Source organism: Marisediminitalea oceani (genome assembly GCF_003731635.1).
Taxonomy (GTDB): domain Bacteria; phylum Pseudomonadota; class Gammaproteobacteria; order Enterobacterales; family Alteromonadaceae; genus Alteromonas; species Alteromonas oceani.
Map to the genome: position 1 here is coordinate 1 of NZ_RCUA01000021.1, position 57,671 is coordinate 57,671.

The 57,671-nt window shown below is 48.3% G+C and carries 59 protein-coding genes and 2 pseudogenes (1 of these 61 running past the window's edge); 42 read left to right on the forward strand and 19 right to left on the reverse strand.

Translation table 11 applies throughout. The features are described from left to right. Positions 1-251: pseudogene (locus D9T21_RS07770) on the reverse strand (hypothetical protein); the annotation flags it as partial. A gap of 289 nt (positions 252-540) precedes the next feature. On the opposite strand from D9T21_RS07770, the gene D9T21_RS07775 reads away from it, so the two are divergent. Then, positions 541-738 carry a hypothetical protein gene (locus D9T21_RS07775; protein ID WP_123324464.1) on the forward strand — a complete coding sequence of 66 codons (198 nt, stop codon included), beginning with the start codon at positions 541-543 and terminating at the stop codon, positions 736-738. A gap of 69 nt (positions 739-807) precedes the next feature. Here the strand turns inward: D9T21_RS07775 and D9T21_RS07780 are convergent, their stop codons facing one another. The 5 genes from D9T21_RS07780 to D9T21_RS07800 are packed head-to-tail and all read right to left on the reverse strand — an operon-like array spanning position 808 to position 4,623. Next, positions 808-3,063, reverse strand: coding sequence for an AAA family ATPase (locus D9T21_RS07780; RefSeq protein WP_123324465.1), 2,256 nt, complete (start codon positions 3,061-3,063; stop codon positions 808-810). Continuing rightward, positions 3,060-3,509, reverse strand: coding sequence for a hypothetical protein (locus D9T21_RS07785; protein WP_123324466.1), 450 nt, complete (start codon positions 3,507-3,509; stop codon positions 3,060-3,062). Before D9T21_RS07785 ends, D9T21_RS07780 begins: the two co-directional genes overlap by 4 nt. Further along, positions 3,502-4,068, reverse strand: a complete 567-nt coding sequence (locus D9T21_RS07790) for a recombinase family protein (RefSeq protein ID WP_123324467.1) — start codon at positions 4,066-4,068, stop codon at positions 3,502-3,504. Before D9T21_RS07790 ends, D9T21_RS07785 begins: the two co-directional genes overlap by 8 nt. A gap of 2 nt (positions 4,069-4,070) precedes the next feature. Then, a complete protein-coding gene (locus D9T21_RS07795; RefSeq protein WP_123324468.1) occupies positions 4,071-4,355 on the reverse strand; it encodes a hypothetical protein in 285 nt (94 codons plus the stop codon). A gap of 28 nt (positions 4,356-4,383) precedes the next feature. Then, positions 4,384-4,623, reverse strand: a complete 240-nt coding sequence (locus D9T21_RS07800; protein WP_164464611.1) for a hypothetical protein — start codon at positions 4,621-4,623, stop codon at positions 4,384-4,386. A gap of 535 nt (positions 4,624-5,158) precedes the next feature. On the opposite strand from D9T21_RS07800, the gene D9T21_RS07805 reads away from it, so the two are divergent. The 4 genes and pseudogenes from D9T21_RS07805 (at position 5,159) to D9T21_RS23110 (ending at position 8,003) form a co-directional block, all read left to right on the forward strand. After that, complete coding sequence (locus D9T21_RS07805) at positions 5,159-5,764, forward strand: HAD-IB family hydrolase (protein ID WP_123324470.1); 606 nt, start codon at positions 5,159-5,161, stop codon at positions 5,762-5,764. Positions 5,765-5,890: 126 nt separating this feature from the next. After that, a complete protein-coding gene (locus D9T21_RS07810; RefSeq protein ID WP_164464612.1) occupies positions 5,891-6,553 on the forward strand; it encodes an HAD-IB family phosphatase in 663 nt (220 codons plus the stop codon). Between the two features lie 293 nt (positions 6,554-6,846). Next, positions 6,847-7,308, forward strand: a pseudogene (locus D9T21_RS07815) (recombinase RecA family protein); the annotation flags it as partial. A 176-nt stretch (positions 7,309-7,484) separates the two neighbouring features. Next, complete coding sequence (locus D9T21_RS23110; protein ID WP_123324472.1) at positions 7,485-8,003, forward strand: type II secretion system protein; 519 nt, start codon at positions 7,485-7,487, stop codon at positions 8,001-8,003. On the opposite strand, the gene D9T21_RS07825 is transcribed toward D9T21_RS23110, so the two are convergent. Further along, positions 8,000-8,311, reverse strand: a complete 312-nt coding sequence (locus tag D9T21_RS07825) for an EscU/YscU/HrcU family type III secretion system export apparatus switch protein (RefSeq protein WP_123324473.1) — start codon at positions 8,309-8,311, stop codon at positions 8,000-8,002. The genes D9T21_RS23110 and D9T21_RS07825 overlap by 4 nt on opposite strands. Beyond that, positions 8,308-10,599 carry a hypothetical protein gene (locus D9T21_RS07830; RefSeq protein WP_164464613.1) on the reverse strand — a complete coding sequence of 764 codons (2,292 nt, stop codon included), beginning with the start codon at positions 10,597-10,599 and terminating at the stop codon, positions 8,308-8,310. The genes D9T21_RS07825 and D9T21_RS07830 overlap by 4 nt, the downstream gene beginning before the upstream one ends. 235 nt (positions 10,600-10,834) lie before the next feature. On the opposite strand from D9T21_RS07830, the gene ccmA reads away from it, so the two are divergent. Genes ccmA through D9T21_RS07880 form a run of 10 tightly spaced genes read left to right on the forward strand, consistent with a single transcriptional unit; the run spans position 10,835 to position 18,693 of the window. Further along, positions 10,835-11,464, forward strand: a complete 630-nt coding sequence (gene ccmA / locus D9T21_RS07835) for a cytochrome c biogenesis heme-transporting ATPase CcmA (RefSeq protein WP_123324475.1) — start codon at positions 10,835-10,837, stop codon at positions 11,462-11,464. Continuing rightward, on the forward strand, positions 11,461-12,129 hold the full coding sequence (gene ccmB, locus D9T21_RS07840; RefSeq protein ID WP_123324476.1) for a heme exporter protein CcmB: 669 nt from the start codon (positions 11,461-11,463) through the stop codon (positions 12,127-12,129). The genes ccmA and ccmB overlap by 4 nt, the downstream gene beginning before the upstream one ends. Next, positions 12,129-12,887, forward strand: coding sequence for a heme ABC transporter permease (locus D9T21_RS07845; RefSeq protein ID WP_123324477.1), 759 nt, complete (start codon positions 12,129-12,131; stop codon positions 12,885-12,887). The genes ccmB and D9T21_RS07845 overlap by 1 nt, the downstream gene beginning before the upstream one ends. Beyond that, positions 12,877-13,107, forward strand: coding sequence for a heme exporter protein CcmD (gene ccmD / locus D9T21_RS07850; protein WP_123324478.1), 231 nt, complete (start codon positions 12,877-12,879; stop codon positions 13,105-13,107). The genes D9T21_RS07845 and ccmD overlap by 11 nt, the downstream gene beginning before the upstream one ends. A gap of 5 nt (positions 13,108-13,112) precedes the next feature. Continuing rightward, positions 13,113-13,583 carry a cytochrome c maturation protein CcmE gene (gene ccmE / locus D9T21_RS07855; protein WP_123324479.1) on the forward strand — a complete coding sequence of 157 codons (471 nt, stop codon included), beginning with the start codon at positions 13,113-13,115 and terminating at the stop codon, positions 13,581-13,583. Next, on the forward strand, positions 13,580-15,577 hold the full coding sequence (locus D9T21_RS07860) for a heme lyase CcmF/NrfE family subunit (RefSeq protein ID WP_123324480.1): 1,998 nt from the start codon (positions 13,580-13,582) through the stop codon (positions 15,575-15,577). The genes ccmE and D9T21_RS07860 overlap by 4 nt, the downstream gene beginning before the upstream one ends. Next, positions 15,574-16,173 (forward strand): redoxin family protein, encoded by a 600-nt coding sequence (locus tag D9T21_RS07865; RefSeq protein WP_123324481.1) that lies wholly within the window; start codon positions 15,574-15,576, stop codon positions 16,171-16,173. Before D9T21_RS07860 ends, D9T21_RS07865 begins: the two co-directional genes overlap by 4 nt. Further along, on the forward strand, positions 16,170-16,613 hold the full coding sequence (locus tag D9T21_RS07870) for a cytochrome c-type biogenesis protein (RefSeq protein WP_123324482.1): 444 nt from the start codon (positions 16,170-16,172) through the stop codon (positions 16,611-16,613). Before D9T21_RS07865 ends, D9T21_RS07870 begins: the two co-directional genes overlap by 4 nt. Continuing rightward, positions 16,613-17,839, forward strand: coding sequence for a c-type cytochrome biogenesis protein CcmI (gene ccmI / locus D9T21_RS07875; protein WP_123324483.1), 1,227 nt, complete (start codon positions 16,613-16,615; stop codon positions 17,837-17,839). Before D9T21_RS07870 ends, ccmI begins: the two co-directional genes overlap by 1 nt. After that, positions 17,836-18,693 (forward strand): MlaA family lipoprotein, encoded by an 858-nt coding sequence (locus D9T21_RS07880; RefSeq protein ID WP_241155662.1) that lies wholly within the window; start codon positions 17,836-17,838, stop codon positions 18,691-18,693. The genes ccmI and D9T21_RS07880 overlap by 4 nt, the downstream gene beginning before the upstream one ends. Before the next feature lie 47 nt (positions 18,694-18,740). Here D9T21_RS07880 and galE read toward each other — a convergent pair whose 3' ends face one another. The 8 genes from galE to D9T21_RS07920 all read right to left on the reverse strand — a co-directional run bounded on the left by galE (position 18,741) and on the right by D9T21_RS07920 (position 26,620). Then, positions 18,741-19,754: a UDP-glucose 4-epimerase GalE gene (gene galE, locus D9T21_RS07885; protein ID WP_123324484.1), complete on the reverse strand. Its 1,014-nt coding sequence runs from the start codon at positions 19,752-19,754 to the stop codon at positions 18,741-18,743. Further along, positions 19,751-20,053: a DUF6170 family protein gene (locus D9T21_RS07890; RefSeq protein ID WP_105934369.1), complete on the reverse strand. Its 303-nt coding sequence runs from the start codon at positions 20,051-20,053 to the stop codon at positions 19,751-19,753. Before D9T21_RS07890 ends, galE begins: the two co-directional genes overlap by 4 nt. A gap of 87 nt (positions 20,054-20,140) precedes the next feature. Continuing rightward, positions 20,141-21,670, reverse strand: coding sequence for a peptide MFS transporter (locus D9T21_RS07895; protein ID WP_123324485.1), 1,530 nt, complete (start codon positions 21,668-21,670; stop codon positions 20,141-20,143). A gap of 182 nt (positions 21,671-21,852) precedes the next feature. Continuing rightward, a complete protein-coding gene (locus tag D9T21_RS07900; RefSeq protein ID WP_123324589.1) occupies positions 21,853-22,968 on the reverse strand; it encodes a KpsE/RkpR family capsule polysaccharide export protein in 1,116 nt (371 codons plus the stop codon). Positions 22,969-22,980: 12 nt separating this feature from the next. After that, positions 22,981-23,631, reverse strand: a complete 651-nt coding sequence (locus D9T21_RS07905; RefSeq protein ID WP_123324486.1) for an ABC transporter ATP-binding protein — start codon at positions 23,629-23,631, stop codon at positions 22,981-22,983. After that, entirely contained in the window at positions 23,628-24,422 is a 795-nt protein-coding gene (locus D9T21_RS07910; protein ID WP_123324487.1) for an ABC transporter permease, read from the reverse strand. The genes D9T21_RS07905 and D9T21_RS07910 overlap by 4 nt, the downstream gene beginning before the upstream one ends. After that, positions 24,422-26,227: a polysaccharide biosynthesis/export family protein gene (locus tag D9T21_RS07915; RefSeq protein WP_123324488.1), complete on the reverse strand. Its 1,806-nt coding sequence runs from the start codon at positions 26,225-26,227 to the stop codon at positions 24,422-24,424. Before D9T21_RS07915 ends, D9T21_RS07910 begins: the two co-directional genes overlap by 1 nt. A 15-nt stretch (positions 26,228-26,242) precedes the next feature. Then, a complete protein-coding gene (locus D9T21_RS07920) occupies positions 26,243-26,620 on the reverse strand; it encodes a hypothetical protein (protein WP_206427246.1) in 378 nt (125 codons plus the stop codon). Between the two features lie 349 nt (positions 26,621-26,969). On the opposite strand from D9T21_RS07920, the gene wecA reads away from it, so the two are divergent. The 5 genes from wecA to galU all read left to right on the forward strand — a co-directional run bounded on the left by wecA (position 26,970) and on the right by galU (position 32,214). Next, on the forward strand, positions 26,970-28,046 hold the full coding sequence (gene wecA / locus D9T21_RS07925) for a UDP-N-acetylglucosamine--undecaprenyl-phosphate N-acetylglucosaminephosphotransferase (protein WP_123324490.1): 1,077 nt from the start codon (positions 26,970-26,972) through the stop codon (positions 28,044-28,046). A 74-nt stretch (positions 28,047-28,120) separates the two neighbouring features. Next, entirely contained in the window at positions 28,121-29,008 is an 888-nt protein-coding gene (locus D9T21_RS07930) for a glycosyltransferase (RefSeq protein ID WP_123324491.1), read from the forward strand. After that, positions 29,005-29,871: a glycosyltransferase family 2 protein gene (locus D9T21_RS07935; RefSeq protein ID WP_123324492.1), complete on the forward strand. Its 867-nt coding sequence runs from the start codon at positions 29,005-29,007 to the stop codon at positions 29,869-29,871. The genes D9T21_RS07930 and D9T21_RS07935 overlap by 4 nt, the downstream gene beginning before the upstream one ends. A gap of 106 nt (positions 29,872-29,977) precedes the next feature. Then, positions 29,978-31,324: a UDP-glucose dehydrogenase family protein gene (locus D9T21_RS07940; protein WP_123324493.1), complete on the forward strand. Its 1,347-nt coding sequence runs from the start codon at positions 29,978-29,980 to the stop codon at positions 31,322-31,324. Next, complete coding sequence (gene galU, locus D9T21_RS07945) at positions 31,321-32,214, forward strand: UTP--glucose-1-phosphate uridylyltransferase GalU (RefSeq protein ID WP_123324494.1); 894 nt, start codon at positions 31,321-31,323, stop codon at positions 32,212-32,214. Before D9T21_RS07940 ends, galU begins: the two co-directional genes overlap by 4 nt. A gap of 73 nt (positions 32,215-32,287) precedes the next feature. On the opposite strand, the gene suhB is transcribed toward galU, so the two are convergent. After that, entirely contained in the window at positions 32,288-33,064 is a 777-nt protein-coding gene (gene suhB / locus D9T21_RS07950; protein WP_123324495.1) for an inositol-1-monophosphatase, read from the reverse strand. A 163-nt stretch (positions 33,065-33,227) separates the two neighbouring features. On the opposite strand from suhB, the gene trmJ reads away from it, so the two are divergent. The 20 genes from trmJ (at position 33,228) to der (ending at position 52,900) form a co-directional block, all read left to right on the forward strand. Beyond that, complete coding sequence (gene trmJ, locus D9T21_RS07955) at positions 33,228-33,944, forward strand: tRNA (cytosine(32)/uridine(32)-2'-O)-methyltransferase TrmJ (protein ID WP_123324590.1); 717 nt, start codon at positions 33,228-33,230, stop codon at positions 33,942-33,944. Positions 33,945-33,946: 2 nt separating this feature from the next. Then, a complete protein-coding gene (cysE, locus tag D9T21_RS07960; protein ID WP_123324496.1) occupies positions 33,947-34,765 on the forward strand; it encodes a serine O-acetyltransferase in 819 nt (272 codons plus the stop codon). A 132-nt stretch (positions 34,766-34,897) separates the two neighbouring features. Continuing rightward, complete coding sequence (gene iscR, locus D9T21_RS07965) at positions 34,898-35,377, forward strand: Fe-S cluster assembly transcriptional regulator IscR (RefSeq protein WP_123324497.1); 480 nt, start codon at positions 34,898-34,900, stop codon at positions 35,375-35,377. 9 nt (positions 35,378-35,386) lie between these two features. After that, on the forward strand, positions 35,387-36,553 hold the full coding sequence (locus D9T21_RS07970) for an IscS subfamily cysteine desulfurase (RefSeq protein WP_123324498.1): 1,167 nt from the start codon (positions 35,387-35,389) through the stop codon (positions 36,551-36,553). Between the two features lie 325 nt (positions 36,554-36,878). Then, complete coding sequence (gene sufB, locus D9T21_RS07975; protein WP_105934385.1) at positions 36,879-38,315, forward strand: Fe-S cluster assembly protein SufB; 1,437 nt, start codon at positions 36,879-36,881, stop codon at positions 38,313-38,315. 8 nt (positions 38,316-38,323) lie between these two features. Continuing rightward, positions 38,324-39,085: a Fe-S cluster assembly ATPase SufC gene (gene sufC / locus D9T21_RS07980; RefSeq protein ID WP_123324499.1), complete on the forward strand. Its 762-nt coding sequence runs from the start codon at positions 38,324-38,326 to the stop codon at positions 39,083-39,085. Beyond that, complete coding sequence (gene sufD, locus D9T21_RS07985; protein ID WP_123324500.1) at positions 39,082-40,344, forward strand: Fe-S cluster assembly protein SufD; 1,263 nt, start codon at positions 39,082-39,084, stop codon at positions 40,342-40,344. Before sufC ends, sufD begins: the two co-directional genes overlap by 4 nt. Next, complete coding sequence (locus D9T21_RS07990) at positions 40,341-41,558, forward strand: aminotransferase class V-fold PLP-dependent enzyme (protein ID WP_123324501.1); 1,218 nt, start codon at positions 40,341-40,343, stop codon at positions 41,556-41,558. The genes sufD and D9T21_RS07990 overlap by 4 nt, the downstream gene beginning before the upstream one ends. Positions 41,559-41,569: 11 nt before the next feature. After that, complete coding sequence (locus D9T21_RS07995; RefSeq protein WP_123324502.1) at positions 41,570-41,926, forward strand: HesB/IscA family protein; 357 nt, start codon at positions 41,570-41,572, stop codon at positions 41,924-41,926. An 8-nt stretch (positions 41,927-41,934) separates the two neighbouring features. Then, on the forward strand, positions 41,935-42,468 hold the full coding sequence (gene sufT, locus D9T21_RS08000; protein ID WP_123324503.1) for a putative Fe-S cluster assembly protein SufT: 534 nt from the start codon (positions 41,935-41,937) through the stop codon (positions 42,466-42,468). 14 nt (positions 42,469-42,482) lie between these two features. Further along, a complete protein-coding gene (locus D9T21_RS08005) occupies positions 42,483-42,896 on the forward strand; it encodes a SufE family protein (RefSeq protein ID WP_123324504.1) in 414 nt (137 codons plus the stop codon). Positions 42,897-43,019: 123 nt separating this feature from the next. Next, positions 43,020-43,451, forward strand: coding sequence for a nucleoside-diphosphate kinase (gene ndk / locus D9T21_RS08010; protein ID WP_073323091.1), 432 nt, complete (start codon positions 43,020-43,022; stop codon positions 43,449-43,451). A gap of 121 nt (positions 43,452-43,572) precedes the next feature. Beyond that, positions 43,573-44,691 carry a dual-specificity RNA methyltransferase RlmN gene (gene rlmN, locus D9T21_RS08015; protein ID WP_105935567.1) on the forward strand — a complete coding sequence of 373 codons (1,119 nt, stop codon included), beginning with the start codon at positions 43,573-43,575 and terminating at the stop codon, positions 44,689-44,691. Positions 44,692-44,726: 35 nt separating this feature from the next. Next, positions 44,727-45,971 (forward strand): type IV pilus biogenesis/stability protein PilW, encoded by a 1,245-nt coding sequence (gene pilW, locus D9T21_RS08020; protein ID WP_123324505.1) that lies wholly within the window; start codon positions 44,727-44,729, stop codon positions 45,969-45,971. A gap of 12 nt (positions 45,972-45,983) precedes the next feature. Further along, on the forward strand, positions 45,984-46,946 hold the full coding sequence (locus tag D9T21_RS08025) for a RodZ domain-containing protein (protein ID WP_123324506.1): 963 nt from the start codon (positions 45,984-45,986) through the stop codon (positions 46,944-46,946). Beyond that, positions 46,946-48,064, forward strand: coding sequence for a flavodoxin-dependent (E)-4-hydroxy-3-methylbut-2-enyl-diphosphate synthase (ispG, locus tag D9T21_RS08030; RefSeq protein WP_123324507.1), 1,119 nt, complete (start codon positions 46,946-46,948; stop codon positions 48,062-48,064). Before D9T21_RS08025 ends, ispG begins: the two co-directional genes overlap by 1 nt. Before the next feature lie 93 nt (positions 48,065-48,157). Continuing rightward, positions 48,158-49,438 carry a histidine--tRNA ligase gene (hisS, locus tag D9T21_RS08035; protein WP_123324508.1) on the forward strand — a complete coding sequence of 427 codons (1,281 nt, stop codon included), beginning with the start codon at positions 48,158-48,160 and terminating at the stop codon, positions 49,436-49,438. 27 nt (positions 49,439-49,465) lie between these two features. Then, positions 49,466-50,080 (forward strand): YfgM family protein, encoded by a 615-nt coding sequence (locus D9T21_RS08040; RefSeq protein ID WP_123324509.1) that lies wholly within the window; start codon positions 49,466-49,468, stop codon positions 50,078-50,080. 54 nt (positions 50,081-50,134) lie between these two features. Then, positions 50,135-51,355, forward strand: coding sequence for an outer membrane protein assembly factor BamB (gene bamB / locus D9T21_RS08045; RefSeq protein ID WP_123324591.1), 1,221 nt, complete (start codon positions 50,135-50,137; stop codon positions 51,353-51,355). Between the two features lie 99 nt (positions 51,356-51,454). Beyond that, positions 51,455-52,900: a ribosome biogenesis GTPase Der gene (der, locus tag D9T21_RS08050; protein WP_123324510.1), complete on the forward strand. Its 1,446-nt coding sequence runs from the start codon at positions 51,455-51,457 to the stop codon at positions 52,898-52,900. A 46-nt stretch (positions 52,901-52,946) separates the two neighbouring features. On the opposite strand, the gene D9T21_RS08055 is transcribed toward der, so the two are convergent. Further along, positions 52,947-54,023, reverse strand: a complete 1,077-nt coding sequence (locus D9T21_RS08055; RefSeq protein WP_123324511.1) for a hypothetical protein — start codon at positions 54,021-54,023, stop codon at positions 52,947-52,949. Between the two features lie 69 nt (positions 54,024-54,092). Next, positions 54,093-55,454: an exodeoxyribonuclease VII large subunit gene (xseA, locus tag D9T21_RS08060; protein ID WP_123324512.1), complete on the reverse strand. Its 1,362-nt coding sequence runs from the start codon at positions 55,452-55,454 to the stop codon at positions 54,093-54,095. Between the two features lie 102 nt (positions 55,455-55,556). Between xseA and guaB the strand changes: the two genes are divergently transcribed. After that, the gene (gene guaB / locus D9T21_RS08065) at positions 55,557-57,026 is read left to right on the forward strand and encodes an IMP dehydrogenase (RefSeq protein ID WP_123324513.1); all 1,470 of its coding nucleotides are present in this window, start codon (positions 55,557-55,559) and stop codon (positions 57,024-57,026) included. 78 nt (positions 57,027-57,104) lie between these two features. Further along, on the forward strand, positions 57,105-57,671 hold the start of the coding sequence (gene guaA, locus D9T21_RS08070; protein WP_123324514.1) for a glutamine-hydrolyzing GMP synthase. Its footprint extends 1,011 nt past the window's final position; the window shows 567 of its 1,578 coding nt (coding positions 1-567); its start codon is at positions 57,105-57,107; the stop codon falls past the right edge of the window.

Here is a 57,671-nt window from a genome sequence, read left to right on the forward strand (position 1 = left end):
TCCATCAGGCCATAATCAGGTTTAATACGGCCCGCTTTCCTGTCAGGATAAAGTGACTGATGTAGCCATTGATCGGAGGCATGCTCAGGTAACGGCCAGCCACAATCCAGGGTTCTGAATTTACCGAGAATATCAGATATAGTGGCAGCCCCCACATTCAGTCTCCTGGCGATGTCCCGGTTACTGAGGTTTTCATCAAGCTTAAGATAGAGAACCGCTTTAACGCGTTCTATGTCAGTAGGTTTTGACATACTTGTTTCCTCTTTAAAATTAAAAGAAGTTAACAAGCATAAAAGACTGATCGGGTGGTGAAGAAAAAGTCTGTGATCGAATGACCGGAATAGAGTTGATCGGGCTAGCCAGAATCAGCGATCGAGAACATCAGAATACGCATTCTACGGGGTAGAAGTTTTTCATCTTCTTCGGGGAGATAACTATAATTGCGACCTTTACCCCGTAGAAAATAAATCAACCAATAACGTTAACAGAATCGACGAATATCGACACGTTTAGTATGATCCATTCTGCGGGGGCTGACTTATGAGCGACGACATTCATTTCAATTACATATATGCGCTAGTGGATACGTGGTTTTACACTGAGGATGAAGCATGGCGCTGGTATACAAGCGAAGTGATCCCCGCTTATGGTATGACGCCCATTCAAATAGTTGAGCAGATCGGAAGGGACGAACTTGAAAAATGGGTCGATGTGAAAAGCTTAGGTAACTTCGAATGAGTTGGTGTGATTATCATTTTCGCGACTTTGTTTTTTTATCTCAGCTAAAACTACTCATTCACACCTCCATTATGCGCTTTTCGGGATATTCCAAATCGTCCCATCATCTTTTGTTTTTAACACAACGAAGTCACTATCGAGCATCGATTTAAGTCGAGTCTGTCGCTGCATAGCTTTACTTTCTGTTGCAATAGCTTGCAGTAGTAGCTCCTTAGGCCCAACAATATCGACGTGTGTTTCAGCGCGGGTGATTGCTGTGTAAAGCCAGCTTCTATCTAGCATCCTTGTGTTGGTAAGCGTGATGATGATTCGCTTGAATTGTGAACCTTGGGCTTTATGCAGCGTTATTGCGTAGCTGAGCTGCATCTCGAAAAGCATGCTGTGAGTTATTTCAATGATGTCGCCATCGTCTGTATGCACTTCCGCATAGACATCATCACGCTGGTTAATGTTATGCACTGTACCGAGTGTCCCGTTCCACACAGCTTTGTCGTAATTATTTCGCGTAAAAATAACGCGATCATTCTCTCTGAGATCGACGAATTGATGGTGACCATTCGCGCTTACCGAGATTTTTTTACCATCTTGATTGAGTGTAGCTTGAACGTTGCGATTAATTTGCTCGATCCCAGCCATGTTTTTAAAGCCTTTGCGTGTCATGCCGACAACTTGAGTTTCATCATTGCTTTTAGCGACTAACGCATCAACAGTGCGTTCAATTGCATCAACACATACATCATGAAACGTGATGTTACCCATTGTTAGTTGCTTTGGCACTTCCCCCTTGATAACGCATTCGGAATAATGCGGAATACCTGTAGAGTCTTCTGAGCGCTCATTCTTTTCGAGAATGGTCACGGGCACTTTATTGCTATTGATAATATCTGCGAACACCCGACCCGCGCCAATGGAGGGAAGCTGCTGAACATCTCCGACGAAGATGATCCGCGCTGTATCAGGTAAATGCGTGACAAGCGCAAACATTGTTTGCACATCGAGCATGCTAGCTTCGTCAATGACAAGAACATACTTATCACCATGCCGTGGTGAGTCTTTACGCAAATATTTTGCAATTGTGCATGAATAACAGCCTGTGCCTTCATGCATACGCATAGCAGCGCGGCCTGCAACGGCAACACCTTGTATCGTATAACCGAGGCTTGAATAGGTACTCAGCACGGTTCTTAGTACAGTTGTCTTACCTGTACCTGCGCCACCTGTAATGACGGATGCGCCATACATTACGGAGCGTTGCGTAGCGAGCTTTTGATTGTCGTTTAAAAATGGCGTTTCAGCCAGCGCTTCTCTATATGCTTTTTCTTCATCTGCACTCCACTGCTCAATCGCAGTCAGTTTTAGCAAACGCTTTGCGATCACCGCTTCATGTATGTATGTGCCAGTCAGCTGATACAATCTATTTTCAACACAAATTAGTTTCTTGAAGCGCACAGCAAGTTCTATAGCTGCTTCTGCGAGCTTTATATCGAAATGCTTGTCGCTCAAGTGTTTAATGATCTGTCGATGTGTAGCCACGGTGTGACCGCGACTCGCGATTTTGTGCATTGCATCTTCAGTGGCGGCGATAATTCGTCTTGGGTCTGTTTTGTATTTCTCCTCGCTTACTTCTCCGTCTTTCGACTTTATGATCTGTCGTGCGATATCGCTGGCTTTATCGAAGGGCATGCCAAAGTCCATCAATCGCCATGGATTTTCTGTGATCAAGTCAATCGTTCTATAATCATGATATTTGATAATGCGCGAAACAATGCTTAATGGAACGCCGTGGTTGGATAGCCACTTCGCATATTTTATATTGTGATATTTCCTAAAGCCGTCTTTAAGCCGCTCTGCGGCCTTGTTTGTTAAGTCGCATGCATCGGCTAGGGTTTGGACGTCATTCTGCAACACAGCTTGATGCGGAGCCTCTGGGAAGGCTTTTATAAGCTTTCTTGCTTTGTTCTCACTGATACCTGCGAAATCCTTGTCTCTGGAAATAAACTTCACCAGTGCTTCATGATCAGCAGGCACAATACACTCAGCTTTTGTCGCACTGACAAGTAAAACGGGGCGGCTGTGTCTTTCGTAGCGCTGAGTGGATTTACTGCATGATCCAGTAATTTCCCAATGCTGGCCAACAGCTGGTTCCATTCCTCCTAGACGATCCGGGTGCGTTTCAACGAAAATCAAAGTAGACGCATCTGTCACGATGTTATCGGAGGTAGCAACACCCGCGAACATGGCAGTTTTATCGTTTAATTGACGTATGCTTGTGATACGAATTTCGAAATCTTCGACTGTACTCTCTGCGCTGGCGAACATGATCATCGAGTTGGTAAGCCTAATTCAACCATGACTTCCCGCATCTCACTTAATTGTGAAAACTGCGATTCTGTCTGCGCTATTTTTGCATTAGCTTTGGCGAGCTTAGACTCTAGGTCTGCTACGTGACGTCTCGTTTTGTCTAACTCTTTTTGAATTGCTGTCGTAGCGAGGCTATCAATCCCTGTCGATTGCTCAGAGGTTGTATTATCAAACTCAATGAGCAGCCATTTGTTTTTCTGCATCTCAGTCACGATTTCTTCGTAGCGTGCTTGCAGGCGTGGGTTGCCGTTCACAGTGTCCATTAATGCTTTTCTGCCAAAGCCTGCATCCCTTGCGATTTGGTTTTTGTTGAGATCACCATCGTGTTTAATGTATGACTGAATCGAAGATTTATCTTGTGATTGATACCAGCCATTTAGCTTATCAACAGCAATTTGCGCTCTACCCACGTTTACCTCCCACGATCCGAGATATTGTCTGACGGGATACAGCGTATTTGTTCGCCAGTTCCTCCATCGTTTTCCCGTTTTGATAAGCCTTTTTGATTATCTCTCTCTGTTTATCATCAATCTTTTTCGGTGCGCCAAATTTTACGCCTGCGCTCATTGCACGCTCTCGACCTTCAGCGGTTCGTGACACAATTAAATCTCGCTCAAGCTGCGCGAATGTACCGAGAAGGGCAACTTGAGCTTTCGAAAAGGGGGAGTCGTTTGAGGTGTCAATCGCGCCATCTAGACTGCGTAACGTGGCTTTTTTTGTGTGGATATCATCGATAGTGCTTAGAATGGAGCGAAGAGAGCGGCCAAGTCGATCAAGCTTCGTAACGACAACGACATCGCCTTTCCTAATGTAACGTACAAGCTCATCAAGCTTTTTGCTGTTTTCATCGGAAGCGCCGCTTTGCTTCCCATGAAATATTTCATCACAGCCAGCGTTATTAAGTAATTCAAGCTGTGTGGACAAATCCTGATCTTTCGTACTTACCCGTGCAAACCCAATAAGCGCCATGATCAATTGCCTCTTACTGGATTAAATCGAAGCGTAAGCGCATTCTCTCTGCAAAAGTCTAAGATTGCTTGCTCATACTGCACTTCATCGCGTTTATAGCGAACCCCAAATTCAATAGTGTCACCTACAACCTTGGCTCGAAGGTCATTCATCCCGTTATCGACATTTAGCGTATCCGTACCGGGGATTTCGTGGATCTCATCTGCTCTGAACTTAGCTTTAGCTAACTTAGTCAACAATGCCCATGGGTCTGCGTCTATACTGATGATTTCAACGTCAAGCTTCATAAAAGTATACTTCGTTTCTTTACTACTCTCATTCTATAGACTCAATGTACTCAATTGCGCTTTTCAGCAATGTTAGATCCTTGCCTGCATCCATCGTTTGCTTAACTGCTTCTTCGTCATCTACTTCTGGAGGTGCAATATAAAACAGATCGCGAGAGTGCTTAAATGTTCGTTTAGGAGGGAAACCGTCTTCTTCCGCACGAATAATCACGAGTCGACCATTGAATGAACCTAACTCCATGAAACTTACACCTCTTTCCATATTCACTCGAAAGTTCTCCCGACCATTGTAAACGTACATCGCATCTTCCCTCTTTGTGTTAATATTGAGTGTTAACTAAGTTATAACTTATGTACAGTATTCAGGAGGTGGGTACAAAAGTCAAATGTGATGTTTATGTACCGTACAATAGTAAATCTAAAACATATGTGCTAAATTTTGCAAAATGAGGTAAGTGTTGTTTAACAGACAACTATTATACTTTTGCAAACCACAATCCTATGCTTCAGACAAAAGAACAATCCGCTATTTATTAAATCAATCATACTATTTGTTGCGAATCTGATGACTCGACGAAAAATACGGCACAAAAAAGTACCACAGTGAACGGCTCAAATGTACGTTTAGCTGCCGTTCGGCCCGACAGTCATTTCATGTATTCGCTTTTATTTTCACTCACCAGTTTTGCGAACGCCTAAGTGTATGACTTGGCAGCGTAAAGCTGTACTATGATGATAGTGATTCATTTATATGCGGTTCTTAGGGTCCGCATCATTTAAATGTTAGCAGTCAGGAGAAATATTTGAAACTTGCGCTCTTCGATTTTGATGGAACAATAACGACAAGAGATACTTATACAAAATTTGTAATCTCGAACGCGAGTATTTTTAGGCTTATTTTAGGAGGTTTCCTCCTTTCCCCTTTAATACTTCTTAATAAGTTAAAATTACTGCCGTCCCCTTTATTAAGACCTGTAATTACAAAATTAGCATTTAAAGGAACTAAGGTTGATGACATAAATCAGAGAGCACAAGATTACGTTCATAAATACTTACCTAAAGTAATTCGACCTAATATGCTTTGCCAAATACAAAAGCACAAAGAGTTTGGCGATCATGTAGTTGTAGTTTCTGCGTCAATTTCTCCATATCTCAAAATTTGGTGCAAAGGCTTGGGTATTGAGTTAATTTGCAGTGAACTTGAGGAAAAAGACGGGTACTTTACTGGTTCATATGTTAACGGTGATTGCAGTGGTCAAAGGAAGGCAGATAGTATTAAAAATACAATTAACTTAGACTCCTTTGAGCAAGTAATTGCTTACGGCGATACTAAAGAAGATCACGCGATGCTCAAATTAGCACATGAAAGCTATTTTAGGGGTAAACCTTTTTCAGCAAATGACTGCTAACAAGCCAATAAACACACTCACTTCGTTCGCTGGGACGCATACACGCGGGGCGGCTTCGCCATTATGCCCCACATGTCTGCGCCCGTTATTGGAAAGTTATGCCCAATCAAGGAAGAATTTAGCTACATGAACTTGGTACTTTTTGACTTCGATAAAACTATAATAAATAGGGATACTGGCGCAGCGTACATGAAATTTATGCTTAGCCGAAATCCTTTACGTTTGCTCTTTTGTTTTTTGTCTTTGCCAATCTCTACGCCATTTCTGTTTCATGCGAGAACTAAACATGTAGGATTCTCGATACTTCTATGGTTAGCAACACTGGGAATCAGCGACAGAAAAATTATGCACCTGCGTAAGTTGTTTATCCGAATGTACCTCAGTGACAGTTCAACAATAATTTTCAACGACGCTGTCCAACAACTACTCTTACACTCTTCAAATACAGATGACGTAATAGTCGTGAGTGGTGCATCAGACTGGATGGTTAAAGCTGTCTTTGCTCAAAATCACCTTCCTAACGTAAGATTTGTCTGCTCTGAAGAAACTCGCTTTTTCGGCGGCATTATCAGTAAATTTCACTGTTACGCATCTAGAAAAGTAGAGCGAGTACGAGAACTTTTTGATTTAGAAAAATATGACTTAGTTATTGGCTACTCAGACAGTTCAGCCGATATACCAATGCTTAAACTTTGCAACAAGCGATATATTATCAACCCAAGTCCAAGGTGCTTTAGAAAGTTTACCAAGTCGTTTAATAAGGCAATGGCAGTTTTAAATTGGGCATAACAAACGCATAAACTCGCTCGCGGGCTCGCTGGGACAATAACACGTAGGCTCAGTCGCTTCGCTCCAATTTTAGCCTACGTGTTATTGCCCGTTATGCGGGCGTTGAATGTCCCTTGTTTGTCTAAAGCTGCCTTTAACATCGAGGAGATAAAAGTATGATACTTTTCTGCTCAGTATGACTGTTTTTTGTTTGGACAATACCTTTTTTGTCAATCTACAGTAATACCATCATATTAATATTCGGCAAATACACAGACTATTGGTATGGTTTGATCATGTATTGAATAGAGCACCGCTTGAACAAAATGGTGCTCTTTATACACTTAACGTTTAACCCGGAAACCACTACTGGTGGTAATGCACTGAAGTTTTACTCCTCTGTTCGTCTGGACATTCGTCGTATTGGCTCAGTAAAAGAGGGCGATGAAGTGGTAGGTAACGAAACCCGCGTGAAAGTAGTTAAAAACAAAGTGGCACCACCATTTAAACAGGCTGAATTCCAAATTATGTATGGCGCTGGTATCAGTAAAGAAGCAGAGCTGATTGATTTGGGCGTTAAGCAAAAGCTGGTTGATAAAGCCGGTGCCTGGTACAGCTATAACGGTGACAGAATTGGTCAGGGTAAAGCGAACGTGGTGAAATTCCTTAAGCAAAACCCGGATATCGCTAACGATATTGAAACCAAGATCCGCGCAGAATTACTGTTATCGAAAAATATTAAAGCCGACGACGTAGAGCCTGAAGACGCGCTTTAATATAACAGTGACATTTTTCAACACCCGTTGGAAACTCCCCCTATAAGCCTAACTTATAGTCTTGCCCATCCATTTGGATGGGCTTTTTTATGTGACAAATAAAATATTGGCATTCGTGGATCATAGGTTTACAGTAGACTCACATTTAGCAAGTTGTAACTGGTTGGTTTAATTCGATGTTTTGCGGTAGTCCCCGACAGTCAGGCTTTACACTGATTGAGTTAATTACGGTGATTATTTTAATTGGTGTGCTTTCTGTTACCGCCTTACCGCGGTTCGTGGACTTTCAGGACGATGCATATGCGGCATCTGTTCAAGGAACCGGTACGGCTTTTGAATCTGCGATCAAACTGGCTCATCTTAAATGGGCCGTCAGCGGTAACTCCGGGCCCGTGGATAATCTTGATTTGTACGGTAACGGTGAGAATCTTATGGACATAAATGTCAATGGCTGGCCTGCGCAGAGCTACCTGCCCTATGAAGCGAGTCCAATGCTGGATAATGCCTGGGATTGTACATCTGTCTGGAGCGCTGTGTTATTGGATGGATCGCCCACCGTTGCAGAGGATACTTCTGCCGATTATCAGGCAACTTATAATGCTAATACCTGTACCTTTTATCTGGTAGTGCAGCCTGGCTATTCGATATTCTATGACTCGAATACCGGCGAAGTGTCTGTAGATAGCACCCTTTAAATTTTTTCTTCGATGCCGGGAAATGCCTGTTTCCAGTTTTCTGGCACTTTACCCTGTAATACATACGAGTAAGCCAGTAATTCGGCAATAACATAATATAAAGGTTCAGGAATCGACTGACCGAGATCCAGGGTAGTCAGAAATTCGCTTAGGTAGGGATCTTCGTGAACCAGCACGCCATTCGCTTTCGCACTGGCAATAATCGCTTCAGCCAGATCATCATAACCCTTGGCGACAACCGTTGGTGCTTGTGACGGTTCGGCTTCATTATATTTAATGCCCACCGCGCGTTTGCTTTTACGGGTCATGCCTGTGTCTCCAGTATCTGATAGGGGCGGGTGGCCAGGGTATCCGGAATTTTGCCCAGTTGAAGCTTATGCTCTTCAACGGTTAAACCAAGTTGAGTAAAGCGTTTGAGTAAAAAAGGCAGAGTTACGCCGACTTTTTCCAATAACGCCTGATTCGACGAATAAATATCAAGATAAAGCTGTTCATCACGAATTTTCGCTTTAGTGAGCAGCTCTCCCTGTTCTCCGATATCCAGCTTCATCGTAAGGTGCCATTGCGTTTGAGCGGTATCGCTTTGTTGTTCTTGCTGGCGTTCCCGCTCGCGACGGATAAGCAGTTCAGCCGGCTTTTGCTGGGGTAATAGTCCGGGCAGCACATAATAAAAACTGTCATTGCCTTGTAGCGTTTGCTCCATATTACCAAGCTTGGCACTTTGATGCCCGGCAAGTAAGCCTTTAAGCTGCTTGAGCAGATTTTGCTGGTTGTCGATCTGAGCAAATTCTCTGACCTGACGCCCGGTAATTGAACCGAGCAGACTGTTTGGTGTATTACCTTTTGGTGCAGAAGTTCGCTGGCGGTTAAGCGCCTGATCGATATCTTCATGGGTTTTAAAGTGTCTGCCTAGCAATGACACCTGTAACAACTGAATAAGCCCGCTTAAAAAATTCTGTCCTGTCGGCGGTGATGAGAGCGTTAACGGCGACTGAAGCCATGCCGGTGACGTAAGTAGTTGTTTAAGCGCTGTACTTTGTTGAACTGAGTCGGTGCCGGTTTTTGCTGTCACCGGCTCAGAAGAGCCAGTGACTTCGGGCTTAATCGCTGACGATTCTGCGGTGGGCAGTTTGTTGGCCGTTGATAAATTGAGTTGTAACTGCTCAATCACCGAGTTAACGGGTTTGGCAAGGGCCGGGTTAGCACTAGCGAATTTTTGCAGTGTAGTGATAAGCACATTAAGGCTCGATTGCAACGAATCCGTGTTACTGACATTAATTCGATTGGCAGAGCGAATGAATTGCGTGAGCGCAGTTTTTGCCTCGGCGGGAAGCTGCTCCAGTTTATGCTTCGCAATACTTTCTACGTCTGACGGTATTACTGGCTTGCCTACTACGTTGTCCGATGCACCTGAACGCACTATTGCCTGCTGAGGCGGGCTGATATCCGCTTTAGGCGCTCCTGCTTTCGTCGACAATGAAAATGTTTGTTGAGTTGGTTGTCCTGGGTTCGATTGAAGCTCGGTTGCTAATGGCTTGATCGTAACCTGGGGGATGTTGCTAGCAGTCGTGCTTTGAATATTAAGTTGCCCCATTTGCTGAGGATTGACCTTGGGCGCTAATTGCGTGATAGCGGTGGTTGAATTTGTAGTAACGGCTAAAAGCTGAGTCTTGCTGCCGGTAATGGTTACTTCACTGCCTTTTATACTCACTGTTGCAGGGAGCATGGGACTCAATTGCTGAAATGACTTTGCTGCGGCAGGCGGGAGTGACTGAGTTACCCAACTTGCCAGTTTAGGCGGCTCCACGTTAAGTGGCATTTGCTGAGTCACTGCCTGAGTGAGTTTATTCGCCACAGGCGAATTCAACGGTACGTTAACCGTGCGAAGTGCGCTCGCTGGCGCATTTGATGACGGTGCAGACGCACTGGCTGGTGTCGTAAGTACCGATGATGACTGCGGAGTAATTTGTACCTGTAATTGATTTTGCCGTAATGAAACGGTTAGCGTTACTGTTGCCGGTAAAGCAGGTTTGTTGGTTAAGAGAGCAGATAATGAGGTTTCGCTCTGTTTGGCCGCTTTTGCTAACGGAATATCGATAATTAAAGGCCGCTCAGCACCGGCATTTACCCTTATTGAGGCATTGTCTTGCTGAATAACCGTGGCCTGTAACGTGACTGGTGTAGTCAACGTCCGGGATAATGCCGTCATTAGCGACTGAAACTGCGCCTGGGATACCTGTTGGCGAATAGTTTCCGGCGACAGCTTTAGTAAAGTTGGCAATGCCACTGAACCGGTATCCGGCGGCAATAGAGTCTTAACAGGGACAGGGGAACCCTGCGGCGGTTGAATCGGCGCTTCTGCCTGCAATCGCACCAGCAGAAGGTTCTCGGCGCTGGTAAGGCGTACAGCCGGTCTAACTTGCAGAAGCTGCTGGTTTGTGGCCATAAACACGCTGGTGTTACTGGCGGGTAACGCCCGGCTGCTTTTCGCCTGTTCGGCTGACGGCATTGATACCTGAGCTGCGGCTGAAACGTTAATCTGCGCAGGCTGTAAAACCTGAGCAATTCTGGCAATTGCCTGGCTTTTGGTTGTCACGTTCGCTGACTCCGCAGCGTTCACTCGACTGCTTTCGGCGCTTGCTTGTGGTGGCAGATTGGATGATTGCATAAGTCGTTATCGGCAGTCAGTTTCAACAGTTAAGTATAATGTCAATCGTGCCAAAGATTGAAATAGATCAGAAATTTGCCGATCCGCCCTTTTGGTAAGATGCGAAGCGGCTGGTTTATGATAGAATGCGGCGGATTTTTTTGCTAACAGAACGGGATGCATCTTGGCAGGACTTGCTGCAGACAATTTAACCTGTATTAAACGTGACAGAGTATTGTTTACTGACCTGTCGTTTTGCTTATCGCCCGGTCAGCTCATCTACCTGCGGGGTCCTAACGGCGCGGGTAAGACCAGTTTATTGCGGATCTTAACCGGTTTGTCGGCGCCCGAGAGCGGCCAGTTAATGCTCAATGAAGAGCCGCTGGATAAAGTGCGGGACAGATTTAATCAGCAACTGATCTACGTTGGCCACAAGGCTGGTATTAATGGTGCACTGACTGCCATGGAAAATCTGCGTTTCTGGTGTGCTCAACACAGCACGGATTTTAATGCGCAACAGGCCTATGAAGTGCTTGCCAGGTTAGGATTGGTCGGGCTTGAGGACGTGCCGGTAAGAATGTTGTCGGCCGGACAACAGCGCCGGGTAGCGCTTTCCCGTTTATGGCTAAAACAAGCGATTTATTGGATCCTTGACGAGCCTTTTACCGCGCTGGATACCGATGGCATTGAACTGCTCGAAACCCATATGCGCGAGCATGTTGCTAATCAGGGCGCGATTATTACTACCTCGCATCAGCCGCTTAGCAAGCACGCAGGCCCATTTACCGAGTTAGCGCTGGAGTATCGGTTATGAATACATTGATAAACGGTATCTTTAAGCGGGATATGGCGCTGGCTTTTCGACAGCGTTCTGAGCTGGCCCAGCCGCTGATGTTTTTGCTCATGGTTATCACGCTTTTTCCCCTCGGCATTGGGCCTGGGCCGGTAACGCTGCAAAAGATAGGACCAGGCGTAATCTGGATAGCAGCGATTCTCTCCTCCCTGCTGGCCATGGAGCGCCTGTTTCGTGATGATTTCTGGGATGGATCGCTGGAGCAGTATATGCTGAGTGGGCAATCCGTGGCGGCTATAGCCGCGGTTAAGGTGCTGGTGCACTGGTTAGTGAGCTTCTTACCGCTGGCACTTTTTTCACCGTTACTGGCACTATTTTTGAACCTGACGGTCGATATGTATATCGCCTTAATGCTAACTCTGTTGCTGGGCACGCCGCTATTGTCGCTGGTTGGGGCAATAGCAGTAGGGTTAACGGTAGGTTTACAACGTGGCGGTGTCTTGTTGGCGCTCCTGTTAATACCGGTGTTCATTCCGTTATTGATATTTGCCACCTCGGCGGTAGATTCTGCCGCGCTCCAATTACCTTACCGGGCACAACTTGCTATTATTGGCGCCATGCTAATGCTGGCGATGGCATCAGCCCCCTTTGCAATTGCTTATGCACTTAAAGTGAGTCAAAACTGATGTGGAAGTGGTTACATCCGTATGCAAAACCTGAGCGAGCGTATCAACTGTGCGTAACGCTTCAGCCCTATTTTCTCTGGCCGGGTATCCTGTGCTTAATCGCCGGCAGTATCTGGGGGCTGGCCTTTGCCCCCCAGGATTACCAGCAGGGTGATTCTTTTCGGATTATCTATATTCATGTGCCTAGTGCCATTTTGTCGATGAGTACTTATGTGGCTATGGCGATTGCTGCATTGGTGGGCATTGTCTGGCAATGGCGAACTGCGTTCATGGCCATGATTGCCATGGCGCCTACTGGGGCGGTTGTTACCTTTATTGCGCTGTTTACCGGCGCGGCCTGGGGCAAACCCATGTGGGGGACCTGGTGGGTCTGGGATGCCAGACTCACGTCTGAACTCATTCTGCTATTTCTTTACCTTGGTGTGATTGCCCTTTATGGCGCGTTTGAAGATAAACAGCAGGCGGGTAAAGCGGCAGGAGTAATGGCTCTGGTTGGTGTGGTGAATGTGCCCATCATTCATTATTCGGTTGAATGGTGGAATACCCTGCATCAGGGCGCGACGATCAGTAAATTTGATAAACCTTCCATTGCGCCTGAGATGCTGTGGCCATTATTGATCGCTTTGCTGGGTTTGGCCTTATTTATTGCAGCAGTGACCGTAATGCGTATGAAAAATGAAATCATTCGGCGAGAATATCACCGCCCCTGGGTGAAAGATCTGGCGGCGCGAGCGCTCGGAGATGACCATGCAGTTTGATAGTTTACAGGACTTCCTGGCCATGGGCGGCTATGCCCTCTATGTGTGGCTGTCGTTTGGTGTGTCTTTACTGGCGCTTGTGTGGGTCGTTATCGACAGTGCCAGCACCCATAAAAAGTTGTTGCGCAATGCCCGCGAAGAACAAGCGCGCCAAGCCCGAATTGCGGCGGCGCGAAAGGCCCAGGCATTGCAATCTGAATCACAACAGACAGGTAGTTAAGCAGTATGAATCCAAGACGACAAAAACGACTCGCTGCCGTTGGTGGCATAGGTTTACTGATTGTTGGTGCGATCACGCTGATGCTATTCGCATTAACCGATAATATCGATTTGTTCTACACGCCCTCAGAAATTGTCGAGGGTAAAGAAGGGGTAAAACCTACGGTCGGTCAGCGCCTGAGAATTGGTGGCATGGTGGTACCGGGCACCGTGAGCCGGGATTCAGAATCATTGGCGGTGAGCTTTAATCTTATCGACACCGGCCCGCAGGTAACGGTACGTTATGCTGGCATTCTGCCTGATTTGTTCCGTGAAGGGCAGGGCATTGTTGCTACCGGCGTATTACTGGAATCTGGCGTTATTGAGGCCGAAGAAGTACTGGCTAAACATGACGAAGAATACATGCCGCCAGAGCTTGCCGAGAAGATGAAAGGCATTAAGCATGTTAACCCCAATCAAGGAAATACAGGCTCGTGATCCCAGAAATAGGTAATATTGCCGTCGCCCTGGCGCTGGTTGCTTCCATTTTATTGTCGGTCTATCCGCTATGGGGCGCGTTTAAAGGGCACAATGCCATGATTGGCACCGCACGTCCTTTGGCCATTGCCATGTTTAGTTTTACTGCCCTGGCATTTGGCTGTTTAGTCTATGCATTTGTTACCGATGACTTTTCGCTTAATTATGTTGCGCAGAATTCTAACAGCCGTTTACCAGTGTACTATAAGGTCACGGCTGTCTGGGGCGGGCACGAAGGTTCGTTTTTACTCTGGGTACTGATGTTGTCATTGTGGACGGTGGCCGTGGCCCTGTTTAGCCGCGGTATTCCGCAAATCATGATTGCGCGGGTACTGGCAGTGCTTGGCATGGTATCCGTGGGTTTTTATTTGTTTATTCTGCTGACGTCTAATCCTTTCGACAGCATGCTGCCTTATTTCCCGGTGGACGGCCGGGATTTGAATCCGTTGCTGCAGGATTTTGGCATGATCATTCACCCGCCTATGTTGTATATGGGGTATGTCGGGTTTTCTGTGGCGTTTGCGTTTGCGGTGTCTGCGCTGCTTTCCGGGCAGCTGGACTCAACCTGGGCAAGATGGTCCCGTCCCTGGGTGATTGCCGCCTGGAGTTTCCTGTCGGTAGGCATTGCGCTCGGGAGCTGGTGGGCCTATTACGAACTTGGCTGGGGCGGCTGGTGGTTCTGGGATCCGGTAGAAAACGCTTCCTTTATGCCTTGGCTGGTGGGTACTGCGTTAATGCATTCCCTGGCGGTAACTGAGAAACGTAAAGCGTTTAAATCCTGGACAGTATTGTTGGCGATTGCCACCTTCTCGTTAAGTTTATTAGGTACCTTCCTGGTGCGTTCCGGGGTGATAGTATCGGTGCACTCCTTTGCCAGCGACCCGGCTCGTGGACTCTTCATCCTGGGTATTCTGGTGTTATTGACCGGCTTCAGTTTAGTGCTTTATACGCTGCGTGCGCAGCAGTTAAAAAGCCCGGGCCGTTACCAGCTATTCTCCCGTGAAGTATTGCTGATGGGGAATAACGTGTTCCTGTGCGCAGCAACTCTGGTTGTCCTGTTAGGAACGCTGTTGCCTTTGGTGCATAAGGAACTTGGACTAGGGTCTATTTCCATCGGTGCGCCGTTTTTTAATCAGATGTTCACGCTGCTGATTGTGCCCTTTGTATTGTTTCTGGGCCTTGGGCCACTGACCCGCTGGAAACACCAACCGGCCTCTCAGGTACAAAAAACGTTATTAATTGCCTTTGGCCTAAGCGTAAGTGCTGGGGTGTTAATCAACTTTACCTACGATGCACCCACTTACATGGCGGCGCTGGGACTGGTGCTTAGCGCCTGGATCCTGATTACGACGACCCTGGAAGTAGTACAAAGAGTGTCTGCCATGGATACCAGTCTGAGTGCTTTCGAACGCTTACGTAAGCTCACGCCCAGTCATTGGGGCATGATCCTTGGTCACCTGGGCTTTGCGGTAACGCTGATTGGCATCACGCTGGTAAGCAATTACGAAGTGGAAAGAGACGTTCGTATGATGCCCGGCGAGTCTGTCACCTTGTCTGGGTATGAATTTGCCTTCCGTAAGGTAGAGCAACGCACCGGGCCGAACTATACCGCCGATGTGGGGATTTTTGATGTATATGAGTCGGGTGACAAGCTGGTACATCTTGAGCCCGAGAAACGCCTGTATCTGGTGCAGCGTATGCCGATGACAGAAGCCGGGATATATTCGACTATCTTCAGGGATCTGTTTATCGCTATGGGAGAGCCGCTGGACGATGGTGCCTGGGCGATACGGGTTTATATCAAACCCTTTGTTACCTGGATCTGGGCCGGAGCCGTCATAATGGCTATTGGCGGAATATGTTCGATGAGTGATAAACGTTATCGTATGGCCAAAGTTGCTAAAGTGCGCGCTGCGGTGAGTGGTGTAGCAACCGGCGGGGAGGCTAAAGCATGAAAAAGATAATGATTTTTGGCGTGCCGTTGCTGGCCTTTCTGGTGTTGGTGGTGTTTTTGTTCAGCGGTTTGTTTTCTGATCCCAGGGAGCTGGATTCTCAGGTAAAAGGCAAACCTATGCCGGCTTTTTCGTTGCCGGACCTGATGAACCCGGAAACGACCTATACGCCTGAGGTATTCAAAGGGAAGGTGACTTTACTGAATGTGTGGGGCGTGTGGTGCGTGACCTGCGCCGTGGAATTGCCTTATCTGACTGAGCTCACTGAACAGGAAGGGATCAGCATCGTTGGTTTATATTTTGATCAGGATCTTGATCCGGAGTTTGGTACCAAAACCTTAAACCGGGTCCAGCAGGAAGTTGAAGAGATCACCAACCGCTTTGGTAACCCTTATCAGTTTCATATTTTCGATGTGTACCGTGATACGGCACTGGACCTGGGTGTTACCGGCGCGCCAGAGCATTTTCTTATCGACCATAACGGTGTGATCCGTATGCATCATATCGGTGATATTAACGAACGTGTCTGGAACAATAAGGTAGGCCCTTTATACGCGCAGTTGCAACAGGAAATGGCGCAGGAGAATAGTGCTGAATGAAAACAGTAATTCTGACGGTCTTATTACTTATCTCTGCTTCGGTTGTGGCGACTGAAGATAGCTATGAGTTTGATACGCCGCAGCAGCGTCAGCTGTTTTTGTCGCTCACCGAGGAGCTGCGCTGCCCTATGTGTCAGAACCAGAATATTGCCGATTCTGACGCCATGATTGCCCATGACATGCGTCGTAAGGTGTATAACCTGGTGAAACAGGGTAAAACCGGTGATGAAGTCATTGACTACATGAAAACCCGCTATGGCGATTTTATCAGCTATAAGCCCCCGGTAACGCCGGTGACAATGTGGTTATGGCTGGCGCCGGTGTTATTCGCCTTGCTGGCGTTTGTGATAGTTATTGTTCGACGGAAGTCGACTCCGCCGGAAGACATGGCCGCCAAGCTGGCCAAAGCTGAGGCGATGTTAAAGCAGGGTGATAAGTAATGTCGTGGATGTTTATTGGGGCTGTCGTTGCACTGATAGCCATGTTGATCCTGCTGGTGGTTTTACCCTGGTTAAAGCAGCGTCCGGAACAGGAAAATCTGACCCAGGCTAACATTGCTGTGGTTAAAGAGCGTTTAAAGGAATTGCAACGCGAAGTCGACGAGGGCTTGCTCAGTGAGCAGGATATGCGTCAGGCCAGTGATGAAATTAAAATATCGCTGGTAGAAGAGCAACAGGCAGAATCTAAAGGATCGGCAAATGCTTCTTTTGTACTGGCTTGTGGCGCGTTGCTGGCCTTGCTGGTTGGTGGCTTTGCATATTTTAAAGCCAGTAATATTGATCATTTGCAGGACGCGCAGGCAGCGCTTGATGCGTTACCCAAGCTCAGTGCCAAGCTGGCTGATGGTCAGGGCGAAAACTTTACCCCGCAGGATTTTCAGCAGTTGACGCTGGCTATCCGCAAGCGTCTGCAGGAAAACCCTGAAGATGGTCAGGGGTGGATGTATCTTGGTCGTATATGGATGGCTCTGAGTCAGACAGAAGAAGCTTACGCGGCGCTGGAGAAAGCACTGCATTTCTCGCCTGATGACGAGAACGTGCGCATGACTTATGCTCGTGCACTGATGATGAGTGATGACAAAGCCCAGCTTGAAAACGCCCGGCGTTTATTAGCCTCATTGATTGATGGGCAACAACAAAATGATAACCTGGTACTAATGCAGGCAGTTGTGGCAGGCCGGTTAGGCGATAAGGTACTATTGGCTAATAGTCTTGCCAGGCTGGAGGGGAAGCTTCCTGCTGACAGTCCTATCGCCATGCAGTTAACTGAAAGGTTGGCCAGTTTAAATGGAGAGCAACCAGCAAAAGCAACTGTTACCGGTTTCAACCTGACTGTGGAAATCACTGAAGAGCTGGCAACCAATCTGCCGGATAACGGGTTTTTGTTTGTATTTGCCCAGGATGCCAACAGTGATAACCGGATGCCCGCAGCGGTGTTAAGGTTACCCTTAGATAATTTACCGTTAACTGTAACGTTAACCAGCGAGAATGCCATGGCGCCTAATTATTCACTGGAGCAGCTTTCGACAGCCCGCCTGATTGCCCGTATTTCAGCCGATCAGGAAGCGCCTGCTCAACCAGGCGATCTTGAAGGCACGATGGAGACTGCAGTGGAAAACGGTAAAGTTATCGATCAAACCATCGTAATCAACAAGGAATTAATGTGACATTATCTATGCGTCGCTTTTCGTTATTTCTCCTTTTCTCAGGCGCTTTGTTTCTTTCAGGCTGCGCCAGCAATAATGCCGAGCAGCAGGCTCAGGCCAATTCGCCGGCTAATTCTGCCAGTACGTCGCCTGACTACTCTGATCCGCGCGACCCGCTGGAGAGTGTTAACCGCGTTGTGTGGGATTTTAACTGGGAAATCCTCGATAAGTATTTGTTGCGTCCAGCGGCAACCACCTACGTGACCGTAGTACCAGGTTTTGCCCGAACTGGCCTTTCTAATGCGGTAGAAAACCTGGCCGAACCTGCCAATATGCTTAATAACCTCTTGCAGGGTAAGGTGGGACCTTCTTTTGATAGCTTTACCCGTTTTGTTATTAACTCGACGGTTGGTGTAGCGGGTTTCTTTGATGTTGCAGGTGCTATGGGTTTACAACGGCAGGAAGAAGAGTTTGGCGAGACCCTCGGTAAGTGGGGGGTAGGAAGCGGGCCGTTTTTGATGTTGCCCGCCAGAGGGCCCAGCGATCCGCGCAGCTTTACCGGGGATATCGTGGATAACCTCTATTTTCCAATGACACTAATGACAGGTAATCTTAACGTATTAAGGTTTACTGTTGGCGCACTGGAGGCTCGTGCTCAGTTGCTGGGCCAGGAAGGTCAGATTGAAAACGCCAGAGATCCTTACGAGCAGGTTAAAAACATTTATTTTCAAAACCTTGAGTTTCGGGTAACGGATGGTAAGAACCTCGATGCGCAGCCCGATGAGGAAGAAGCCGAAGAGTTCGACGAATTTGAGGCATTGTTTGATGATGTGGATCTGGAAAGTGAGCCACTCGATGAGGCAGTGGACAACTAGAAAGCTAAAACAAAAGGCGCGTTAAGCGCCTTTTGTTATTTTAAGGGTTAATAGCCCTGTGGGTTTTGTGATTGCCAGTGCCAGGCATTTTCACACATATCCTCGAGGGTTTTCTGAGCGTTCCAGTTAAGCTCGGTAGCCGCTTTGGTGGGGTCTGCATAGCAGGCTGCTACGTCGCCTGAACGACGCGGTGCAATCTTGTAGTTTATAGCCTTGCCGCAAGCTTTTTCAAAGGCCTTAATCATTTCCAGAACAGAATAACCCTGCCCGGTACCCAGATTATAAATATCCAGTCCCATATTCAGGTCAAGACGTTCGATGGCTTTCAAATGGCCATTAGCTAAATCTTCTACATGGATATAATCGCGAACTCCGGTGCCATCCGGTGTGTCGTAGTCATCACCAAAAACTGCTAATTGCTCAAGTTTACCGGAAGCAACCTGTGAAATATAAGGCATCAGGTTATTAGGAATACCATTAGGATCTTCGCCAATCTGACCTGAAGGATGCGCTCCCACTGGGTTGAAATAACGCAGTAACACGATATTCCAGGCTTCGTCTGACTGATACAGATCGGTCAGAATAGTCTCTACCATCAGTTTGGACATTCCGTAAGGATTCGTTGGCTGACCAGTAGCCATATCTTCTCTTAATGGTAGCGAAACCGGATCGCCATATACAGTGGCAGATGAACTGAAAACAATACTCTTAACGTTGTGCTTACGCATTACATCACACAGCGTGACAGAGCCGTAAACGTTGTTTTCATAGTATTCCAATGGCTTCTGTACCGATTCACCAACGGCCTTCAAGCCGGCGAAGTGAATCACGGCATCGATGTCATGGTTTGAGAAAACCTCATCGAGCTGTTCAGTGTTACGGATATCACCCTGTACGAAGGTGACGGCTTTACCGGTTAAGGCTGACACGCGCTTGAGGGATTCCTCTGAGGCATTACTGAGGTTATCAAATACCACAACCTGATAATCCGCTTCCAGTAATTGCAGTACGGTATGGCTGCCGATATAGCCAGCTCCACCGGTGACAAGTATTGTTTTCATTGCTTATCCTTGTGTGACAACGATTCTAAATATTTGGCGCTTAACGAGTATTGTACAGGTTTCACAATAATGGGATATAGCAGGAAAACCAGCAATGCCCATAAAAGCGACGTCCAGTCGGCTGCAACACGAAGGAGTAGTGCAAACGCCGGTACAATCACCAGTAGTTTAAGAATGTTCAGTACGGTCTTTTCAGGAACCGTGAGTTTTTTGGCCGCTCGTTCCAGCCGGCGCATTCGTTCTGCCAGAGGCAGGCCAGCTAAACCAGGAATATTGCGCGTCGAAAAATATAAATGCATATAGTGCTCTTAATAAAAAACCGCCGGGACATGACGTCACGGCGGTTATTGTATGGCAATCAGCCAGTGTTTAAAACACAGGCGTCACTATTGCGCCTTTTCTCCAATACCGGCTTTTTCCCAGAATCGGGATTTAAAGCTCATCAAGCCAATCACAATTGCAATGGCAATACTAAACAAGGCGATCTGAAGATACAGGTTTGGCATTTCCTGCACGTTCTCAGGGTCAAAGTTTCCTGAAAGCAGGCCCGCGATAATATTACCAATAGAGTAGGTGAGTACGAATACGCCCATCATTTGACCCGCAAAACGCTTAGGTGACAATTTACTTACGGCACTTAGTGCTACCGGGCTAAGGCAGAGTTCGCCCACGGTATGCAGGAAGTAAGTAGTTACCAGCCACATAGGGGCTACTTTAAGTCCTTGGGCCGCATATTGAGATGCCATAAACATGACCAGGAAGCCTGAAGCCATAATCACAATACCGATTGCACACTTAATGGTGTAAGAAGGATCAATCATGCGTTTGGCAAGGTTAATCCAAAGTGCTGCAAAAAACGGCGACAGAATAATAATAAACAGTGAATTAGAGAGCTGGAACCACACGGTAGGGATAGCATCCATACCAAACCATGATGTCAGCCATGAGCCACTTTCCAGTGCGCGATCGGTATAGTTTTGAGCGAATAAATTCAGTGAAGAGCCGGCTTGTTCGAAGCCTGACCAGAAGCATGCAGAGGCAACACAGACTAAAAACAGGGCCCACATACGTTGCTTTTCATTATCGCTTAACTCACCTTTAAAATAGATGAAACCGAAATAAACAAAGAAAATGGCGGTGAAAATAATAGCGACTTTTTCGGCAAGAGCGACGGGCTCGATAACGATGGTGCCCATATGTGCCAGGATAATGACCACAATGGCTGCTGCCAGCACACCGAATACACTTAGCCAGGCACGCTGTTTCGCGGCACCGACATATGGGTTTGCAGGTTCAACCGACTCTGCAGCTAAAGAACGGTTACTAAAGTAATACTGAACGAGGCCAAAGCCCATACCCACTGCAGCGGCGCCAAATGCATAGTGCCAGCCCCAGTTCTCCTGCAGGTAACCTGTGACCAGATACGCAATCAAAGAACCGATGTTTATGCCCATGTAATAAAGGGCATAGCCACTGTCCCGGCGGCTATCGTCGTCACCATATTGCTGACCAACCATGGCTGAAATGTTTGGCTTAAGTAACCCTGTACCAGTGGCAACCAGAATAAGTCCGACAAAGAAAAGGTTTTGCAGGTCGACAGCCAGTACAATGTGTCCGGCGAAGATAATTAAACCGCCGTACCAAACGGCTTTTTTACCGCCAATCAGACGGTCAGCAAACCAGCCGCCGGGTAAGCCAAGAAAATATACCGCACCGGTGTACAGGCCATATATGGCGCCGGCTGATGCTACGGTGAAGCCCAGGCCTTGTGTTTGCAAGCTGGCTGTCATGAACAGCACGAGCAGAGCACGCATGCCATAGTAGCTCATGCGCTCCCACATTTCGGTAAAAAATAACGTTCTCAGACCCTTTGGATGGCCGAAAAAACTGGTGTCGTTAGAAGTTTTTGTTGTCACAACAGAGTTCCATATAGTTTTTATTTAAATTTATTATCGTCTGGGTGCACTGTCTGCAGGCAGGAGCTGCTCGTACACTGGTTATCTCTCTTATACTAGAGGATGATTCCCGACACAAGCTGCCGAAGTTAAAGCGCTGCTCGTGGCGGGGAATCGGTTATCATCTGATTGTAGCGTTTGACTTACAACTCTTTGATAGTGGCGATGATAATGCGGCCCGCTATGAAGGCCATTATTAGTAAAACGCCAATTAATACAAGATTATAGATTTTTCTTGGGTAAGCAGCTTCGTCTGGCAAAGTGGGCGACTCGATGGTGACCAGGTGCTGTATTTGCTGATAAGTGTCGACCCGTGCATTTTCAAGAGTCATCAGTGATGAACCATATGCCTGCATGGCAAGCTCGGCCTGAACCTGTAAATTGGAATACTGTGCCATCAACTGATTAATCGATAATTTTGCGTCCCCATTTTGTGCGTCACTGATTTTCGTTTTCTGACTGCTAATCTGTTCCTCCAGAGCTCTGATTTGACGCTTAAGGGATATTATTTCTGGCGCAGAGTCAGACATAATGCTCTTTAATGTATTCAGTTCTGCCTCTTTTTGGGCCAAAGTCGCTTCTAATGAGAAGGCAATTTGTTGAATGGCAGCGCCTTCCGCATTAGGGTCTAGCACGTTGTACTTGGTTTGAAAACTTATCAGAGCCAGTTTGGCATTTTGCAGTTTTTCCTCAACGATGTCGTGTTCACTCTGAGCAAAAGCTAAACGGGATTTAGCAAGGTTATTACTGATCTCATTAATAAATTGTTCAGCACGCTTAACAATCGTTTCGCTAATCAGCTGAGCATAGGCAGCGTCATACGCTCTGGCAGAGAGTTCGATTACACTCGTGTTGGAATCGATAACCACTTCTGTGTTAGCGAGGTAATATTCGAGAAAGTCTTCTTCGCTGTGATTCGAGGCGAGCCTACTAATAAAATCTCCTGCTGAAGAGGTGTAGTGCTCACGCAGTCCGATAGTCTCATCAAGATAATGGAGCATGTCGGCAGACTGCACGAAGGCAACAACCAATTGGCTATCATTAGCACTGGCGACCCCGGTTACGCCGCTCATCAACATGGATGATGGATCGAAACTGCTAGCGCCATCAGATGATTTAACCACAAGCTGACTGGTACTTTCGTACTTAGGTGCCGCAATCAACGTTAAATAAAGCGCGTACACTAGCCAGGGTATGATAACTAGAAGAATAGGGCGCTTCTTAAGTTGAGTAGTAATATTGTTAAGCACTTGATTCATGTTTCTGCTCATTTATTCCATGTAGGCTGCGATACCTTCTTCAAGGTCACTGTAGTAATTGAGTTGGCCGTCTTCAATGATGATCGCCGAAGTACAAAATTCCCGCACCTGTTCCATTTCGTGGCTGACCATTATAAGCCCGGCTTCTTTAGCTTTGACTTCCAAAGCTTGCCTGGCCTTGCGGCGAAATTTAGGGTCACCAACCGATGTTGCCTCGTCTATAAGATAGATATCGAAATGAATATTAATGCAACAGGCAAACACCAGTCTTGCGCGCATACCTGACGAATACGTTTTTACAGGTAAGTCGAAACGTTTACCAATTTCGGCAAAGTCCTGCACTGCCTCTTCGTAAGTTGCCAGGTCTTTTACATCATTAATACGCGCTATAAACCGGGCATTTTCGCGACCGGTCATTTGCGGATGTACCCCGGTTGCCAAAGCAACCGGCCATGACATAGATTTATTGGTATAAATCTGGCCTTTATCAGGATATTCACTTTTGGCCAGCATGCGAAACAGAGTCGACTTACCAGCCCCGTTTTTCCCCAAAATAGCAACGTTATTCTCAGTGGGAAAATCAAAGTTGAGGTTTCTGAAAATATACTGAGGGCCCAGCCGGCTGGGATATGACTTGGTTAGATTAATTAAGCGTATAGTCATCGGGATAACAGGCCTTTCCAGGTCAGATGGTACAATGATACGGCAAAGAAAAACGTAACCAGTGTAAATTCAATGGTGTAACTAACGCTGACACCATAGCTTCCATAAGATTCATAACAGGCGTATCGAGCCAGTTCTATAAAATGAGCAAGCGGATTCCAGTCCAGCCAGTGCCAATATTGTTTAGGAATATCCTGCAAACTGAAAAATACGCAGGAGATAAAAAACAAAGGGCGCGTAAGTAATCCTACGACTTTTTTTACTTCCGGGACGTACGATGAAGCGATCCCGAGCAGACAACTCATACTGATTGTCATGAGCCATAAGAGATGAAAAAGTAGTATCAACAATAACGGATCATGAATTTTTAAATCTACTTCCATCAAATAAACCGTAAGTAAAGATAAAATTACGACAATGACCTTTATGGTGTACTCAACAAAAGCCGAGACCAGTAGTCCGGATATGGGTTGGACCTGTCGAAAAGCATAGAGAGGTTTATTTTTATTGAAAGCACCAGCGACTTTTGGAAAAGGTTGGAGGAAAGATTGTATTCCTATCATTCCGATCAGCATAAACATAAAGACTGGAATTCCGTGAACATCATCTCCGCCTAAAAAACTTCTGGCATAAGACAAACCGAAGATGAACAGGAAGGGCTCTAAAAAGCCCCAGGCTAAGCCTAACTTATCGTTGAATTGCGAGCGCAACTCTCGCAGGAAAAGTGCAAAACAAACACTTTTCCATACTTTGAGTTGAGAGCGAAATGAGACGCTTACAATATCTGACATTAGTTCAGCGCTACGTTGGCCGCCACAGCAATCTGGTAAATAATCTGAGTGATATCTTTGACTGCCTGCAACGTTTTGGCATCAACCCGTGGTAATACGATCACCTGGTCGCCTGCTGCCACGTCTGAGTTATCATCAACGTCATAGAAGTCAACCATACCATTGGCACGGATAACCAGGATGCGGGCATCGTTAGCTCTCTCGCTAAAGCCTCCTGCCCAGGCTACATAATCTGAAAGATCTGCATCGGGATTAAATACTACCGACTGAGGCATTAATACTTCACCACCAACGTGGACCAGATCGGTTTTGGCTGGAATTACGATGGTATCGTTTTCTTCCAGCAGAATGTCGGCCACATTATCGTTTTCAGAGATAATCACTTTACCGAGCGGCTTCACCTGACGGGCTCTGGCAATAAAGTCGGTTACTAGCTGTGCTTCCTGAACCCGAATAGAGCCTTCGCCGGTAGAGCGTACTGGCGCCGTATAGATGCTTCGCTCCAGGCGATCTAGCGCCTGATTGATAATCAACTGTTGTTGATCAGCAACACTTTCACGTAGTAAATACACGTTTTTAAAGTCTGCCAGGTTAGGATCGATTTCAATATTGCTTAGCACCTGGTGCAATCTGGCGCCTTTAGACACCATTACTCTTGAGGCACCGCGGAAACTGCCTGCTACGTTAATCGGGTAAATTTGTACTTCATAGTCGTTTTTGAATTCGACATGATCGCCGGGACGCAAGCTGAATTGTTTAAAATCAGTTAGTGGGGCATAGCGGGCAAACTGAGCGCCGTCACGAAGGCCGCTTACTGATACATGGCTGATAAAGTCGCCGGGTTTTGCGTAATCGACCAGCGCTTCACCGGTTAAATCTGAAGGTTTTAACTCAAAGGTGAAGCTGTTTCTAGCCCCTTCGCTCACTGTAATGGTTGGGCCAATAGGGCGAACCAGAATGACGTCTTTATCCTGAAACGAAATAGCCGGTAACTCGCCATCTGTAACAAAGTTATATAAATCAATTGAGTGGACTACTTCACCGGCTCGTAAAATATCGATTTTGCGGAAACTACCACGCAGGAAATCAACCCCGCCGGCACGTTTCAGAAAATAAAGCGGGCTATCTGTTGCCTGACCGGCATACTGCCCAGGCCTTAATACCGGCCCTGATACGTAAACCGATACTGGTGTGGCCGTCAGTAAGTTCACGTAAACATTTACATCATTGGTATATACCTGTTTGATGCTGCTTGTGACTGTGGCATTAACCTGACTGGATGGAACGTTTAACAGGTTAACCGGGCCAATATTGGGAATAAAGATATTACCCTGGCTATCAACGGTTGCGACATCGGAATAATCCACCGCGCCCCAAAGCCAGATTGAAACTTGATCGCCGGGTGCAACCAGGTAATTAGGGTTTACCGAGTTGGTGCGTTCTGATTCAAAGCCCCCGACAAATAAGTTTGCTGCAAAAGGCGGGTTCTCCATGGCTTCCTGCAAAGGAAAAACCATATCCATAGTGGGCTCTCCTGGTAATACCAGACCATTGCGCGGCTGCGTACTATACTGGCCGGAGCTAGGCCTTGTACCCGTCTGACTGTTGCCTTGCAGGGTAGGGGATGCAGACAGCTGTACCGGACTAACGCCTGAATTGCCGGCGCTGGCAGCAGCTGAATTATTGGCCCCACGTTGACTCAGTTGCTGTTGAATTTGTTGAATTTGCTCAGCTGTTTGTGCCTGGGCGTTACTGAAAGCAGATAGCGATAAAGCCGTAAGCGTTAACCAAATAGAGATACGCATAAGCGAATTAAACCTTTATAGGGTGTTACTAAAAACCAACGCTGGGTATAGCAGCCAGTACGTTTGATTGTTACAGATGGGACGAATTTCCGTTGATCCTGAACGCCCCTGACGTTTCAGCCGATAACATTGGTTACCCATAGCAGAGATATAACCGTCGGAAACTGCGTAGCTATTTCCATCAATCACAATATCTTCATTGGCATTGATGTTTAACTCTGGAATAGCTTTTGCTTCACTTTCCTGTATACCAGTACCTGAATCGCTAAGGTGATGCGTAAAGCTTGGATTAACCAGCGGCAGATTGGCTTTGACACTCTGAGGTTGTGACACACATCCCAGCATTGTCATAGTGCTGAAAAGTAGAGCGGATAATATAACTTGTCTTCTCATTGCCTGACTGTAATACGTCCATTTAAAAAGTGGTCGTAGCATAACATAACCGAGCAAAAAGGCATGCACTGATTAACAGCCTGCTTAAACTCTGAGCAGAAGCATTACCGGCTGTGTAAAAAATGTGCGTTTAAATTTAAATTTTATTGGGGGGGTAGTCAGTTATACTAATGTTTACTATTATATCGGGTGATTATAGTGACCTCTCCACGAAGCCTCAGGTGGCTGGTGTAGCCATGTATAGGTTCGGCGATATTCTCAACGGAGTTAGTGAGTAAATGGATTTTCCTGTTTGTAGTGTGGGCGTGAGAACACAGGTGGGTAAGGATTCTGTGGAGAAAAGTAAGGCATGATGGACTATCTGCAGTTTATTCCGTTATTTACAGCATTTTTTGTTGCATTGATTTTGCTGGTGGTGATGACACCCCTGGCCCATCAGTTTGGGCTTGTTGATCAGCCGTCATACAGAAAACGTCACAACGGCATAGTACCGTTGACCGGCGGTGTAGCTATTTTTGTTGCAGTACTCGTAGCCAGCGTACTAACAGACGTGTGGATGAAAAACAATCCGCTGTTTTTTACCGCTTCTGCCTTTATTGTGCTGCTCGGTATGCTCGACGACCGCTTTGACTTAAGTGCCAAGGGGCGCCTGGTTTGTCAGTTTGGCGTAGCGTCCATAATGGCGTGGAGTGCGCAAAACTACATTACTTCACTTGGTGACATTTTTGGCTTCGGTTCGGTTTATTTAGGCCTTGCCGGATACTTCTTTACGCTGGTATGCGTGGTAGGAGTCATTAACGCCATCAACATGATTGATGGTATCGATGGCCTGGCGGGCGGTATGAGTCTGGTTGTGTTGCTGAGTGTTGTTAGTTTGCTACTACTGTCAGACAACGGCGCTGCTATTATGGAGCCGCTGGTTATCATTGCTGCCATAGTGCCGTTTCTGGCATTTAACCTTAGCCTGAAAGGTTTTAAGGGGAATAAAATATTTATGGGTGATGCCGGCAGTATGTTTGTTGGCCTCACCATCGTGTGGTTATTGGTTGATCACACCCAGGGGCCCGGCGCTTCGCTACGCCCTATTACCGGCGTTTGGTTAATTGGTCTGCCCCTAATGGACATGGCAGCCATCATGTTCAGACGAGCCAGAAAAGGTCAGTCAGTGCTAAAACCAGACCGCAAGCACCTGCATAATATCTTTATGCGGGCAGGTTTTAGTCCTCGCCGTTCTTTAGTAGCAATTCTACTGATGGGCGCAGGATATTGTCTTATTGGTATTCTCGGTGAGGTTTATCAGGTTCCGGCTTACATCATGTTCTGGGGATTCATGGCGTTATTAGTGGTTTACAGTACTGCAATCATGAATATCTGGAAAATCATACGGTTTTTCCGGGCGGTAAAGCGCCGCCTGCTACCCGCATAAATTGCATCACAGTGGTGCATATTTGTTGTAAAATCCGGTACACTTCGCGTTACTGTCGATAGCCGGATTTTACCTTGACCCCCAACTTTTCAATTAAACACAGCAACTACCGGGTGCATGAAATTCCCGCCATTGTTGCTATGGCCGTTTACGAAAAGGACTGCGCGGACTGGGTTGACCAGGCAATTGTCAGCATTCGTCAGCAAACTTATAACGACTTTCTTTATGTCATTGTTATTGATGGTCATATCTCGCCTGAATTACTGGCTGTCATCATGCAGCACGCTGAGGAAGATGAACGTCTGGTGATCATTGAAGGTAGCGCCAACAGAGGGTTGGCAACCTGTATGAACTTCGCCATTGACTGGTCTTTGTCGTTAAAGCCGCAGTACTTTTTCCGCATGGATGCCGATGACATTTCCGAGCTAAACCGTCTGGAAAAGCAAATTACTTACCTGACCAAACATGCACACGTTGCCATTTTAGGTACCGGCCTGATTGAAATTAATGAGCAAAATCATCAGGTGGGGGCGAGGGTGATGCCACAAACCAATCGCCAAATTACCCGGCTGTTGCCGCGCCGGTGTACTATTAATCACCCCACCGTATGTATTCGCTACAAAGTGTTTACCGACGGCTACCGTTATGACGATGCACTGCATAATACTCAGGATTACTTTCTCTGGATTGAGCTCGCCGCGGCAGGCTACATTTTTTGTAATCTGAAAGATAAGTTGCTGCGCTTTCGGCGGGTTAATGATTTTTATAAGCGTCGCGGGCTGATAAAGTCATTAAATGAATTCAGAGCCCGCTTCCGGGCGATGCGCTGGCTTAATCGCCTGACTCCTTACAATCTCGTTTATGCCTGTATGGTATTAGGTCTGCGGATGATGCCATCGGGGGTTGTCAAAATGGCTTATAAGCTCGACAGGCACCTACTTGAAAAAATAATAAAGCATTGAAATTCGCGGCCATTATCATTCTGTTTCATCCTGAGCGACAAATTCTGCTCAACAACATCAGGTTGCTGGAGGCCGCTGGCTGGCAGGTGATAGTAGTGGATAATTCCCCACAAAGTCATCAGGGTTGGTTGTCATCTTCAGTCGAATTCAGGCATTGTCCTGAAAACGCTGGCATTGCTCACGCGCAGAATATCGGTTTGCTCTTAGCTAAACAGCATGAGTATGACTATGCCATGTTGCTTGATCAGGATAGCCAGCTTAGCGAACAGTTGTTGCAAACGGTAAAACTGCGGGTAGTTGAAGCTCAGACTCATTATCCGAATCTGGCCGCTTATGGCCCCTCTATTGTCAGTGAATTTGACGGTCAGGTTGTCCGTGCAAAAGTGCAACGCGCTGTACCCGATGAGCATGGCTTCCTGCACAGCAGGCAGATTATTGCGTCCGGAAAGGTCATTCCAATATCAGTGCTCGCTGAAATTGGTTTGATGGAAGATGCGTTATTTATAGATGGCGTGGATCATGAATGGTGTTGGCGGGCCAACCGTAAGGGTTACCGGATTATTAGTGATACACAGGCCTTATTACGCCATAAACAAGGTGAGTCCCGTAAGCGAATCATGGGAGTTACGTTTAAAGTTGGAAGTTCTGTCCGGCTTTACTATCAGTATCGCAATATCCTCATTTTATTGCGTCGTTCTTATGTTCCGTTTTACTGGAAAATCAGGAACTGTGTAGCCCTGCCAGTCAGATGGATAATTAATGGCTGGTTTTTAGAGCAACGCAGGGAACGTCGGCGCTATATGCGGCAGGGTCTCATAGATGGCTTAAAGAAGCGGTCGGGCCGTTACAAGGCAGACCAATAAGTTTTCTGTTGAGCCTGTAACGTCATGATGCTTTAATGTTTTAGTTTTATTATTAGATATGCCTGATTAACACGGGCACCGCTGAGTTTTAGAAGGAAGGGAACAAGTGAAGGTAACAGTCTTTGGAATTGGCTATGTGGGCCTGGTGCAGGCTGCAGTGTTAGCTGAAGTGGGCCACGACGTTGTTTGTGTGGATGTGGATCAGGCCAAGGTTGATAACCTTAAAAAAGGCCTTATCCCCATTTATGAGCCGGGCTTAACGCCGCTGGTCACCAGCAACTATGAAGGCGGCCGGGTAGACTTTACCACCGATGCCAAAATGGGTATCGAGCATGGAGAGCTGATTTTTATCGCTGTGGGTACGCCGCCGGATGAAGATGGTTCAGCCGATCTGAAATACGTGCTGGCAGTGGCGGAAACCGTAGCCACTCATATGCAAAATCATAAGATTATCATCAACAAATCTACTGTCCCGGTCGGTACCGCTGACAGAGTCAGCGCAAAGGTCAGCGAAACGCTGGAATCCTTAGGGAAAGCACTGACCTTTGATGTGGTATCTAACCCGGAGTTCTTAAAAGAAGGCGCAGCAGTTAACGATTGCATGCGACCAGACCGGATTATTATCGGCACCCAAAGTGAGAAAGCCGAGAAGAAACTGCGCGAACTCTACGCGCCGTTTAACCGTAATCACGACAAAGTTATCGTGATGGATATTCGTTCAGCAGAGCTAACCAAATATGCCGCCAACTGTATGCTGGCCACCAAAATCAGCTTTATGAATGAGATGGCCAACCTGGCAGAGCGGTTTGGCGCCGATATTGAGAACGTGCGTCGTGGTATCGGTTCTGATCCCAGAATTGGTTATCAGTTCATCTACCCGGGCTGTGGCTATGGTGGTTCATGTTTCCCCAAAGATGTGCAAGCGCTCATTCGTAGTGCAAACCAGGTGGGCTACCAGGCGAAAGTTCTTGAATCAGTGGAAGCGGTTAACTACACCCAAAAAGAAAAACTGTTTGAATATATTTCCGGCCATTTCGATGGCGACCTGAAAGGCAAGACTATTGCTTTATGGGGATTGTCGTTCAAACCGAATACTGATGATATGCGTGAAGCCTCCAGCCGCGTGCTGATGGAGCTGTTATGGGAACAAGGTGCTACGGTTCAGGCCTACGACCCTGAAGCAATGGAAGAAACCCAGCGTATCTATGGCAGTCGCCCGGATCTAAAATTAACCGGAACGAAAGAAGCAGCCCTTGATAGCGCTGATTTCCTGGTGATTTGTACTGAGTGGCAGTCATTCCGGGCACCGGATTTTGACTTAATTAAAGAAAAACTGAGCATTCCTTTAATTTTCGATGGCCGGAATTTGTATGATCCGAAAATCATGTCGGAATACGGATTGCATTACTACGCCATTGGTCGAGGACTATCAATAAAAGGACATAAACTATGAGTCAGGTAAAAAAAGCGGTTATTCCTGTAGCCGGCCTAGGTACGCGTATGCTGCCAGCAACCAAGGCAATTCCAAAGGAAATGCTGCCGGTTGTCGATAAACCATTAATTCAATACGTGGTTAACGAGTGTGTGCAGGCGGGTTTAAAAGAAATTATTCTGGTAACTCACGCCAGTAAAAACAGCATCGAAAACCACTTTGATACCTCTTTCGAACTTGAAACCACGCTGGAACAGCGGGTTAAACGTCAGTTACTTGAAGAAGTACAGGCTATTTGCCCGAAAGACGTAACAATCATGCACGTGCGTCAGGGCGCTGCTAAAGGTTTGGGTCACGCAATCATGTGCGCGCACCCTATGGTAGGTGATGCACCATTTGCGGTGGTTCTGCCGGATGTAATCATCGACGATTACGCCAGTAACCTGAAAAAAGATAATCTGGCTGACATGGTCGCGCGCTTCAATACCAGCCGGGTAAGCCAGGTAATGGTAGAGCAGGTACCACAAGAGAACATTTCCAAGTTTGGTATTGTTGACTTGGAAGGCGCAAGCATTAAGCCTGGTGAATCTGCCAAGATCCATGACATGGTTGAAAAGCCGCCACTGGAAGAAGCGCCATCTGATCTGGCTGTAGTGGGTCGTTACGTGTTGTCGCATGAAATCTGGCCGCTGCTTGAGTACACTCCGCCTGGAGCGGGTGGGGAAATCCAGTTAACCGATGCCATCACTTCACTGATGAAGGTTGAACAGGTTGATGCTTACTACATGAAAGGCAAGAGTCATGACTGTGGTAGTAAACTAGGCTATATGAAAGCTAACGTTGAATATGCGCTGCGCCATCCGAGCCTGGGCGACGAATTCAAAGAATATCTGGCCTCGTTAAACGGCTAGTGATATTCACAGAGCTAAATTGAAAAGGCCACTTCATTGAAGTGGCCTTTTTGTTATCAGGTAACTTATTGGTTTATTTTAAGTGTTTAACCAAACCTTGAACAACTTTTACGCTACCGGCAACGATCTCACCTTTATAAAGTGGGTCATTATTGCCGCTGAAATCAGTTACCAGACCGCCAGCCTCACGAACCAGCAATTCACCGGCTGCAATATCCCAGGGCTTAATGCCGCGTTCCCAATAACCGTCATGTCGGCCTGCTGCAACGTAGGCTAAGTCCAGTGCTGCACTACCAGCACGACGAATGTCACCACAGTCATGGAAGATTTTATTTAAGCGAATAGCGTAGTCTGCATATTGTGTTTTGTTTTTAAACGGTAACCCGGTAGCTAATACCGTTTCAGATAAATCACGGGCCTTGCTGGCGCGAATGCGATAACCGTTTAGCTGGGCGCCCTGGCCACGAGAAGCAGTGAACAACTCACCACGGATAGGATCGAAGACTACGCCCTGGTCGAGACGACCTTTATGCAGCAGTGCAATCGATACGGCAAAATGAGGAATGCCTTTAATGAAATTGGTGGTGCCGTCGAGGGGATCTATGATCCATTGGAACTCAGCGCTTTCGCCTGCGGTTTCGCCACTTTCTTCACCTAAAAAGCTATGCTCGGGGTACGACTGCTTAATTTTGTGAATAATTGCCATTTCGGCATCTTTGTCGATTTGGGTAACATAATCGTTTGCGCCCTTCGCCTGTTTTACCAGGTCGTCACGATTTTCAAAACCGCGGACAATAAGAGAGCCAGCCACGCGCGCAGCGCGCACCGCAATGTTCAGCATCGGATGCATAACAAAACCACCAATTGTAAAAGATCAAAAAATAAACGCCGCGGAGTTTACCAGTTCCACTTCACAATGCAATGCCAGCACAGACGAAATACGCAGCTAAGCGGTGAGAATGTGTAAGCGGTATGCTAAACTCTGCGCCATTTACAGCCGTACTCTTTTAAGCATGTTAGAAAATATCAGAATTGTATTAGTGAATACGTCACATACCGGCAATATCGGTTCTACCGCCCGGGCGATGAAAACCATGGGCTTAAGCAACCTGTATCTGGTTGATCCGGTAAGCCCGCCTGATGGCAAAGCCAGTGCACTCGCGGCCGGTGCCGGAGATGTATTAGCGAATGCTAAAACCGTGAGTAAACTGGAAGAAGCGGTGGCAGGCTGTGGCCTGGTTGTGGGGACGTCAGCCCGCTCAAGAACCTTAAGCTGGCCCATGCTGGAGCCACGCAGTTGTGGTGAAAAACTGATAAAAGAAGTTGATAACTACCCGGTGGCACTGGTGTTTGGTCGTGAAAACAATGGCCTCACTAATGAAGAGCTCCAGCAATGTCATTTCCATGTATGCATTCCGGCCAATCCTGATTACAGCTCGTTAAACCTGGCGGCTGCGGTGCAAACCCTGTGTTACGAAATACGTATGGCGTTCTTAAATAAAGATGCCATTCCAACCGAAGAAACAGAATATCCGTTAAATGATGATTTGGAGCGCTTCTATGTGCACCTGGAATCAACGTTAAAAAAAGTCAGCTTCATTAATGAAAATCACCCGGGCATTGTAATGACCCGCCTGCGCCGCTTATTTAACCGGGCTCGCCCGGAGTCCCAGGAGCTGAATATCTTACGCGGTATTCTGGCGTCAGTGGATAAATCAGCCGGGAAATAGCCATGTTCAGCCGAATGAAAGAAGATATCAGAGCGGTTTTTCACCGCGACCCGGCGGCGCGAAACGCTTTTGAAGTACTGACCAACTATCCTGGATTACACGCCGTTTGGTTGCATCGGATAAGTAACAAGCTCTGGCGACTGGAGTTGAAATGGCTCGCCCGCTCGCTATCGACTTTCAGCCGCTGGTTGACCGGCATCGAAATTCACCCGGGCGCCACCATCGGCCGGCGCTTCTTTATTGACCACGGCATGGGCGTGGTGATTGGCGAAACGGCTGATATTGGTGACGATGTCACCCTTTACCACGGCGTTACCCTGGGGGGAACGACCTGGAATGCCGGTAAACGTCACCCAACCCTGGAAAATAACGTTGTTGTTGGTGCAGGCGCCAAGGTGTTGGGGCCAATTACCATTGGTGAAGGCGCCAAAATTGGCAGTAACTCGGTTGTCGTTAAAGACGCGCCACCCGGAACCACAGTGCTTGGTATCCCCGGGCACATTCTGCAGCCAGCCAAAGAAACCGACACAGGTAAAGAAAAGCGCAATGCCATTGCTAAAAAATATGGCTTTGATGCGTACGCGGTGGCTTCTGACAATCCCGATCCAGTGGCCAATGCCATGGGCATTATGGTGGAGCATATCCACGCTATGGACGGTCGCATCGAAGAGCTGTGTCAGGTGATTCAGGGCATGGGTGGCGAGGTATCCAAGGAACGCCTGAGCGCGATGACCGCAGAAGACTTCGCCAGCACTGGTATTTCTCCTGTAGTGCCTAATTCGAAACAGGTGAGTCACGACGAATTCGATCCTCAGATCTGAGCATCCGACTCAATTGGCCTCCGAGTGCATCGGAAAACAGCGTAATACCTGAGTAAGGAGTAGGGTTTTATACTTGACCAATTTACTCGGGTATGGAACAATTTTGCCATTGTTCACTATCCGTATTTGGTTATGAAACTGACTTCAAAAGGCCGCTACGCAGTAACGGCAATGTTAGATGTGGCACTCCATTCCAAGCAGGGGCCGGTATCGCTGGCCGATATTTCTGCCAGGCAGGAAATTTCTCTGTCTTACTTAGAGCAGCTTTTTTCGCGCTTACGCAAAGAAAGTCTGGTACTGAGTGTGCGGGGACCTGGCGGCGGCTATCAACTGGGCCGGGAAGCAGAGCTTATCGCTATCGGCGAGGTGATCCGAGCGGTGGACGAATCTGTTGATGCTACGCGCTGTCAGGGGCAGGGCGATTGTCAGGCGGGTGAGCGTTGTCTGACCCATAGTCTGTGGCAGGACCTCAGTGACCGCATCAGCCACTTTCTCGATGGCATCAGCCTCGGGGAATTGATGGCCAAGGGCGACGTACAGGAAGTCGCCGGTCGCCAGGACAAACACAAGATGCCGGTTGACGGTAAAATTCAGGTCAGTATTCAGTTATAAAGACAGGTCATGACGCGTACTCCCGTTTACTTAGATTATGCTTCTACCACGCCGGTAGACCCTAAGGTTGCAGCACAAATGACTGCGAGCCTTACGATGGAAGGCAATTTCGGCAACCCGGCTTCGCGCTCACACCGTTTTGGTTGGGTGGCTGAAGAAGCCGTTGATGTGGCACGCAATCAAATTGCCGATCTGGTGAATTGCGATCCCCGCGAAATTGTCTTTACCTCTGGCGCCACCGAGTCGGATAACCTGGCGATTAAAGGTGTGGTCGACGCCTCGGATAACCAGCAAAAGCACGTTATAACCGTGGCAACCGAACACAAAGCGGTACTCGATACGGTTGAGTTTCTTGCCGGGCAAGGGGTCAGGGTTACGCTACTAGCGCCCGACGCTCATGGATTAGTATCGGTGGAGCAGGTGGCCGAGGCGATAGATGATGACACCGTGCTGGTCTCGGTGATGCACGTCAATAACGAAACCGGTGTTATCCAGGATATCGCCGCTATTGGTGAGTTGTGTCGCGAGCGTCAGGTGTATTTCCATGTGGATGCTGCACAGAGCCTGGGCAAATTGCCTATCGACCTGACAGCCCTGCCAGTGGATTTAATGTCTTTCTCGGCACATAAATGTTACGGCCCAAAAGGAATTGGCGCGTTGTATGTTCGCCGCCGGCCAAAAGTGCAAATTGCCGCGCAAATTCATGGCGGTGGTCATGAGCGGGGTATGCGCTCGGGTACGCTGCCAACCCATCAGATAGTGGGTTTTGGTGAAGCCTGTGAGCTTGCCGCCCGATCCCTGAATGAAGAAGCCACCAGATTACGCGGGTATACCGAATTGTTGTGGGAAGAGGTCAGTCGCCTCGATGATGTGCATCTGAACGGCCACCTTACTCAACGCGTGCCTGGCATTATCAACATCAGTTTTGGTGGGGTAGACGGCGAAAGTCTGGTGATGGGACTGCATGATATTGCTATCTCCACCGGTTCGGCCTGTACCTCGGCGAGCATGGAGCCGTCCTATGTGTTAACGGCGCTTGGCCGAAGTGCGCAATTAGCCCATGCGGGGTTGCGTTTTTCTGCCGGTCGTTTTACCAGTGAAGAAGACATCCGTTTTGCTGCGCAGAGAGTAATAGAAACAGTGAAAACGTTGCGCGAAGTCAGACAGGCAGGTTAGCACTGCCGCCTGTCACAGGGCGTTATTCAGACCTAAGTCGGAGCCGCTAAGATTGCAGTTAAGCCAATATTCAGGCAAGATTGCGGCCCCCAGATTTCAGTGCACACAAAGCGCTACATTGCCGCACTAAACCGACGTCAGATTCGGTTTGGCAGAGGGCAGAAACGCCCCGGGAATGCCCCGGGTGAATAGTTGAGTGAAATACTCGGGTATTATATAATGTGGCACCCATGTCGCGGTGACAGCAAAAACGCTGAACAGGTGTAGTGATGACACTACATGGTGATTATCGCGGCGAAATGTTCAATAACAGTGAGATGAGTCAATGAGCGAGCAAATCGAACAGGCGCTATCGAAACAATACGAGGCGGGTTTCTATTCTGAAATCGAGTCTGATACCTTCGAAAATGGTCTGGACGAATCCATTATCCGCCGTATATCAGCCATGAAAAATGAGCCGGAATGGATGCTCGAATGGCGCCTGAAAGCCTATCATTCATGGCTGGAAATGGAAGAGCCGGACTGGGCTCATGTTGATTATCCTAAAGTGGATTATCAGGCCATTTCTTACTACTCATCACCTAAGAGTATGAAGGACAAACCAAAGTCCCTCGACGAAGTCGATCCGGAACTGCTGGATGTGTACAACAAGCTGGGTATTCCACTGCATGAGCAGGAAATGCTGGCTGGTGTTGCCGTTGATGCAGTATTTGACTCGGTATCGGTAGTAACAACCTTCCGTGAAAAGCTGCACGAAGCGGGCGTTATATTCTGTCCGATTTCGGAAGCTATCCAGAAATATCCTGAGCTGGTTAAAAAATACATCGGCTCAGTGGTTCCTCGTACCGATAACTATTTTGCTGCACTGAACAGTGCTGTATTTACCGATGGTTCGTTTGTGTATATTCCTAAGGGCGTACGTTGCCCAATGGAACTGTCTACTTATTTCCGTATCAACGAGCAAAATACGGGTCAGTTTGAGCGTACACTTATTGTTGCTGATGAAGGCAGTCACGTAAGTTATCTGGAAGGGTGTACTGCACCACAACGTGATGAAAACCAGTTACATGCAGCCGTTGTTGAACTGGTTGCGCTGGATAAAGCCAACATCAAATACTCAACGGTACAAAACTGGTACCCGGGTGATGAAAACGGCAAAGGCGGTATTTACAACTTTGTGACCAAGCGCGGCATTTGTCATAACGACGCAAAAATCAGCTGGACCCAGGTAGAAACCGGCTCAGCCGTTACCTGGAAATACCCAAGCTGCGTGCTGAAAGGGGATAACAGCGTTGGTGAATTCTACTCCGTTGCCTTAACCCGTGGACGCCAGCAGGCGGATACCGGGACCAAGATGATTCATCTGGGTAAAAACACCCGCTCCACCATTATTTCAAAAGGGATCTCGGCAGGAAAAAGTAATAATGCCTACCGCGGTCTGGTACAAATGGGGCCAAAATCTGATGGCGCCCGTAATTTTACGCAGTGTGATTCGCTGCTAATTGGCGATCAGTGTGGTGCGCATACGTTCCCGTATATCGAGAGCCGCAACCCGTCTGCCATCGTTGAGCACGAAGCCACGACATCCAAAGTGAGTGACGAACAGTTATTCCTGGCTCAGCAACGTGGCCTGGACGCAGAGAAAGCGGTGTCCATGATCGTCAATGGCTTCTGTAAGGAAGTCTTTAAAGAATTACCAATGGAATTTGCGGTGGAAGCCGGCAAGTTACTCGAAATTAGTTTAGAAGGTTCTGTGGGGTAAAGAATTTAATGTTATCTATCGATAATTTACACGCCAGTGTTGAAGATAAAACCATTATCAAAGGGCTGAATCTGGAAGTTAAGCCTGGTGAAGTTCATGCCATCATGGGGCCTAATGGCGCCGGTAAAAGTACGCTTGGCTATGTGTTATCCGGCCGTGAAGGCTATGAAGTCAACGAAGGTGCAGCTACCTTAAACGGTAAAGATTTACTGGATCTTGAAGTGGAAGAGCGTGCCCGCGAAGGGTTGTTTCTGGCGTTCCAGTATCCGGTTGAAATCCCTGGCGTTAGCAACATGGAATTCTTAAAAGAGTCGGTTAACGCGTTACGCGAACACCGTGGCGAAGAGCCTCTTACCGCTGCTGAGTTTTTAAAGAAAGCTAAGGCGGCCTGTAAGCAGGTGAATCTGCCACTGGATTTCTTAAAGCGTGGTGTGAACGAAGGCTTCTCCGGCGGTGAGAAGAAGCGTAACGAGATCATGCAGATGATCCTGCTTGAGCCGTCGCTGTGTATTCTTGACGAGTCTGACTCGGGCCTGGATGTTGACGCCCTGCAAGTGGTTGCCGATGGTGTAAACAGTCAGCGTGACGGGCAGCGCAGCTTCATTGTTGTGACGCACTATCAGCGTCTGCTTGACTACATCAAGCCAGACTTTGTGCATATCCTGGCGGATGGCAAGATTGTTAAAAGTGGCGATGCGTCACTGGCACTGGAAGTAGAAAAATCCGGTTATGCCTTTTTAGGTAAAGCCTATGAGGAGGCCGATGCATGAGCCAATGGCTGTCTGAAGTAATCGCCACGGCGCAAACACATCAGGACTGGCTGGCTCCTCATCGTCAGGCGGCTCTGGCTGAACTGGAAAAAGTTCGCTGGCCGCTGCGTAAAGTGGAAGACTGGCGTTTTACTCCCCTCATCCCGGTAGAAAAGCGCAGCGTATCACTGGCTAAGCCTGAAAATACCGAGTTTAGCGCGCCGAAAATAGGCGAGCTAAGCGCCATCGAACTGGTGTTCAGTGGTAATGAGCTGCTCACCGACGTGAGTGCACTGTCTCTGCCGGAAGGCCTTGAAATCGTACGGTTCTCATCAGCAACTGATGAGCAGCAACAAGTCATCGAAAGCCTGTTGTCAGACGTGAAACCGGCCAAGCACTTATTTGGTCAGGTTAACGACGCTCTGCTGGCGGATGGTCTGTATATTAGGGTTGCGGCAGGCAAAACCATTGATACGCCGATTCGTATTTCACAGCTGGCCAGTAACGAAGGCGATCAACACCTTCGTGTGCTGATGCAGGTAGAAGCTGGTGCGCGAGCCACCGTGCTGGAAGACGGTTACGGTGATGCCAGCAGTGTGAATACCGCATTCAGTGAATATGTGCTGCATAGCGAGGCGCATCTTGAGCACTATCGGTTTGCTATGTTCACGCAGCAAGCAATGCACGTAGGCGGCTGTCATTTTAAAGTGGCGGAAAAAGCACAGCTCAACAGCACATTAATTGGTTATGGCAGTCAGCTGTCGCGCCTCGATGTGGATGTTATCTATACCGGCGAATTCGCTAACGCTAATATCAATGCGATTTATTTGCTGGCCGAAGGCGAGCTATTCGACTTGCATACCACGATTGAGCATGCCGTGCCTAACTGCACTACCGAGGAAAATGCCCGGGGTATCGTTGGCGATCGCGCCAAAGCAGTGTTCAACGGTCGTATTCATATTCACCGTGATGCCCAGAAAACGCTGGCGGAACTGAATAATCGCAACCTGCTATTGTCCCGTCGTGCGGTCATAAATACCAAACCCGAACTGGAAATTTATGCCGATGATGTCAAATGCGCCCATGGTGCCACAGTAGCTGAAATTGATGATACCGCGCTGTATTACCTGCTTACTCGCGGCATCAGTCGTAGTCAGGCGTTAATAATGCTCAACTTTGGTTTTATCCAGGAACTGATCAATCAGATCCCCAACGAAGATATCGCTGGCTGGTTACTAACTCAGCTACATGACCGTTTTGTGGGCATGGAGGTTAAATGAGTTTTGACGTAGCGGCAATTCGTGCTGAGTTCCCTATTTTATCGCAAACGGTAGATGGTAAACCGTTGGTATATCTGGATAACGGTGCTACCACGCAAAAACCTCAGGTCGTGATTGACTCACTGGTAGACTTTTATACTCAGTGTAATGCCAATGTACATCGCGGTGCTCATCAGTTATCCGACGAAGCGACCCGCCGTTACGAAAAAGCCCGTGATCAGGTCGCCCGTTTTATTAACGCGGCAAACCGTAACGAAGTCATCTGGACCAGCGGTACCACCGAGGGTATAAACCTGGTTGCCAAGGGCCTGGCCCAGCAACTGGAAGCCGGTGACGAAGTGGTGGTAACCGAAATGGAACACCACGCTAACCTGGTTACCTGGCAACAAGCCTGTTTGCAAAGCGGTGCTACGCTGCGTGTTGCGCCGATTTTTGATAACGGTGAGCTTGATCTTGAAACATTCAAGGCATCGCTGGGGCCCAATACCCGCATGGTGGCGTTCCCACATGTATCCAATGCGTTGGGTACCGTTAATCCGGTTAAAGAGCTCACTGCAATGGCTAAGGCCTACGGTGCATTAGTGCTGGTTGACGGCGCTCAGGGAATTGCTCATGGCGACGTGGATGTACAGGCTCTGGGCTGTGATTTTTACGCGTTTTCTGGTCACAAAGTATTTGGCCCAACCGGCATTGGTGTGCTGTGGGGCAAACAATCAGTGCTGGAAAACTGGCCGGTATGGTTAACCGGTGGCGAAATGATTGCTGATGTGACCTATCAGAGTGCTACCTGGGGCGCATTGCCTAACCGCCTTGAAGCCGGAACGCCAAACATTGCCGGTGCTATTGGCCTGGGCACTGCACTTGAGTGGTTCAGCCAATTGGATATTGCTGCCGTTCAGGCTCATGAAAAAGCACTGATTGATTCTGCTATGGCGCAGGCCGCAGATATTCAGGGCATGCGCTTAATCGGCACGGCACCTAACAAGATTGGGATCCTGAGCTTTGTAATGGATAACGCGCACCCGGCCGATATTGGCTTTATTCTGGATCGGCAGGGGATAGCTATCCGTACTGGCGATAACTGCGCGCAACCACTGATGCATCGCCTCGGGATTAACGGCACTGCCCGCGCTTCTTTTTCGTTGTATAACACGCTGGAAGAAGTCTCTGCATTCTTTGCGGGCTTACGCAAAGCTCAAACAATGTTGGGCTAGGAGAGATAACCATGTTAGTAGAAACTTTTGTACCCAGTAAAGACGTTGTTACCCTCACTCCGGGTGCGATTAAGCACTTTGAGGGCAAACTTAAAAATCAGCCGGGTAAAATTATCCGTTTATCGACCAAAGTCAGTGGCTGTACAGGCTATGCTTACGTGCTCGATTTTGCCGATGCGTCGGTAGAAGGTGACGAGGTGCTTAACGTGTCTGATAAGTTAACGGTCGCCATCGCCAAAGACGCCGTATCATTGTTACAGAACACCGAAATTGACTACGTAATGGAAGGCGTGAACGGCGTGATCAAATACTACAACCCAAACGTTGTGGATGAATGCGGTTGCGGCGAAAGCTTTAACGTCGGATAAGAGTACCTATGAAGCAAAAAATGGTAGTGACTGAACGTGAAGTGAAGTCGCGCAAAGTGCCTTCCGGCGAAACCGTTATCATTCCTGATGGCGAATTTGTAAATATCACCCAGGATTTAGGCGGTAACTATACCGTTACGTGGCAAGGAAATATGTTGCGTATCGATGGTACCGATGCCGATGCCATTGGCCGTAAACCACAAAGCCTGGATTTTACCGCGCCTGCCGATGGCAACATCGATAAACAGCAGGTCTGGGATGCGCTGGAAACCATCTACGATCCGGAAATTCCGATTAACCTGGTCTCGCTGGGCCTGATCTACAACGTCGACATTAATCAGGATACGAAGCAGGTCACTATCGACATGACCCTCACCGCACCAGGTTGTGGTATGGGCCCGGTGCTGGTTGGCGACGTGGAATACCGCGTGGGTCTGGTGCCCTTTGTTGATAATGTCAAAGTAGAGCTGGTGTTTGATCCGCCCTGGTCGCGGGATAAAATGAGTGAAGAAGCCCAGCTCGAAGCCGGCCTGTTTTTTTAATCCGAGAGTAAATCATGCAGTTACCATCTAGTCAGGAAATCGTTGAAGATTTGGAATTCTTTGATGATTGGGAACAAAAGTACCAGTACATTATTGATTTGGGTAAAGCGTTGCCACGCCTTGATGATGCACAGAAAACCCCTGAGCGGTTAGTCAAAGGCTGCCAGAGCAGCGTGTGGCTGGTGACATCAATGGATGGGGATAAAATCCACTTCGAAGTCGATAGTGATGCGGTGATTGTTCATGGTCTGCTGGCATTGGTGATGGCAGCATACAACGATAAAACGCCGGCCGAGATTACCGCCTTTGACATTGATGCATACTTCGAAGCGCTCGATCTGGAACGCCATATTACACCTACACGGGGCAACGGCTTACGTGCCATCGTGGGTAAAATCCAACATTTAGCCGCCCAGCACGGCGGATAACCCGCCTTTATCGTCGCCTTTATGAAGATTTTTTGATATTTGCCCGTTACCCCCCTAGGCACGGGCAGAAAGATTGCCTATAATTCGCGACCAAAATTTTACAATTAAACCCGGAGACAGAAAATGGCTCTTGAGCGTACGTTTTCAATTATTAAGCCTGATGCCGTTGCAAAGAACGTAATCGGTGCAATCTATAACCGCTTCGAATCTGCTGGTCTGCGCATCGTTGCTTCTAAAATGGTTCACATGAGCAAAGAACAAGCTGAAGGCTTCTATGCTGAACACAAAGAGCGTCCTTTCTTTGGCGCCCTGGTAGACTTCATGACGTCTGGCCCGGTAATGGTTCAGGTGCTGGAAGGCGAAAACGCTGTGGTTAAAAACCGTGAAATCATGGGTGCTACTAACCCGGCTGAAGCAGCAGCAGGCACACTGCGTGCTGATTACGCTGTATCTATCGATGAGAATGCGGTTCACGGTTCAGATGCACCAGAATCTGCAGCGCGCGAAATCGCGTATTTCTTCTCTGAAGAAGAAATCTGCCCACGCACTCGCTAAGCTTAGCCTGATGCGTGACAAAAGGGAGCTTCGGCTCCCTTTTCTGTCTGTGATCGAATATCTTTTTCGTGGTATTCTATACCGGTTCGACGCCACTAATTTGAAGAGTTGATAACGCTTTATGTCCAAAACTAACCTACTAAATTTTAATCGGCAGGGATTGCGCGACTATTTCGCTGAAATCGGCGAGAAGCCATTCCGTGCTGATCAGGTCATGAAGTGGATTTATCAGCACGGTGTCAGTGATTTCGAGCAGATGACCAACATCAACAAGCAGCTGCGCGCGAAGTTAATCGAGCAGTGTGAAGTAAGAGCACCAGAGATTGCTTATCACCAGCAGGCCACCGACGGCACGATTAAGTTTGCCCTAAAACTCGATGGTGGGCAGGAAGTCGAAACCGTGTGGATCCCGGAAGCCGACCGCGCAACCTTATGCGTGTCCTCACAGGTAGGTTGTGCGCTGGAATGTACGTTTTGCTCCACCGCACAACAGGGCTTTAACCGTAACCTTACCGTTAGCGAAATCATTGGTCAGGTGTGGCGGGTAGCCACCACGTTAGGGTTATCTAATGATACCTCGGCAAGACCAGTTACCAACGTGGTGATGATGGGCATGGGCGAGCCGCTACTGAACCTTAAAAACGTAGTACCCGCTATGGATATCATGCTGGATGACTATGGTTTTGGTTTATCCAAGCGCCGGGTAACGCTGAGTACTTCTGGTGTGGTCCCGGCCCTTGATATGCTGGGTGATCAGATTGATGTGGCGCTGGCCATCTCGTTACACGCACCGAATGATGAGCTACGTGATGAAATTGTACCAATCAATAAAAAGTACAACATTGAAGCCTTCTTAGCTGGCGTGCGCCGCTATTTAGCCAAGTCCAAAGCTAATCAGGGCAAGGTGACGGTTGAATACGTGATGCTGAACCAAATTAACGATTCAACGGATCACGCTCATCAGCTGGCTAAGGTGATGAAGGAAACGCCCTGTAAAATTAACCTGATTCCGTTTAACCCTTACCCGGGCTCGCCGTATACCTGCTCAAGTAATTCGCGTATAGATCGCTTTGCCAAAGTCCTGATGGAAAAGGGCTACACTGTGATTGTGCGTAAGACCCGGGGCGATGATATCGATGCCGCCTGTGGTCAGTTAGTGGGTGATGTGGTTGACCGAACCAAAAGAATGTTGAAAAAACAGATGAAGGGCGAGCCAATTTCGGTAAAAATGTCCCAATAATAAAATATCGAAAAAACATAAGGTAAGCGCTGCCGATGAGAATACTGATAGTTTTGAGTCTGATGATTGCCCTGACAGGCTGTGTCAGTGAAACCCAGCCCGGGGCGTTTAGTTCTGAATTTGATCAACAGGAAGCGGCGAAAACCCGTGTATCCCTGGGGTTAACCTACCTTAAAAACGGTAATTACTCACAAGCCAAACAAAATCTGGATAAAGCGCTGGCCTTTGCGCCACGCCTGGCCGAAACCCACTATGGTCTGGCGTATTATTACCAAGTGGTTGGTGAGTCCGAACGCGCTGATGAGTCTTATCAAACCGCCATGAGCCTGGCACCGCGCGATGCCAACATAGCCAACAGTTACGGTGCATTCTTATGTCAGGACGGCCGCTATGAGGAAGCTAAGCGTTTCTTCTTGCAAGCTGTTAATGCAAAGCAATACGCCAACTCCGCCGAAACCTACGAGAATATGGCACTGTGCGCGCAGAGTCAGGGTGAAGGCGAAGACGCCATCGAATACCTCAATAGCGCACTTAAACACCAGCCTGGTCGCGCTAAAACCCTATTTATTCTGACCGAAATGTACGTTGCTACGGAACAATACGAGTTAGCCGCTGAAACCTTGCGTCGTTATGAGAAGGTTGCGCGGGTATCTGCCGATTCGCTTTGGATGGCCATCGAGATTGCCAAAGGGCAGGGCGACTTGCGCGCTGCCAACGGTTATGGCGATATGCTCCTGCGCATGTATCCAAACAGCCCCTTAGCAAGGTTATACATTGAACGTCAGAAAACGGTACCGCAGCCAGTGGTTAAGGTGAAAACCAAGCCGCAGTCTCAGGTAGTATCAGTGCCTGCGCCAGAAAAAGCCACTGATTCAGATATGGAGAATCAGGCCACGGAAGTGTTAGTTACCAAATCTAACCAAGCCGAATCTACCAAATCTGAAGTGCCAGAACCTGTTGTCGTGGCTGAAGAGCCCGAGGCCGACGCCAGCGAAGCTGATGTCGCAGAATCATCACAACCTGTATCGCCAGAACCTGTCGTCGTGACTGAAGAACCAGAAGCAAACGAACCGGTTGTTGAAGCGAAGCAGAACATTGAGGCCGATGAAGCTGACACCCTTTTTCATGTTGTTCAGCCAAAAGAAAACCTTTACCGGTTGTCACTGAAGTACAACATTAAGCTGAATACACTCAAAGAGTGGAACAACCTGGATGAAAACGGGTCTATTAATGTCGGCATGAAGTTATGGCTGGTGCCGCCAGCACAACAAACCAACTAACGCAGGTAACAAATGGACAAAGAGCAGCACATTGAAGCTGATGAGCAGCATGTGCCTGACGTACCCAGTCCCGGCCAGGTATTGCGGGAAGCACGGGAAGAGCAGGGCCTGACTCAACAGGCGATCGCTGATAAGTTGTATTTAAAAGTTGGTATCATTGACGATCTGGAACAAAATCGTATCGATGATTCAACCTCTGTCACCTTCTTTAAAGGATATGTCCGTCTTTACGCAAAGAATCTGGGGCTAAATCCGGAAGAAGTCTTAACGCTTTTTAATCAATATCACACCACGCCAAAACCACCGGCCAAGCTTCAAAGCTTCTCCCGTCGTGTTGCCAAGCAGGCGCATGATGATCGCTGGATGATGGTGACCTATGGTATTGCTATTGTACTGATTGCCGGGGTCGTTGTGTGGTGGTACCAACAACCAGCAAATGACAGTAACGAGCTGCCCGCTGCAACGAAAAGTGCTCAGAAGCAGTCAGCGGCAACGCCAGTAAAAAGTGTGCCTCAACCACAGCCAGCAGTAACACAGCCAGATGAATCTCCGGCCAGTACTGTTATCACCGGGGAAGCTGATACTGAGATGCCCGTTCAGCCGTCACAGCAGAATGTGACTGAAGAGAACAGCTCGCCAGTCGACACCGCGATTGATGAGCCGGTCGAAATGGCATCTCCGGCAAATGACGAAGCATCACCGCAGGCAATTCCTGAAGCTGGCGAGCCAGTAGCCCTGGTATTTAATTTTACTGCCGACTGCTGGGTGAATATTACTGATGCCAGTGGCGAAGCCATTGCGTACGGAATTAAAGCGGCCGGCTATGAAATGCAGATTACCGGCCTGCCGCCATTTGAAGTGACGCTCGGCGCGCCTGATGTTGTGCAAATTAGTTATGACGGTGAAGCGGTAGATATGTCTGGATTTGATCCTACCCGCACCGCGAAGTTTTCGTTACCCATGCAGGAACAATAATGTTTGCTGATAGTCCTATCCAACGCAGAAAATCAATTCGGATTAACGTAGGTAATGTGCCCATTGGTGATGGCGCTCCCATTGCCGTGCAATCAATGACCAATACACCGACAACCGATGTGGCGGCCACCGTAGCGCAGATCAACCGGATCGTAGCCGTCGGCGGTGAGATAGTGCGCGTGTCGGTGCCCACCATGGACGCGGCCGAAGCTTTTAAGCAAATACGCCAACAGGTCAGTGTACCGCTGATTGCTGATATTCATTTCGACTACCGGATTGCGCTTAAAGTCGCCGACTATGGTGTGGATTGCCTGCGGATCAACCCGGGTAATATCGGTAATATGGAGCGGGTGAAATCGGTAGTAGATTGCGCCAAAGACAAAAACATTCCGATTCGAATTGGTGTTAACGGTGGGTCGCTGGAGCGTGACCTGCAGGAAAAATACGGCGAGCCAACGCCAGAGGCGCTGCTTGAATCGGCAATGCGCCATGTGGATATCCTCGATAAACTGAATTTTGATCAGTTCAAGGTATCGGTAAAAGCGTCAGACGTATTTCTGGCCGTTGGCGCGTACCGGTTGCTGGCCAAACAAATAGAGCAGCCTTTGCACCTGGGGATCACCGAAGCTGGTGGACAAAGGGCCGGCGCGGTAAAAAGTGCCGTAGGTCTGGGTATGCTGCTGGCGGAAGGAATCGGCGATACTTTGCGTGTGTCGCTGGCTGCCGATCCGGTGGAAGAAATTAAAGTCGGTTTTGATATTTTAAAATCGCTGCGTATCCGCTCTCGCGGCATTAACTTTATTGCTTGTCCAAGTTGTTCGCGGCAGGAATTTGATGTGATTGGAACCGTGAATGCTCTTGAGCAACGCCTGGAAGATGTATTAACGCCAATGGATGTGTCAATCATCGGTTGCGTGGTAAACGGTCCCGGCGAAGCGGAAGTGTCAGATCTGGGCTTAACCGGTGCGCGAAATATGAGCGGCTTTTACCTTGACGGTAAGCGTCAGAAAGAGCGGCTGGCGAACGACGACCTGGTTGAACAACTGGAAAAACGCATCCGCGCCAAAGCGGCAATGCTCGATTCTGCCAATGCCATCCCGGTGGTTGAAAAACCATAACCCCGGTGCCGGGTGCTGGCAGTTAAGAATGTTTGTGGTTAAACACTAAAGCCCCTATAATGCGGGGCTTTTAATTAGGCTGAGAGAGAACAGGTGGCAAAAACAATCCAGGCTATTCGAGGTATGAATGACTGCCTGCCGACGGAGTCGGGTAAATGGCAACAGGTCGAGGCAGGTATTCGGCAGGTTGTGGCCAGTTATGGCTATCAGGAAATCAGAACGCCAATCGTCGAAAGTACCGACCTGTTTAAGCGCTCTATTGGTGAAGTCACCGATATCGTTGAAAAAGAAATGTATACCTTTGCCGACCGTAATGGCGATAGTCTGACCCTGCGCCCGGAAGGCACCGCAAGTGCCGTACGCGCCGGTAATGAGCACGGTTTGATTTACAACCAGCAACAACGCTTGTGGTATATGGGGCCGATGTTCCGCCACGAACGGCCGCAAAAAGGGCGTTACCGCCAGTTTCACCAGTTTGGCGTGGAAACCTACGGATTGGAAAGCGCCGACATCGATGCTGAAGTGATCCTGTTATCTGCCCGCCTGTGGAAGCTGTTCGGCATATCAGATCATGTTACCTTACAGATCAATTCACTGGGCTCAAACCAGGCGCGTCAGAATTATAAAGACGCCTTAGTCGCTTACCTTAAACAGCATGAATCGCAACTTGATGAAGATTCTCTGCGCCGGCTGGAGTCTAATCCTCTGCGCGTACTGGATAGCAAAAATCCCCAGGTACAGGCGCTCGTAACCGATGCGCCGTCTTTGCTCGATTATCTAGATGACGATTCTAAAGCACACTTTGCCTTGTTGTGTGAACTGCTCGACAACGCGGGCGTGGCTTACGAAATCAATCCACGTCTGGTGCGTGGTCTGGATTATTACAATCGCACCGTTTTTGAATGGGTAACCGAAAGTCTTGGTGCTCAGGGTACGGTTTGTGCCGGTGGTCGTTATGATGGTCTGGTTGAACAACTGGGCGGCAAGCCAGCACCCGGTGTGGGCTTTGCATTGGGTATGGAACGTCTGGTGCTGTTACTCGATACGTTGGAGAAAATCGAGCAAAACCAGCCAGCAGCCGACATTTATGTTACCGCGTTAGGTGATGATACCCGCGGCTACGCCAGCCAGGTCGCAGAATCTTTACGTGATTCTGACAGTCAGTTTCGGGTGATGCTGCACTGTGGTGGTGGCAACCTTAAGAAACAACTCAAACGGGCAGACAAAGTAGGGGCCAGTGTTGCATTGCTGATTGGCTCAGAAGAAATGGCTGCTCACCAGGTGACCCTGAAACCACTACGTGGCAATGGCGAACAGGTTAATGTGGCGCTCAGTGAGCTGCCAGCTGCTTTACATAACGTGTTATCTGTATAACCGTTAGCAAAATAAAGAGGTTTTAAGATGGAACAATTCGCTACAGAAGAACAACAGGTAGAGGCGATTAAACGGTTTTGGTCAGAGCACGGAACGTCTCTGATTGTCGGTGCAGTACTGGGATTAGCGGGTTTATTTGGCTGGCAGTACTACAGCGATTCACAAATCGCTGCCAAGGAAAGCGCCTCTCAGTCATACCAGGCAGCACTTGAGTCGTTGGTAAACGAAGAAAACAGTCAGCCAATTGAAGCTGTAATCAACGCCGATGCTACAGGCTATGCCAACGTGGCCGGCTTACTGGCTGCCAAGCAAGCGGTAGACGACGGTAACCTTGAAAGCGCTGCAACTTACCTTAAAGGCGTTGCTGGCAGCGCAGCAGATGAAAGTCTGAAGCAGGTGGCAAATGTGCGCCTGGCTCGTGTTCAGTTAGCTCTTCAGCAGTATGACAATGCCCTGACAACCATCGAATCGGTAACCGATGAAGCGTTTATTGCACAGGTTGAAGAAGTGAAAGGTGATATTTTTGCTGCGCAAGGGAACTTTGACAAGGCTCGCATAGCCTACTCCTCTGCCTTGGAGAAAAATATTAACAATCGATTACTGCAAATGAAGCTAGACAACCTTGCAGTTAGCGCAGGATAGTGAATGAATTTAAATACTCGAAACATCTCACAGCAATCAACTCTGTGTGGCCGTATGTTTAAACGGGTCGTTTTAACCGCAGCCATCATTGGCTTGTCTGGTTGTGCCACCGTGTCAGACTGGTTTGCTGATGAAGACGAAATCAAAATCCGCCGTATTGCGCCTATTGAAAACCAGATAACCCCAAAAGAAGTCTGGAGCTACACCATTGGTGATGGCGTTGATGAATACTTTTCGCGCTTAAAGCCGGTCTTCGCTAACGATACTGTGTACGCTGCAGAGCGTCATGGCGAAGTAGTGGCGTTAACACCGGATACCGGCGATGTGGTATGGGAACGTAATTTTGCTATTTTCCCGGATGAATCCTTTTGGGACGATATCGCCCGACTTTGGCGCAGTGGTGCGTCGGCCAAAATCAGTGCTATCGCAGCTGGCTATGACATGGTCTTCGTGGCCACTGAAGATGGTATTATCCGTGCCTTAAATCATGAATCTGGCGAAACATTGTGGGAAAGCACGGTACCGGGTGAAATTCTGGCTACGCCGGCGATGGACGAAGGTATCCTGGTATTGAACACCGGCGCTGGTGTGTTGTTTGGACTGGATGCAAAAACCGGTGAGCAACTGTGGCGCAGTGAAACTGACGTGCCGCCGCTGAGCTTGCGGGGTATTTCAGCACCGGTTGCCACCAATGGTGGTGCACTGGTTGGCACGCCTACCGGTAAGTTACAGGTGAACATTCTGACCAGTGGCATTCCCGCGTGGGAAACTGCTATTACCGCTCCGGCGGGAGCAACTGAGCTTGAGCGTATTATCGATGTGGACTCGGCGCCGATAGTTTACGGAAACACGGTGTATATCGTTTCCTATGATGGCACTCTGGCAGCAGTAGAACTGCGCAGTGGCCGCATTATGTGGAAGCGTGAATACGGCTCGTACCGTGATCTGGCTGTTAGCGGTAATCGCATTTACGTAGTTGATACACGCTCGATCGTTTATGCCCTGGACCGTCGTAATGGCGTTGAAATCTGGTCTCAGAGCGGCCTTAAAGAGCGTAACCTGACTACGCCACTGATTATGGGCGAGCAACTGGTGCTTGGCGACCGCTGGGGACTAATGCACTGGTTAAATGCTGAAGATGGCAAACTCATTGCCCGCTACGACTTAGGTGGCGACGATGAAGATGAAGCTATCTATGCTACGCCGGTTAAAGTGAATGACCTGGTGGTCACCATTACCCGCGATGGAGAAATTGCTGCGTTGTCAGCTCAGTAACCACGCTTATCCTGCAATTCGCGGGATATTCCGATATAATTTAACGGCCGCGCTTTATGCGCGGCCGTTTGCTTGTTTATTACTTAAAGGAACACCGATATGTTGCCTGTTGTGGCGTTAGTTGGCCGGCCCAATGTGGGTAAGTCAACGCTGTTTAATCGTTTAACTCATACCCGTGATGCACTGGTTGCTGATTTCCCGGGGCTGACCCGTGACCGGCAATACGGTCAGGCCAGCTATGAGCAACGTCACTTCATTGTGGTCGATACCGGTGGTATCACAGGCGATGAGGAAGGTATTGATACCTTGATGGCACAGCAGTCACTACAAGCCATTGAAGAAGCTGATGTGGTATTCTTTCTGGTGGATGCCCGGGCGGGTCTGTTACCTGCCGATCAACTCATCGCCGATCACCTGCGTAAAAGCGATAAAACCGTATTTTTGCTGGCCAATAAAGTAGATGGCATAAACGGTGATAGCGAAAGCGCAGAGTTTTTCTCTCTGGGTCTGGGCCACGTACATCAGATTGCCGCAGCCCACGGCCGCGGTGTGTCGCAACTGATTCAGGAAGCACTACTGCCGCTGAATGAGCAATTCCCTGAAATGCTGGTAAGCAAATCTGCCGAAGAGGAAGAGCTCGACGCAGAAGACCAGCTGAAGCATCTGCAGAGTTTGCCAATCAAACTGGCTATTGTGGGTAAACCAAACGTAGGTAAGTCAACACTTACTAACCGTATCCTTGGTGAAGACCGTGTGGTGGTTTATGACATGCCGGGCACTACCCGCGACAGCGTATACATTCCGCTGCAACGTGACGAGCGCGAATACGTACTGATTGATACGGCCGGTGTGCGTAAACGCAAGAAGGTCTCAGAAGCGGTAGAAAAGTTTTCCATAGTGAAAACCCTTAAAGCCATTGAGGAAGCTAACGTTGTACTGTTGGTGATTGATGCCCGAGAGGGGATCTCCGATCAGGACTTAAGTCTGTTAGGCTTTATTCTTAATTCCGGTCGCTCGCTGGTGATCGCCGTGAACAAGTGGGATGGCCTGGATACCGACATTAAAGATGAAATCAAACGCGAACTGGACCGTCGCCTGGGCTTTATCGACTTTGCCCGGTTACACTTTATTTCTGCACTCCATGGTTCGGGTGTGGGCAATTTGTTTGAGTCGGTGCAGGAAGCCTACCGCAGTGCCACAAAGCGAATTAACACTTCGATGCTAACCCAGATTATGGAACTGGCTCAGGAAGACCATCAGCCGCCATTGGTGCGAGGACGCCGGATCAAGATGAAGTACGCCCACGCCGGCGGCTATAATCCGCCCGTAATCGTTGTCCACGGTAACCAGGTGCAGGATCTGCCCAGTTCGTATAAGCGTTATCTGATGAACTATTTCAGGAAAGCGCTGGATGTAATGGGCACGCCAATCAAAATTGAATTCCGCGAAGGTGCTAACCCGTTCGAAGGTAAGAAGAATCAGCTGACGCTTGCCCAGCAACGAAAACGCCGTCGCATGATGGATTTTCACAAGAAAAAGAAATAAGTCACAAAAAAGCCCTGCTAAGCAGGGCTGTTTTATATGCGTTTATCTACAGGGCCTTACGCAATTCTTTCATTAATGCCGATTCGCCGGGTACCGCCAGTTGCGACAAGGCTTCGGACACCAGAGGATCGCCAATACGCGATGGGAAAGTAGTGCTGAATTTTACGAATTTATCCTCTAACCGGAAGATATAAATCGTGGCGTAAAGTGCCTCGCCACTCTCGCCCTCAGCGGCTATCTCTGACATCACGCCCTGCAATGAAGTCTCGTCCTGGCTAAAAATTTCTTGATGCTTCTTTATTTCCATCGCCATGGCACGCTCAACTGCAATTTGCTTTGCCTGTTCTACTGCGTCTTCCAGCTCATGGCTGATAAGCTGCTGGTTATCACCCGTTAACGGCGCTAACACCGGATAAATGGCAATATCCATAATAGCTTCGCTAAAAGAGGGATGAAGATACCTGGCCAGCACGCCTTTAAATGGGTCCGGATATAAAAACTGACGGGCCAACTGAAACTCACCCAGAAGTTCTGGAAGGGTCAGAGCTCCCGAGTAATCACTTGCCCCCATAGCCTGATAAAGAAACGGTGTTGAAAATATATTGTTTCGGCTGGCATGCTCACTCCAACGCAGGATGATTTGTTCAACATCCTCAGGGCGAATAATGCCGGTATGCCAGTAGTGTACTAAAAAGCTATCAAGATGAACGCCGCGCCATTCCACCGCAAACTCCGTGTAACTTTGCAGCGGCACATCTGCCGATGCAGGCTCTTGCCCGGCAGTCATATCAGCCACCTGATTAGCGATCAACAATTCATAATCATGGCGGCTTACTGAAGGACTAAGCTCGGCAAACAAATCGAGCTTTTCGAGGCTCTTCAGAAAGTCATTAGCCGGAATGCCATCGTTTTTGCAGGGATTACTGGTTAATGCGGCCTCATTACATTGCTGCTCAACCTCGTCACTGATATAGGAAGAGTAGACATTAACTGCCAGATTGAAGGGAGCTTGTTCGGGGGCGCTTAGCAATGGCTGTTCAGGCGGCTTTATAGCACTGCTCGCACAACCGGTGGTTAGCGACAGTGCCGACCAAAACAAAACGTGGCGGAAAATTTTAATCAAACAACAATACCCATAAGAAGTGCTTCACCTGTCCTTGTTTATGCCTGGTCACGCTTAACCTGAGTGACATTATAAGGTGGGTTTCGCATGCACTGCGGTTACCACACTGACAATCTCACCGTCACTGACCCGGCTGATAATTTCGTCCTGCTCTTTAACCGCCGTAATACTGGTAATTGCCTGGTCGGCTTTTAAGGTCGCGGAATAACCGCGTGCCATGGTTGCCAGCGGGCTTACCGACTGCAGCAGGTGCGCCAGTGTAGCAAGCTTCTGCTTGTGGGTCTCTAGCCGTTGTTGCATTGCCTTCTTCATTCTTTGATCTAAATAAACCTGCTGCGTTTTAATTTTATCCAACTGAATGGCAGGATGTTGGCGGGCAAGGCGGCTTTCCAGCCACTGCGAAGCGGTTTGGCCACGCGAGAGCTGTTGGTTTATCAGGCTGGTCATTTTCTGTGTCAGTTGATCAACCCGCTGGCCCTGCTGTTGCAACATCACTTCCGGGTGGCGTGACTTCAGGCGCTGGCTGAGTACGGCTACTTGATGGGCACGACGCTGCAACGCAGTATTAAAAGCTCGCGTGAGCTGTTGTTGTAACTGGCGTACCTGCACCTGTATTTCGCGCTGGTCCATGGAGAGCAGTTCTGCAGCTGCTGAAGGCGTAGGCGCCCGAAGATCTGCTACGAAATCGGCGATGGTCACATCCACCTCGTGGCCTACAGCACTAACCAGCGGTAGCGCCGAACGGGCTATTTCCCGGGCCAGTGATTCATTGTTAAAACACCATAAGTCTTCCAACGAACCACCGCCACGGGTGAGCAGGATCACGTCTACCTCCTGGCGTTGATTAGCCAGCCAGATATTACGGGCTAACTGGGCTGCTGCCTGCTCGCCTTGCACCATAGAGGGATAAACAATAACTTCGGTGGCCGGGCTGCGGCGCTTTAATACACTTAATACGTCGTGTAACGCGGCGCCGTGAGCAGAGGTGATCACACCAATCCGTTTTACGTGGCTTGGCAGTGCTTGTTTATTCGACGGGTCGAAAAGTCCTTCGGCCTGCAGCTTGTATTTTAACTGCTCAAAAGCCAGTTTTAACTGGCCCTCGCCCTCGGGTTCCATGTTTTCAACCACCAGTTGATAGTCACCCCGGGGTTCATAGATGCCAACACTGGCTCTGACCAGTACTTTGTCTCCCTCGCGTGGCGGATTACGAACTACCCGGTTAGCGGAGCGAAACATGGCGGCCCGAACCTGGGCTTTATTGTCCTTGAGGGTAAAATACCAGTGGCCGGATGATGCACGGGTGAAGTTGGAAATTTCAGCGCTGAGCCACACTAAACCGATCTCACTGGTTAAAATGTTACGCGCCAGGCGATTTAATGTTGTTACGCTGTGAACTTTTTGCCCGTCCGGGGCAGAGAAAACTGTCATTGAATGAAAAAACCTCAGCTTTAATGCAAATACAGTTTACCTGAAAGTGAAAAAACACTACAATTGCGCCGCAATTAAACCTCAATATACAGGTGTTTTTGCATGCTACGAATCGCTCAAGAAGCGCTAACCTTTGACGATGTTTTATTGGTTCCGGCGCATTCCACAGTGCTCCCGCACACAGCCAGTCTACAAACCCGTCTGACTCGCAAGGTAAATCTGAATATCCCTATGGTATCAGCTTCTATGGATACTGTAACGGAAGCGCGTTTGGCAATTGCATTAGCCCAGGAAGGCGGTATTGGTTTTGTTCACAAGAACATGACCCCAGAGGAGCAAGCCAAGCATGTACGTGAAGTTAAGAAATACGAAAGCGGCGTTGTATCCGATCCGGTTACGGTAAGTGCTACCGATAATCTTGGCAACGTTCAGGCGTTAAGTAAAAAGATGGGGTATTCGGGATTCCCGGTTACCGATGCAGACAATAATCTTATCGGTATTATTACCGGCCGCGACATGCGCTTTGAAAACCGTCTTGATTTGTCGGTTGATAAAGTGATGACTCCTAAAGAGCGTCTGGTAACCGTTAAAGAAGGTGCCAGCTCTGAAGAAGTGCTGGAACTGATGCACGAACACCGTATCGAAAAGATTCTGGTGGTAGACGACAACTTTAAACTCACCGGTCTGATTACTGTTAAGGACTTCCAGAAAGCCGAAAGCAAGCCGAATGCCTGTAAAGACTCACTGGGTCGCTTACGCGTTGGTGCTGCCGTAGGTGTTGGTCCGGGCACTGATGAGCGCATTGCGCTATTGGTTGAAGCCGGTGTTGATGTATTACTTATTGATACCTCTCACGGCCACTCACAAGGCGTTATCGATCGTGTGAAAACCGTTCGTGAAACTTATCCTGAACTGCAAATTATTGCGGGTAACGTGGCAACAGCCGAAGGTGCTCTGGCGCTGGCCGATGCCGGTGCCGACGGTATCAAGGTAGGAATTGGTCCGGGTTCAATCTGTACTACCCGCATCGTAACTGGTTGTGGTGTGCCGCAAATCACTGCTATTTCTGATGCGGTTGAAGCGCTGAAAGACCGTGACATTCCGGTTATCGCCGACGGTGGTATCCGCTTCTCCGGTGATATTGCTAAAGCGCTGGTCGCTGGTGCAAGCTGTGTAATGGTTGGCTCTATGCTGGCCGGTACCGAGGAAGCGCCTGGTGAAGTAGAGTTATATCAGGGCCGTTATTACAAGTCTTACCGTGGTATGGGCTCGTTAGGGGCTATGAATCAGCGTAATGGTTCATCAGATCGTTACTTCCAGGAAAGCGACAACGCAGAAAAACTGGTACCGGAAGGTATCGAAGGTCGTGTGGCCTACAAAGGCCCAATCGCCACCATTATCCATCAGCAAATGGGCGGCCTGCGTTCAGCCATGGGCTTAACCGGTTGTGCTACCATTAACGAACTGAACACCAAGCCGCAATTTGTGCGGGTGACGTCAGCGGGAATGGGTGAGTCACACGTTCACGATGTAAGCATTACAAAAGAAGCACCTAACTACCGTTTAGGTTAAACTTTACCAACACGAATCGATTGATTTATCAGGCTGGTTAATACCAGCCTGCTTGTTTTCTATTTTAAGGCAAACACCATGACACAAAACATCCATGATCATCGCATACTAATTCTGGATTTTGGCTCACAGTATACTCAGCTCATTGCCCGCCGTGTGCGCGAGCTTGGCGTCTATTGCGAACTCTGGGCATGGGATGTCACAGAAGAACAGATCAAATCGTTTAATCCGCAGGGTATTATCCTGTCGGGTGGTCCGGAATCGGTTACCGAAGACAACTCGCCACGTGCACCTGAATATGTATTTAATGCGGGTGTTCCTGTATTGGGTGTTTGCTACGGCATGCAAACCATGGCTGAGCAGCTTGGCGGTAAGGTGCAGGGCTCAGATAAGCGTGAATTTGGTTATGCTCAGGTAGAAGTGGTTAAGTCAAACGATCTACTGGCCAATATCGAAGACGCCATCAGTGCCGAAGGCAATGCGTTGCTGGATGTATGGATGAGCCACGGTGATAAAGTTATCGCCATTCCTGACGGCTTTGAAACGGTTGCTCTCACGCCTTCGTGCCCACATGCGGCTATGGTGAATACTGATAAGCAATTCTACGGTGTACAGTTCCACCCGGAAGTGACTCATACCCGTCAG

What these genes read in the sequence shown, in the direction of transcription:
- D9T21_RS07920 (WP_206427246.1), bottom strand. Translation starts at nt 26,620, where the DNA reads ATGAGAAGACAAGTTATATTATCCGCTCTACTTTTCAGCACTATGACA.
- D9T21_RS07780 (WP_123324465.1), bottom strand. Translation starts at nt 3,063, where the DNA reads ATGATCATGTTCGCCAGCGCAGAGAGTACAGTCGAAGATTTCGAAATT.
- trmJ (WP_123324590.1), top strand. Translation starts at nt 33,228, where the DNA reads ATGTTAGAAAATATCAGAATTGTATTAGTGAATACGTCACATACCGGC.
- ccmB (WP_123324476.1), top strand. Translation starts at nt 11,461, where the DNA reads ATGAATACATTGATAAACGGTATCTTTAAGCGGGATATGGCGCTGGCT.
- D9T21_RS07995 (WP_123324502.1), top strand. Translation starts at nt 41,570, where the DNA reads ATGTTAGTAGAAACTTTTGTACCCAGTAAAGACGTTGTTACCCTCACT.
- D9T21_RS07890 (WP_105934369.1), bottom strand. Translation starts at nt 20,053, where the DNA reads ATGCATTTATATTTTTCGACGCGCAATATTCCTGGTTTAGCTGGCCTG.
- iscR (WP_123324497.1), top strand. Translation starts at nt 34,898, where the DNA reads ATGAAACTGACTTCAAAAGGCCGCTACGCAGTAACGGCAATGTTAGAT.
- der (WP_123324510.1), top strand. Translation starts at nt 51,455, where the DNA reads ATGTTGCCTGTTGTGGCGTTAGTTGGCCGGCCCAATGTGGGTAAGTCA.
- xseA (WP_123324512.1), bottom strand. Translation starts at nt 55,454, where the DNA reads ATGACAGTTTTCTCTGCCCCGGACGGGCAAAAAGTTCACAGCGTAACA.
- D9T21_RS07825 (WP_123324473.1), bottom strand. Translation starts at nt 8,311, where the DNA reads ATGACCCGTAAAAGCAAACGCGCGGTGGGCATTAAATATAATGAAGCC.
- guaB (WP_123324513.1), top strand. Translation starts at nt 55,557, where the DNA reads ATGCTACGAATCGCTCAAGAAGCGCTAACCTTTGACGATGTTTTATTG.
- sufD (WP_123324500.1), top strand. Translation starts at nt 39,082, where the DNA reads ATGAGCCAATGGCTGTCTGAAGTAATCGCCACGGCGCAAACACATCAG.
- D9T21_RS07910 (WP_123324487.1), bottom strand. Translation starts at nt 24,422, where the DNA reads ATGTCAGATATTGTAAGCGTCTCATTTCGCTCTCAACTCAAAGTATGG.
- rlmN (WP_105935567.1), top strand. Translation starts at nt 43,573, where the DNA reads ATGTCCAAAACTAACCTACTAAATTTTAATCGGCAGGGATTGCGCGAC.
- D9T21_RS07795 (WP_123324468.1), bottom strand. Translation starts at nt 4,355, where the DNA reads ATGAAGCTTGACGTTGAAATCATCAGTATAGACGCAGACCCATGGGCA.
- D9T21_RS07970 (WP_123324498.1), top strand. Translation starts at nt 35,387, where the DNA reads ATGACGCGTACTCCCGTTTACTTAGATTATGCTTCTACCACGCCGGTA.
- bamB (WP_123324591.1), top strand. Translation starts at nt 50,135, where the DNA reads ATGTTTAAACGGGTCGTTTTAACCGCAGCCATCATTGGCTTGTCTGGT.
- ispG (WP_123324507.1), top strand. Translation starts at nt 46,946, where the DNA reads ATGTTTGCTGATAGTCCTATCCAACGCAGAAAATCAATTCGGATTAAC.
- cysE (WP_123324496.1), top strand. Translation starts at nt 33,947, where the DNA reads ATGTTCAGCCGAATGAAAGAAGATATCAGAGCGGTTTTTCACCGCGAC.
- galU (WP_123324494.1), top strand. Translation starts at nt 31,321, where the DNA reads ATGAGTCAGGTAAAAAAAGCGGTTATTCCTGTAGCCGGCCTAGGTACG.
- pilW (WP_123324505.1), top strand. Translation starts at nt 44,727, where the DNA reads ATGAGAATACTGATAGTTTTGAGTCTGATGATTGCCCTGACAGGCTGT.
- ccmI (WP_123324483.1), top strand. Translation starts at nt 16,613, where the DNA reads ATGTCGTGGATGTTTATTGGGGCTGTCGTTGCACTGATAGCCATGTTG.
- D9T21_RS07900 (WP_123324589.1), bottom strand. Translation starts at nt 22,968, where the DNA reads ATGAATCAAGTGCTTAACAATATTACTACTCAACTTAAGAAGCGCCCT.
- D9T21_RS07845 (WP_123324477.1), top strand. Translation starts at nt 12,129, where the DNA reads ATGTGGAAGTGGTTACATCCGTATGCAAAACCTGAGCGAGCGTATCAA.
- D9T21_RS07790 (WP_123324467.1), bottom strand. Translation starts at nt 4,068, where the DNA reads ATGGCGCTTATTGGGTTTGCACGGGTAAGTACGAAAGATCAGGATTTG.
- D9T21_RS07810 (WP_164464612.1), top strand. Translation starts at nt 5,891, where the DNA reads ATGAACTTGGTACTTTTTGACTTCGATAAAACTATAATAAATAGGGAT.
- ccmD (WP_123324478.1), top strand. Translation starts at nt 12,877, where the DNA reads ATGCAGTTTGATAGTTTACAGGACTTCCTGGCCATGGGCGGCTATGCC.
- D9T21_RS07915 (WP_123324488.1), bottom strand. Translation starts at nt 26,227, where the DNA reads ATGCGTATCTCTATTTGGTTAACGCTTACGGCTTTATCGCTATCTGCT.
- D9T21_RS08025 (WP_123324506.1), top strand. Translation starts at nt 45,984, where the DNA reads ATGGACAAAGAGCAGCACATTGAAGCTGATGAGCAGCATGTGCCTGAC.
- D9T21_RS08040 (WP_123324509.1), top strand. Translation starts at nt 49,466, where the DNA reads ATGGAACAATTCGCTACAGAAGAACAACAGGTAGAGGCGATTAAACGG.
- ndk (WP_073323091.1), top strand. Translation starts at nt 43,020, where the DNA reads ATGGCTCTTGAGCGTACGTTTTCAATTATTAAGCCTGATGCCGTTGCA.
- D9T21_RS07905 (WP_123324486.1), bottom strand. Translation starts at nt 23,631, where the DNA reads ATGACTATACGCTTAATTAATCTAACCAAGTCATATCCCAGCCGGCTG.
- D9T21_RS07990 (WP_123324501.1), top strand. Translation starts at nt 40,341, where the DNA reads ATGAGTTTTGACGTAGCGGCAATTCGTGCTGAGTTCCCTATTTTATCG.
- sufB (WP_105934385.1), top strand. Translation starts at nt 36,879, where the DNA reads ATGAGCGAGCAAATCGAACAGGCGCTATCGAAACAATACGAGGCGGGT.
- D9T21_RS23110 (WP_123324472.1), top strand. Translation starts at nt 7,485, where the DNA reads ATGTTTTGCGGTAGTCCCCGACAGTCAGGCTTTACACTGATTGAGTTA.
- sufT (WP_123324503.1), top strand. Translation starts at nt 41,935, where the DNA reads ATGAAGCAAAAAATGGTAGTGACTGAACGTGAAGTGAAGTCGCGCAAA.
- wecA (WP_123324490.1), top strand. Translation starts at nt 26,970, where the DNA reads ATGATGGACTATCTGCAGTTTATTCCGTTATTTACAGCATTTTTTGTT.
- ccmE (WP_123324479.1), top strand. Translation starts at nt 13,113, where the DNA reads ATGAATCCAAGACGACAAAAACGACTCGCTGCCGTTGGTGGCATAGGT.
- D9T21_RS07775 (WP_123324464.1), top strand. Translation starts at nt 541, where the DNA reads ATGAGCGACGACATTCATTTCAATTACATATATGCGCTAGTGGATACG.
- D9T21_RS08005 (WP_123324504.1), top strand. Translation starts at nt 42,483, where the DNA reads ATGCAGTTACCATCTAGTCAGGAAATCGTTGAAGATTTGGAATTCTTT.
- D9T21_RS07870 (WP_123324482.1), top strand. Translation starts at nt 16,170, where the DNA reads ATGAAAACAGTAATTCTGACGGTCTTATTACTTATCTCTGCTTCGGTT.
- galE (WP_123324484.1), bottom strand. Translation starts at nt 19,754, where the DNA reads ATGAAAACAATACTTGTCACCGGTGGAGCTGGCTATATCGGCAGCCAT.
- suhB (WP_123324495.1), bottom strand. Translation starts at nt 33,064, where the DNA reads ATGCATCCGATGCTGAACATTGCGGTGCGCGCTGCGCGCGTGGCTGGC.
- sufC (WP_123324499.1), top strand. Translation starts at nt 38,324, where the DNA reads ATGTTATCTATCGATAATTTACACGCCAGTGTTGAAGATAAAACCATT.
- D9T21_RS07865 (WP_123324481.1), top strand. Translation starts at nt 15,574, where the DNA reads ATGAAAAAGATAATGATTTTTGGCGTGCCGTTGCTGGCCTTTCTGGTG.